43 protein-coding genes (1 of these 43 only partly in view) are annotated in these 41,795 nt (G+C 63.5%); 17 read left to right on the top strand and 26 right to left on the bottom strand.

Annotated features, from left to right (window positions below):
• A protein-coding gene (locus Q0P59_RS08940; protein WP_295005745.1) for an ABC transporter permease crosses the window boundary here: on the bottom strand, positions 1–190 show its beginning. 1,091 nt of this gene lie to the left of the window's left edge; only the first 190 of its 1,281 coding nucleotides appear in the window; it begins with the start codon at positions 188–190; the stop codon falls past the left edge of the window.
• Positions 139–1,368: an FtsX-like permease family protein gene (locus tag Q0P59_RS08945; RefSeq protein WP_295005747.1), complete on the bottom strand. Its 1,230-nt coding sequence runs from the start codon at positions 1,366–1,368 to the stop codon at positions 139–141. Before Q0P59_RS08945 ends, Q0P59_RS08940 begins: the two co-directional genes overlap by 52 nt.
• Positions 1,369–1,435: 67 nt before the next feature.
• On the opposite strand from Q0P59_RS08945, the gene Q0P59_RS08950 reads away from it, so the two are divergent.
• Positions 1,436–2,296 (top strand): ThiF family adenylyltransferase, encoded by an 861-nt coding sequence (locus tag Q0P59_RS08950; RefSeq protein WP_295005833.1) that lies wholly within the window; start codon positions 1,436–1,438, stop codon positions 2,294–2,296.
• Between the two features lie 7 nt (positions 2,297–2,303).
• Here the strand turns inward: Q0P59_RS08950 and Q0P59_RS08955 are convergent, their stop codons facing one another.
• The 4 genes from Q0P59_RS08955 to Q0P59_RS08970 form a co-directional block, all read right to left on the bottom strand.
• Complete coding sequence (locus tag Q0P59_RS08955; protein ID WP_295005749.1) at positions 2,304–3,359, bottom strand: hypothetical protein; 1,056 nt, start codon at positions 3,357–3,359, stop codon at positions 2,304–2,306.
• Between the two features lie 89 nt (positions 3,360–3,448).
• Positions 3,449–4,243 (bottom strand): PEP-CTERM sorting domain-containing protein, encoded by a 795-nt coding sequence (locus Q0P59_RS08960; protein WP_295005751.1) that lies wholly within the window; start codon positions 4,241–4,243, stop codon positions 3,449–3,451.
• A gap of 205 nt (positions 4,244–4,448) precedes the next feature.
• Entirely contained in the window at positions 4,449–5,819 is a 1,371-nt protein-coding gene (locus Q0P59_RS08965) for a DUF1302 family protein (protein WP_295005753.1), read from the bottom strand.
• The gene (locus tag Q0P59_RS08970) at positions 5,816–6,565 is read right to left on the bottom strand and encodes an ABC transporter ATP-binding protein (protein WP_295005755.1); all 750 of its coding nucleotides are present in this window, start codon (positions 6,563–6,565) and stop codon (positions 5,816–5,818) included. Before Q0P59_RS08970 ends, Q0P59_RS08965 begins: the two co-directional genes overlap by 4 nt.
• A gap of 63 nt (positions 6,566–6,628) precedes the next feature.
• On the opposite strand from Q0P59_RS08970, the gene Q0P59_RS08975 reads away from it, so the two are divergent.
• Complete coding sequence (locus tag Q0P59_RS08975; protein ID WP_295005757.1) at positions 6,629–7,420, top strand: outer membrane lipoprotein-sorting protein; 792 nt, start codon at positions 6,629–6,631, stop codon at positions 7,418–7,420.
• 30 nt (positions 7,421–7,450) lie between these two features.
• Entirely contained in the window at positions 7,451–8,887 is a 1,437-nt protein-coding gene (locus tag Q0P59_RS08980) for a mannose-1-phosphate guanylyltransferase/mannose-6-phosphate isomerase (RefSeq protein ID WP_295005759.1), read from the top strand.
• On the opposite strand, the gene Q0P59_RS08985 is transcribed toward Q0P59_RS08980, so the two are convergent.
• Positions 8,888–9,259 (bottom strand): Mth938-like domain-containing protein, encoded by a 372-nt coding sequence (locus Q0P59_RS08985; protein ID WP_295005761.1) that lies wholly within the window; start codon positions 9,257–9,259, stop codon positions 8,888–8,890.
• Between the two features lie 107 nt (positions 9,260–9,366).
• Between Q0P59_RS08985 and Q0P59_RS08990 the strand changes: the two genes are divergently transcribed.
• Both Q0P59_RS08990 and Q0P59_RS08995 read left to right on the top strand, forming a co-directional pair.
• Positions 9,367–10,596, top strand: a complete 1,230-nt coding sequence (locus tag Q0P59_RS08990) for a pyridoxal phosphate-dependent aminotransferase (protein ID WP_295005763.1) — start codon at positions 9,367–9,369, stop codon at positions 10,594–10,596.
• Positions 10,597–10,663: 67 nt separating this feature from the next.
• Positions 10,664–11,974 carry a homoserine dehydrogenase gene (locus tag Q0P59_RS08995; RefSeq protein WP_295005765.1) on the top strand — a complete coding sequence of 437 codons (1,311 nt, stop codon included), beginning with the start codon at positions 10,664–10,666 and terminating at the stop codon, positions 11,972–11,974.
• A gap of 66 nt (positions 11,975–12,040) precedes the next feature.
• On the opposite strand, the gene Q0P59_RS09000 is transcribed toward Q0P59_RS08995, so the two are convergent.
• Positions 12,041–13,483: a PLP-dependent aminotransferase family protein gene (locus Q0P59_RS09000; protein ID WP_295005767.1), complete on the bottom strand. Its 1,443-nt coding sequence runs from the start codon at positions 13,481–13,483 to the stop codon at positions 12,041–12,043.
• Positions 13,484–13,672: 189 nt separating this feature from the next.
• Between Q0P59_RS09000 and Q0P59_RS09005 the strand changes: the two genes are divergently transcribed.
• The 5 genes from Q0P59_RS09005 (at position 13,673) to Q0P59_RS09025 (ending at position 17,601) form a co-directional block, all read left to right on the top strand.
• Positions 13,673–14,008 carry a hypothetical protein gene (locus Q0P59_RS09005; RefSeq protein ID WP_295005769.1) on the top strand — a complete coding sequence of 112 codons (336 nt, stop codon included), beginning with the start codon at positions 13,673–13,675 and terminating at the stop codon, positions 14,006–14,008.
• A gap of 106 nt (positions 14,009–14,114) precedes the next feature.
• The gene (locus Q0P59_RS09010; protein WP_295005772.1) at positions 14,115–14,390 is read left to right on the top strand and encodes a DUF2249 domain-containing protein; all 276 of its coding nucleotides are present in this window, start codon (positions 14,115–14,117) and stop codon (positions 14,388–14,390) included.
• Positions 14,391–15,515: a hypothetical protein gene (locus Q0P59_RS09015; protein WP_295005774.1), complete on the top strand. Its 1,125-nt coding sequence runs from the start codon at positions 14,391–14,393 to the stop codon at positions 15,513–15,515.
• 32 nt (positions 15,516–15,547) lie between these two features.
• On the top strand, positions 15,548–16,975 hold the full coding sequence (gene thrC / locus Q0P59_RS09020) for a threonine synthase (protein ID WP_295005776.1): 1,428 nt from the start codon (positions 15,548–15,550) through the stop codon (positions 16,973–16,975).
• Positions 16,972–17,601 carry a class I SAM-dependent methyltransferase gene (locus tag Q0P59_RS09025; protein ID WP_295005778.1) on the top strand — a complete coding sequence of 210 codons (630 nt, stop codon included), beginning with the start codon at positions 16,972–16,974 and terminating at the stop codon, positions 17,599–17,601. Before thrC ends, Q0P59_RS09025 begins: the two co-directional genes overlap by 4 nt.
• Here Q0P59_RS09025 and Q0P59_RS09030 read toward each other — a convergent pair.
• The 14 genes from Q0P59_RS09030 to Q0P59_RS09095 all read right to left on the bottom strand — a co-directional run bounded on the left by Q0P59_RS09030 (position 17,588) and on the right by Q0P59_RS09095 (position 29,613).
• On the bottom strand, positions 17,588–17,725 hold the full coding sequence (locus Q0P59_RS09030; RefSeq protein WP_191090377.1) for a hypothetical protein: 138 nt from the start codon (positions 17,723–17,725) through the stop codon (positions 17,588–17,590). The genes Q0P59_RS09025 and Q0P59_RS09030 overlap by 14 nt on opposite strands.
• Positions 17,726–17,795: 70 nt before the next feature.
• Entirely contained in the window at positions 17,796–18,659 is an 864-nt protein-coding gene (gene nadC / locus Q0P59_RS09035) for a carboxylating nicotinate-nucleotide diphosphorylase (RefSeq protein ID WP_295005781.1), read from the bottom strand.
• A 32-nt stretch (positions 18,660–18,691) separates the two neighbouring features.
• Positions 18,692–20,188 (bottom strand): NAD(P)H-hydrate dehydratase, encoded by a 1,497-nt coding sequence (locus Q0P59_RS09040; protein WP_295005783.1) that lies wholly within the window; start codon positions 20,186–20,188, stop codon positions 18,692–18,694.
• Between the two features lie 9 nt (positions 20,189–20,197).
• The gene (locus tag Q0P59_RS09045; RefSeq protein WP_295005786.1) at positions 20,198–21,097 is read right to left on the bottom strand and encodes a histone deacetylase; all 900 of its coding nucleotides are present in this window, start codon (positions 21,095–21,097) and stop codon (positions 20,198–20,200) included.
• 24 nt (positions 21,098–21,121) lie between these two features.
• A complete protein-coding gene (locus tag Q0P59_RS09050; RefSeq protein WP_295005788.1) occupies positions 21,122–21,979 on the bottom strand; it encodes a tetratricopeptide repeat protein in 858 nt (285 codons plus the stop codon).
• A 17-nt stretch (positions 21,980–21,996) separates the two neighbouring features.
• Positions 21,997–22,671 (bottom strand): hypothetical protein, encoded by a 675-nt coding sequence (locus tag Q0P59_RS09055; RefSeq protein ID WP_295005790.1) that lies wholly within the window; start codon positions 22,669–22,671, stop codon positions 21,997–21,999.
• Positions 22,671–23,750 carry a beta-ketoacyl synthase N-terminal-like domain-containing protein gene (locus tag Q0P59_RS09060; protein WP_295005792.1) on the bottom strand — a complete coding sequence of 360 codons (1,080 nt, stop codon included), beginning with the start codon at positions 23,748–23,750 and terminating at the stop codon, positions 22,671–22,673. The genes Q0P59_RS09055 and Q0P59_RS09060 overlap by 1 nt, the downstream gene beginning before the upstream one ends.
• Before the next feature lie 8 nt (positions 23,751–23,758).
• Positions 23,759–24,028 (bottom strand): phosphopantetheine-binding protein, encoded by a 270-nt coding sequence (locus Q0P59_RS09065; protein WP_295005794.1) that lies wholly within the window; start codon positions 24,026–24,028, stop codon positions 23,759–23,761.
• Positions 24,025–25,239 carry an ABC transporter permease gene (locus Q0P59_RS09070; protein ID WP_295005796.1) on the bottom strand — a complete coding sequence of 405 codons (1,215 nt, stop codon included), beginning with the start codon at positions 25,237–25,239 and terminating at the stop codon, positions 24,025–24,027. Before Q0P59_RS09070 ends, Q0P59_RS09065 begins: the two co-directional genes overlap by 4 nt.
• Positions 25,240–25,242: 3 nt before the next feature.
• Entirely contained in the window at positions 25,243–26,154 is a 912-nt protein-coding gene (locus Q0P59_RS09075; RefSeq protein WP_295005799.1) for an ABC transporter ATP-binding protein, read from the bottom strand.
• A complete protein-coding gene (locus Q0P59_RS09080) occupies positions 26,154–27,143 on the bottom strand; it encodes a BtrH N-terminal domain-containing protein (protein WP_295005801.1) in 990 nt (329 codons plus the stop codon). The genes Q0P59_RS09075 and Q0P59_RS09080 overlap by 1 nt, the downstream gene beginning before the upstream one ends.
• Positions 27,143–27,538, bottom strand: coding sequence for a hypothetical protein (locus Q0P59_RS09085; protein ID WP_295005803.1), 396 nt, complete (start codon positions 27,536–27,538; stop codon positions 27,143–27,145). Before Q0P59_RS09085 ends, Q0P59_RS09080 begins: the two co-directional genes overlap by 1 nt.
• Positions 27,528–28,679: a beta-ketoacyl-ACP synthase III gene (locus tag Q0P59_RS09090; protein WP_295005805.1), complete on the bottom strand. Its 1,152-nt coding sequence runs from the start codon at positions 28,677–28,679 to the stop codon at positions 27,528–27,530. The genes Q0P59_RS09085 and Q0P59_RS09090 overlap by 11 nt, the downstream gene beginning before the upstream one ends.
• Positions 28,663–29,613 carry a dialkylrecorsinol condensing enzyme gene (locus Q0P59_RS09095; RefSeq protein WP_295005807.1) on the bottom strand — a complete coding sequence of 317 codons (951 nt, stop codon included), beginning with the start codon at positions 29,611–29,613 and terminating at the stop codon, positions 28,663–28,665. The genes Q0P59_RS09090 and Q0P59_RS09095 overlap by 17 nt, the downstream gene beginning before the upstream one ends.
• A 157-nt stretch (positions 29,614–29,770) precedes the next feature.
• Between Q0P59_RS09095 and Q0P59_RS09100 the strand changes: the two genes are divergently transcribed.
• The 7 genes from Q0P59_RS09100 (at position 29,771) to Q0P59_RS09130 (ending at position 35,473) form a co-directional block, all read left to right on the top strand.
• Positions 29,771–31,408 (top strand): CTP synthase, encoded by a 1,638-nt coding sequence (locus Q0P59_RS09100; protein WP_295005809.1) that lies wholly within the window; start codon positions 29,771–29,773, stop codon positions 31,406–31,408.
• Between the two features lie 136 nt (positions 31,409–31,544).
• Positions 31,545–32,381, top strand: coding sequence for a 3-deoxy-8-phosphooctulonate synthase (gene kdsA / locus Q0P59_RS09105; protein ID WP_295005811.1), 837 nt, complete (start codon positions 31,545–31,547; stop codon positions 32,379–32,381).
• The gene (locus Q0P59_RS09110) at positions 32,381–32,689 is read left to right on the top strand and encodes a DUF1330 domain-containing protein (protein ID WP_295005813.1); all 309 of its coding nucleotides are present in this window, start codon (positions 32,381–32,383) and stop codon (positions 32,687–32,689) included. The genes kdsA and Q0P59_RS09110 overlap by 1 nt, the downstream gene beginning before the upstream one ends.
• Before the next feature lie 36 nt (positions 32,690–32,725).
• Positions 32,726–34,009: a phosphopyruvate hydratase gene (gene eno, locus Q0P59_RS09115; RefSeq protein WP_295005817.1), complete on the top strand. Its 1,284-nt coding sequence runs from the start codon at positions 32,726–32,728 to the stop codon at positions 34,007–34,009.
• Between the two features lie 6 nt (positions 34,010–34,015).
• Positions 34,016–34,300, top strand: a complete 285-nt coding sequence (gene ftsB / locus Q0P59_RS09120; RefSeq protein WP_011288098.1) for a cell division protein FtsB — start codon at positions 34,016–34,018, stop codon at positions 34,298–34,300.
• Positions 34,301–34,388: 88 nt separating this feature from the next.
• Positions 34,389–34,856: a peroxiredoxin gene (locus Q0P59_RS09125; RefSeq protein ID WP_295005836.1), complete on the top strand. Its 468-nt coding sequence runs from the start codon at positions 34,389–34,391 to the stop codon at positions 34,854–34,856.
• Positions 34,857–34,972: 116 nt separating this feature from the next.
• Positions 34,973–35,473, top strand: a complete 501-nt coding sequence (locus tag Q0P59_RS09130; RefSeq protein WP_295005821.1) for a peptidylprolyl isomerase — start codon at positions 34,973–34,975, stop codon at positions 35,471–35,473.
• Positions 35,474–35,568: 95 nt separating this feature from the next.
• Here Q0P59_RS09130 and Q0P59_RS09135 read toward each other — a convergent pair whose 3' ends face one another.
• From Q0P59_RS09135 to menD, 4 genes are read right to left on the bottom strand one after another with little or no spacing between them, the layout of a single operon-like run.
• Positions 35,569–36,531 carry a metallophosphoesterase family protein gene (locus Q0P59_RS09135; protein ID WP_295005823.1) on the bottom strand — a complete coding sequence of 321 codons (963 nt, stop codon included), beginning with the start codon at positions 36,529–36,531 and terminating at the stop codon, positions 35,569–35,571.
• Positions 36,528–39,110, bottom strand: a complete 2,583-nt coding sequence (gene mutS / locus Q0P59_RS09140) for a DNA mismatch repair protein MutS (RefSeq protein WP_295005825.1) — start codon at positions 39,108–39,110, stop codon at positions 36,528–36,530. The genes Q0P59_RS09135 and mutS overlap by 4 nt, the downstream gene beginning before the upstream one ends.
• Positions 39,111–39,126: 16 nt before the next feature.
• Entirely contained in the window at positions 39,127–39,975 is an 849-nt protein-coding gene (gene queF / locus Q0P59_RS09145; protein WP_295005827.1) for an NADPH-dependent 7-cyano-7-deazaguanine reductase QueF, read from the bottom strand.
• 40 nt (positions 39,976–40,015) lie between these two features.
• Positions 40,016–41,629: a 2-succinyl-5-enolpyruvyl-6-hydroxy-3-cyclohexene-1-carboxylic-acid synthase gene (gene menD / locus Q0P59_RS09150; RefSeq protein WP_295005829.1), complete on the bottom strand. Its 1,614-nt coding sequence runs from the start codon at positions 41,627–41,629 to the stop codon at positions 40,016–40,018.
• Positions 41,630–41,795: the final 166 nt, after the last annotated feature.

Raw genomic sequence — 41,795 nt, forward strand, 5'->3', positions numbered from 1 at the left:
TGAAAATATCTTGAATGAACCCGCCCGCGAGGATCAGGCTGGCGACCCCAAAGCTGATGGCAGCCAGCGTAGCGGCTGATCGGGCACGATGGCGAAATACGTTTCGAACTGCAAACAGGAGTTGTGGAAGGAGGGTTCTCACTGATTGGTCCTCAGTGCGTCCACAATATTCATTCGGCTTGCTTTCCATGCTGGCATCAGGCTTGCTAGCAGTGTGGTGAAGAAGGCCAGTAGCAGACTGTCAACGACCAGCCCAGCATTGATTATTATCTGCCCTGTATATCCGCGGATCATGCCTGGGGGAGGTGGCATTGGAATGCCAACGGCGGAAATGAGCAAGGAGAGGGCATAGCCGGATCCCAGTCCGAGCAGTCCGCCAACGATGCCGATCATGCATCCCTCAAGAATAAACAAGCGGAGGATTTCCGAGCGGCGAACCCCTATGGCCAGACTGGTGCCGATTTCGGTTGTTCGCTCAAGAACGCTCATTGTCTGCGTGTTGGAGATGGTCAGTACGATAATCAGGCCAATGATGAACTTGACGACACTGACTTGCTTTGAAAACAGGGTGACGGTCTTGTTGTAGAACTCCGCCAGGTCCTGCCAGGTGACCAATTCAAAATCGCTTGCCGGTAGCTTTTCCTTGAGCGATCTGGCGACACCTGCTGTAGCGTTGGTATTGTTCAGCAGCGCTACCCAACTTGTTGAACCTTCGACGCGCATCAATTTCCGGGCGACGAAAATGGGGACCCTGAGGGTGTTGTCGTCATACTCTTTCGAGATCGTGGCGAATGTCCCGGCGATCTTGAGCTCCACCGCATTGGGACTGCCGTTTGCTGAGGTGGTGAGAAGTACGACGGTGTCGCCGGGTTTTGCGCCAACGCTCTTGGCCAAACCTTCTCCCAGCAGTGCCGAAAGATCGTTTGCGCTTCCCAGGTCATCGCCCTCAATGATGCTAAGCCGGGTGCTGATCGGGCGCTCGCCTGCCGGGTCGATACCTTCCCCAATGAATGGAACAGTCGTTTCTCCACGGCTGACTAAGCCGCTAAACGAAAGGCGAGGGGTAAGTACGCTGACACCGGGTTCTTTTCCGGTAGTCGCTTGCTCGACAGATCGTGCAGGAAGTAAATAGTTGTACGGATCGGCCACGCCTTTGCTGAAGTAGCCGGGACGTACAATTTGGAGGTGACCCAGTTGGGAGTGGATCGTGGCTTCGCGCATGTCCTGGAATATCCAGGCGATGAATCCTCCCGCCAGTAGAAAGGCAACAACCCCGCCTGCAACGCTGATGGTGGCAACCAGTGTCCTGCGTTTGTTGCGCTGCAGGTTAAGTATGGCAATCCTGATATCGGCCCAAAACTTCGTCATTGGCGCGTTTACTTGGTTCAGGTAATGTGTGTGCCATCATAAATCGCATTTCGGCAGAGCGGAGAAAATTGTGGCGAATTTCGACTATGGCAGCGCGTTCTCTCGCAATATCGGTTGGGTGACTGAGTCCGAGCAGCTTCGGCTAAAGAATGCTCGTGTGGCTATAGGAGGGCTGGGGGGGGTTGGTGGAGTCCACTTGTTGACCTTGGCGCGACTTGGTATTGGAAAGTTTTCAATTGCGGATTTTGATAAATTCGATATTGTGAATTTCAACCGCCAGGTTGGTGCAACAGTCAGTTCGCTTGGTAAGCCCAAGCTTGATGTTTTGCGGGATATGGTCAGGGATATAAATCCAGAAGTGGATTTGAGGCTTTTCCCGGATGGTGTGAACGATGACAATCTGGAAGATTTTCTAACCGACGTCGATGTTTATGTTGATGGATTGGATTTTTTCGCATTTGATGCGCGTAGAAAAACATTTGCGGCATGTGAAAGAAAAGGTATACCAGTGGTTACCGCCGCGCCACTTGGGCTTGGAGTCGCGTTACTGGTGTTTGGGCCTGGTGGCATGCCATTCGAGGAGTATTTTGGTTTTGAAGGCGGAGATGAAATGGAAATGGCTATCCGTTTCCTGGTTGGTCTTTCGCCTGCGATGCTGCAACGGGGCTATGTGGCCGATATGAGCAGGGTCAATCTTGCCGAGCGTAAAGGGCCGTCTTGTATTGCCGCATGTCAGCTCTGTGCCGGAGTTGCGGCCATTGAAACCCTGAAGCTTGTATTGGGACGCAAGGGCGTGAGGTTGGCGCCTTTGGGAACTCAATTTGATGCGTACCGGATGCAATATGCGCTGACTTGGCGTCCCTGGGGGCATCGAAATCCAATGCAGCGCCTGATGCGTTATCTTGTGCGTCGCCAGCTTGGGCTTTAGCGTTGGCTCAAGTATTGCCGTCGGTCAATAACACTTGATCAACGGGGCGTCTCAGTGATGGAGGTGGGGATTTTGTCGGTTTTCCCACCCGCAACGCCATGTGTATGCGTTCCCCCTCCTTTAAATTAATTAGCGCTCTGGCTTTGTCGATCGCCTGTTTGACGGGGGAGGTCCAATCTTTGGGAATTTTTCCGGTTTGAAGCCTGCTCTCCTGGTCGGTGACGACATAATAGGGATGTACAGCCCAGCCTAATTGATTGAGCAGAATCCATGTTCTTTCCATCAACATGCCGGCGGAAAAAGCGCCATGGGGAGAGTCTTCTCCGGTGATCAAAACAATCAAGGGAGCGCTTCGGAGGAGGCTTGCCTCGGTTTTTGCCATGAATTTGAACGCCCCCAGTTTGTTTAGTGCGGCCATCCGTTTCCAGGGCCGTATCCATTGCATGAATAGATTTCCCCCCGGTGGGAGATTGATGGTGTTGATTGCAAGGCCATCTCCTTGTTTGATTTCGTTTTCCGAGAAGCGCAGGCTACCCATCAGCCATTCGTGCAGGTCGCGGTTGCAAAATCGTGCTTTGCAGCAAATTTCGGTGATGTCCGAAAATATTTGACGATCTTTTGGGGTGAGTAGTAACTGCGTTTGTGCCAAGGGCTCTCGTTGTTGAGATATCTTCTCAAGAAGTTCTGCGTCGGGTGGCGTCTTGGTGTAACGGAAACGATTGGTGTTGCGCGAAAAAAGCGCAAAGTCGGCTTTGGAGACTACGCTGTCCTGAAGTGGAAGCGCTAGAGTAAAGTACGGGGCACCCAACTCCAGATCGACTATCTTGATTGCCTGCAGGGGGTTGGAAAATATTTGGCTAAGGTTTTCCGCCATTGCACCGATGCCAAGCAGCGTGGCATGGCCACTGGGCCCGAATGGATCTTCTCCACCGGATGGGCGGTGGTGGACGGAAAGCATTTGATCGCGCAAGCGAATATGCCAAGGCTGGGAATTATCAGCGCTAGGCGCCATGCGGGCAGCTTCGATGGCTAATTCCAGTAGGCTTGGGTTGAGCTTGGGCATTTCGGTTGTGCGAAACAATATTGGTGAGGCTTATTTTAGACAAAAAAAGACCCCGCCGTGGCGGGGTCTCTGGATAGCGACTTGCAGTCTTACTTGCTGCGGCGGCGGGCGGCGCCCAGGCCCAGAAGTCCGAGACCTGCGAGGGCCAGGGAGCCCGGTTCGGGCAGTACGGTGCCGCGAATGTCGGCAGAGCCGGCAACACACCATTGACCCACGGTCGGGTTGGTTCTGCAACCGGCGGTGTTGTCATTTTTGTTCAGCACCAGATTGTTGCCGGAGGTGGTGATCAGGGCATCGGCTTTTCCACCAACGAAATCGTCGATGTCGTTGCCGTTCAGCGCGGCGGCGACGGCGGCAAGGCCAAAGGCGCCGGACAGGTCGACATTAAGCAAGCCGGAGCCGAAGAAAGAAATCGTTTGGCCGGTCAGCGTGCCCTGGGAGAACAGTTCATATGCCGGGTTAACCGCGCTGCTGCCGGTGTGGCCGGTAAAGCGAACCCACTGGGAGTAGCCATTGATCATGGCCCAGTTGGTGGCCGACGATTGGGTCAGCAAGTTGACATTGGCGCCCTTGAAAACATTCACCACGCCATTGACGAAGCCGGACGACGCTGCAGAAAAGTCCTTGGTGGTGTAGTCAAAGGTGAAGTAAAGCTTGTCGCCATTGCTGGTGTAGGCATTGGAGCCATTGACGGTATTGATCACACCGTAACCAAGCAGATGCTGGCCGTCGCCATTGACGTAGGTTTCAGCGATGGTAGTGGTTTCGAGGTGAGACCCGGGGGCTCCGAAGTCGACACCGCCTACCACGAAGGCTGCTTGAGCTGCACCGGATGCGGCAATACCGGCTGCGGCAAGCATCGAAGCGATAATTTTGCGGTTCATTTTATTACTCCTGAATTAATGAGCCGTTGGCCGGCACGCTCGTTAATAAGCAGGTTGCATGCCATGTGTTTTTTGTTCTTATAAAACAATTGGTTGGTTGTGTTTGCTATTTTTCTTTGTAGGGCTGTGTAAAGAAACCCGACAGCCGTTCGATGGTTTGTTGTTTGCATTTTGCATGCTGGAGCGCGCTCTCCATTTCAGGGAGTTAAAAACTGTATCGAACTTCGGAATACAGGCGGTCCATTGAGTCGTAACGGCCAAACATGCCGGTTTGCGGGCCGTGGAAGACGTCGGCACCGAGCACCCAGCGCCAGTTTCGTTGGAAGTTCCAGGCAAGCTTGGGACGGAATAGCCAGTCAGAGCGATTCATGCTGGAAATGAAGAGTGCTTGTGCTTCCCAGTTGGCGAAATATTTTGAATTGAGGAGCAGGCTGTAGCCGTTTTCATTCTTGTCGGGAATGATATGGCTGTCGTGATTCATGAACTGCCGTTGGAAAACCTGGGCATTGAATCGCGTTTCCGCAGGCAGGGTGAAATCGAGGCCGGCGGCCCAGTCCAGCGTGTTTTGGCGAACCACGCCATCGCTGTCGGTGAAGTCCAGCGTGGTGAAGTTGCGGCCGCGCGTATATACGCCTTCTGCCTTGAGGACGACATCGCCGAAGTCTTTGGAAATCGTGCCGCCGTATTGGTGGATGCGGTCGTGTTTTGCCTGGTAAACGAAGGTGTTGGTCAGTGCTTCGTAATTGCGGTAGAACGTTTGGCTGATGTCTGACGAGCGATAGTAAAAGCCGGATACGTCCCATCCATTTTTTAGGGTGGACAGGCGGAGGCCGTAGTTCATGTTGTCGGCGTTGTGTTCCGGCCTGAGTTCTGGCGTGTAGCGAACGTTGAAGCCGCTGGGTACCGGTTGGTAAGGGTAAAAATCTGATCCTGGCTTGCCGATGTTGTCGTAGCTGGCAACCGGGATCCAAAGGATTTCCGCGTGCAGGTCGTCATTGAAATATTCGGCGCGCGCCGCCCATTGCGGGGTGCGCATCTGGTCGAATTCGGGCAGGATGAACTCGCGGAGATCTCGGGCCGAAACAACGTCGGCAAAGAAGAGGCCAACCATTTCGCCCCATACCACGTGTTGTTTTCCCAGGCGGAAATCCCAGTTCCCCGAGCTGAAGTCGAGGTAGTTCTCGCGTAGTTCGAAGTTGGTACGCTGATTCTGGCGAACTTCTGCCGGGTAGTAGTCGTTGATGCCGTAGGCAAAGTCGTAATCGAAACGGGCACCAAGCTTCCATTTGAGCCCATCGCCGAGTGCGCCGGAACTGCCGAATTCGGTCCGGCTTCTCAACTTGGACCAATGCTCGGGCGAAGCGGTCGTGCGGGCTGCTTCAAATTGGGTAAACCCCTTGATGCCTGACCCACTGCTTGCCTTTTTGCTGACGGGTTCTCCGAAGAGATCGTCGCGTTCCGTGCGGGGCTCTTCCGAAGCCATTGCCACTGTCGCAAAACATGCTGCAACGAGAGCGGCTAGCGAGTGGGGGAAGGAGACTGGGCGATTAGGGTGGGTTTTTTTGGAGGAGGTCATTCTTCGTCTGATTCCGGTAGGGTGCGGATACGTGCAAGATTCCAGGTTCTTTCGCCTTCGTTGCGCACTCCGAAGGCCGTGATATATCCATCCTCCATCTGGACAAGGCGATCCGCACGGTCGATGACCTTTTGGTCGTGGGTGGAGAAGATGAAAGTTGTTTTCAGGTAACGGTTGATCTGTTTCATCAGGCTCAGGATTTCGCGCCCCGTTGCTTTGTCGAGGTTGGCCGTGGGCTCGTCGGCGAGAACGATGCTGGGTTTGATGGCGAGTGCGCGAGCGATGGCAACCCGTTGTCTTTGCCCTCCGCTCAACTGGTTGGGGCGGTGGCCGGCAAATTTGCCGAGGCCGACGATGTCGAGAAAATAGGCGACGCGCTGTTTGCGCTCTTCAGGAGAAATATCGGCGCGACGGAGCAGCGGATATTCGACGTTTTCGGCGGCAGTAAGTACCGGGAACAGATTGAATGTCTGGAAGATGAAGCCGATGGAGTGCGCCCTGAGATCGGCAAGTTCGTTTGGCGTTTTTTCCGAAATGTCTTCTTCGTTGATGAAGATCTTGCCGCGCGTCGGTTTGTCGATGCAGCCAATCAGATTCAGCAGGGTGGTTTTGCCGCTGCCTGACGGCCCGGAAATGGCTAGAAACACACCGGGTTCAATTGACCATGTAATATCATGGAGCGCCTGGACGGTCTGTTCGCCGAGCTGATAGTCCTTGTAGACGCGTTCGACGCGGACGACGCTCATGATTGCGATCCGTCAGGAAAAATGGAGCAGGAAGTGGAGAAGAGCAAGCACAGGAGATCATTCATGAAAACAAATGACGACGTTGCAAGGCGGTGTGTGTTTTCTCTCGTGTTCAGCATCTTCCTTGCACTCCAGTGGCAACTCGCTTGGGGGCAAGGAAGCGCAGTGCCCGGTGGGGATGACGCGCTTGCCCGCTCCATTGTTGATAAGGCGGACAAGGTCCGCTTCCCGGCAGAAGGATTTCAGGTTGACATTGTAATTAGTTCTGCGCGTCCTGATAAAGAGGTGGATACGCGGAAATACCGTGTTTTATCCAAGGGGAACGAGAACACGGTGGTCATGGTTACGGAGCCGGCATCGGAACGCGGACAGATCATTCTGATGAAGGGGCGCGATCTGTGGATATTCATGCCCGAGGTTTCGCAGCCGGTTCGAATTTCGCTGGCGCAGCGTCTGACCGGGCAGGTTGCCAACGGGGATTTGGCCAGGGCCAATTTTGCCGGCGACTACAATCCGAAAATCGTCGGCATGGAAAAGATCGGCAACGATACTTATCACGTGCTCGAACTGGTGGCGGTCGACCGCAGCGTCACCTATCAACGCGTCATGTATTGGGTGAACGAAAAGTCGGGCTGGCCGCTCAAGGCGGAGTTTTATTCGTTGTCCAACCGCTTGTTGAAGAAATGCAGTTACGAAAACTTCCAGACGCTGGCCGGTCGTGTGCGACCGACCCGGCTGATCATGGAGGATGCGCTGAAAGCGGGTGAAAAATCGATTCTCGAATATAGTGAAATGCGGCTGCGGGACCTGCCGGACAAGGTATTCACCAAGGAGTACCTGAAGAAGCTCGAGTAGGTCGTTTGTTCGTCGATTAAGAAAATGTCCATGTCAATTATCCCCGTCGTTCTTTCCGGTGGCTCCGGAACCCGCCTCTGGCCTTTGTCCCGCGAGAAGTATCCGAAGCAGTTGTTGCCGCTGGTGGGCGACAATACCCTGCTGCAGGAAACCGTTGCCCGCCTGGGGGGGCTGGAGGGGTTGGGCGAGCCTTTTCTCGTCTGCAACGAAGAGCATCGCTTCGCCGTGGCGGAGCAATTGCGCCTGTTGGGAAAGCGGGGGCAGATACTGCTCGAGCCTTGCGGGCGCAATACGGCGCCTGCCTTGACGCTGGCTGCCCTGTGGGCGCAGCGCGATGGGGATGATCCGGTGTTGGTTGTCATGCCGGCCGATCACGTCATTCTCGAGGGCGAGGTTTTCCGTAAAGCCGTGGCGCGCGCAGTCGGACTTGCCGAACAGGGATTGGCCGTGACCTTCGGCATCACGCCGGACTGTCCCGAAACCGGCTATGGCTATATCCAGCGCGGCGACAGGAGCGGGCTCGACGACGGTGCCTACGCCCTGGCGCGTTTTGTCGAAAAACCGGATCGCGAGACGGCGCAGGCTTATCTCGATGCCGGCGATTACCTCTGGAACAGCGGCATCTTCGTGATGAAGGCCTCCACCTGGCTGTCGGCGCTGTCGGTGTGCCGTCCGGATATTCTGCTGGCGTGCCGGACGGCCTTGGGCGCGGTCAGTCAGGATGGCGATTTCGTACGTGTCGATCGTCGGGAGTTCGAGCAATGCCCGTCCGACTCGATCGACTATGCGGTGATGGAGCGCCTGTCGGCCGGGCTGCCGGGGCTTCCCGGGGCGGCGGTGATTCCGTTGTCGGCAGGGTGGTCCGATGTCGGGGCGTGGGACGCCTTGTGGAAAGTGCTTCCCAAATGCGCGGCGGGAAATGCGACGCGCGGGGACGTGATGCTCGAGTCTTGCCGCAATACGCTGGCTCTTTCGGAGGGCCGCCTGGTGACCTGTATCGGCCTGAGCGACGTGGTGGTGATCGAAACGAACGATGCGGTACTGGTGGCGCGCCATGATGCGACGCAGGACGTGAAAAAGATTGTCGATCGCCTGAAGGCGGAGAAGCGCTCCGTGGCGCAGTGGCACCGCAAGGTGCATCGGCCCTGGGGATGGTACGACGGGGTCGATTCCGGCGAGCGTTTCCAGGTCAAGCGAATCTGCGTCAAGCCGGGGGCCTCGCTGTCGCTGCAGATGCATCACCACCGCGCCGAGCACTGGATCGTGGTGACCGGTACGGCCAGGGTCACCCGGGGCGAAGAGGCCTTCCTGGTGTCGGAGAACCAGTCGACCTACATTCCGCTCGGCGTGAAGCATCGCCTGGAAAATCCGGGCATCGTCCCTCTCGAGATGATCGAGGTGCAGTCCGGGAGCTACCTGGGCGAGGACGACATCGTGCGTTTCGAGGATACCTACGGGCGCGGCTGATCAGTCGAAGAGGAGGGCTGCGGCAACCTTGCGGCCCTCGGCTGCCAGGATGTTGTAGGTGCGGCAGGCAGCTTTCAGGTCCATCACGTCGAGACCGATGCCGGCCGGGGCAAAGGCGCGGAGCAAGGCGCCCGCTGGGAAGCGCAGGCGGCTTCCGGTCCCGAGCAGGATGATTTCCGTTTGCAGTGCCAGGAGCTTTTCCATGTCGGCCTCCGTCAGGGTGGCGACGGTCGCCGAGGTCCAGGCTGGAATGACGGCATCGGGCAGCAGGATCAGGTTCTCGAAATACTTGTCCTGGTTGACGGTCACGAAATCGTCGCCATAGGCAGAGAACAGGTTGAGTCCGTCGGTGTTCGATGTGTGAAGTTTCACTGTGCTGTGTTCCTGAAAGCCCGCTCAAATTGCGGTGCACCATGCGATAAAGTAGGATTATACCTTTGGCCTGAATGGCCTATACGCCGCTACGCGGGAACCCACTCATGAAACACGTCAAGAAGTCCGCCAAACTCGCCAACGTCTGCTACGACATTCGCGGCCCCGTGCTGCAGAAAGCCAAGCAGATGGAGGAAGAGGGTCACAAGATCATCAAGCTGAACATCGGCAACCTGGCCGCGTTCGGTTTCGATTCGCCCGAGGAAATCCAGCAGGACATGATCCGCAACCTGCCGAACGCGGCCGGTTACACGGACTCGAAGGGGATTTTCGCGGCGCGCAAGGCGATCATGCACTACACCCAGCAAAAGGGTATCAAGGGCGTGACGCTGGACGACATCTACGTCGGCAATGGCGTATCCGAACTGATCGTCATGGCGATGAACGCGCTGCTCGATGCCGGCGACGAAGTGCTCGTGCCGGCGCCGGACTATCCGTTGTGGACGGCGGCGATCAGCCTCTCCGGCGGCACGCCCAGGCACTACCTGTGCAACGAGGAAAAGGGTTGGCTGCCCGATCTGGACGATATCCGCAGCAAGATCAACGCCCATACCAAGGCGATCGTGCTGATCAACCCGAACAATCCGACCGGCGCGCTGTATCCGGACGATCTGCTGTGCGAGATTATCGATATCGCCCGCAAGCATCACCTGACCATCTACGCCGACGAGGTGTACGACAAGGTGCTGTACGAGGGCGAAAAGCACACCTCGATCGCTTCGCTGTCGGAAGACGTGCTGACGATCACCTTCAACGGCCTGTCGAAGAACTACCGTTCCTGCGGCTACCGCGCCGGCTGGATGGTCGTTTCCGGCGACAAGCGCCACGCCAAGGATTACATCGAAGGCCTCGACATGCTGGCTTCGATGCGCCTGTGCGCCAATGCGCCGGGTCAGCACGGCATCCAGACCGCGCTCGGCGGCTACCAGAGCATCGACGACCTGATCAGGGAGGGCGGCCGCCTGCGCCGTCAGCGCGATATCGCGCACGAGCTGATCACGGCCATTCCCGGGGTCAGCTGCGTCAAGCCGAAGGCGGCGCTCTACATGTTCCCGAAGCTCGACCCGAAGATCTACCCGATCAAGAACGACCAGCAGTTCATCTCCGAACTCCTGCAGGAGGAAAAGGTGCTGCTGGTTCAGGGGACGGGTTTCAATTGGCCGCATCCGGATCACTTCCGCCTGGTTTTCCTGCCGCATGAGGACGACCTGCGCGAGGCGGTCGGACGCCTGGCCCGCTTCCTGGAAAACTATCGCAAGCGTCACGGCACGAATTAGTCGCTAGTTGCTAGTCATTGGTCGCTAGCAACTTCTACCAACTAACAACTAACTACTAAGCACTCAAATGAAACCTATCAATGTTGGCCTTATCGGCATCGGCACCGTCGGCGGTGGCACCTGGACCGTTCTCAATCGCAACGCGGAAGAAATTACCCGTCGCGCCGGCCGCCCGATTCGCATCACGGCCGTGGCCGACAAGAATGTGGAGCTGGCCAAACAGGTGACCGGCGGTGCCGCCCGCGTCACCGACGATGCCTTCTCGCTGGTCAACGACCCGGAAATCGACATCATCGTCGAGCTGATCGGCGGCTATGGCGTGGCCAAGGAAGTGGTCATGCAGTCCATCGCCAACGGCAAGCATGTCGTCACCGCCAACAAGGCGCTGCTCGCCGTGCATGGCACCGAGATCTTCACCGCCGCCCAGCAGAAGGGCGTCATGGTCGCCTTCGAGGCGGCTGTCGCAGGCGGCATCCCCATCATCAAGGCGCTGCGCGAAGGTCTGACCGCCAACCGCATCGAATGGGCGGCCGGCATCATCAACGGCACGACCAACTTCATCCTGTCCGAAATGCGCGACAAGGGCTTGTCCTTCGACGACGTGCTGAAGGAAGCCCAGCGCCTGGGTTATGCCGAAGCCGATCCGACCTTCGACATCGAAGGCGTCGATGCCGCCCACAAGGCCACGCTGATCGCCTCCATCGCCTACGGCATCCCTGTGCAGTTCGACAAGGCCTACGTCGAGGGCATCACCAAGCTCGAAGCCTCCGACATCAAGTACGCCGAGCAGCTGGGCTACCGCATCAAGCTGCTGGGCATCGCCAAGCGCCGCGAGAAGGGCATCGAACTGCGCGTCCATCCGACGCTGATCCCGGCCAAGCGCCTGATCGCCAATGTCGAAGGCGCCATGAACGCCGTCGTCGTCAAGGGCGATGCCGTGGGCACCACGCTGTATTACGGCAAGGGCGCCGGCGCCGAGCCGACCGCGTCGGCCGTGATCGCCGACCTGGTCGACGTCACCCGCCTGGCCACCGCCGATGCCGAGCATCGCGTGCCGCATCTGGCTTTCCAGCCGGATGCCATGTCCAGCCTGCCGGTCCTGCCGATGAGCGAAATCGAGACCGGTTACTACCTGCGCCTGCGCGTCGAGGACAAGCCGGGCGTGCTGGCCGACATCACCCGCATCCTGGCCGACCAGGGCATCTCCATCGACGCGCTGCTGCAGCGCGAGCCGGAAGAGGGCGAGGGCGAGACCGACATCATCATCCTCACCCATGTCTGCCAGGAAAGTGCGGCCGACGCGGCGATCGCCAGGATCGAAGGCTTGCCGGCACAGAAGGGCAAGGTCAAGCGCATTCGTCTGGAAGAGTTGCAGTAAGCGCATCGCTTCCGGTCGATCGAACGGGCGCTGCGGCGCCCGTTTTTGTTGGGGGGCGGCTGAGTTTCAACCGTCCGCCAGCAGCGCGCACAGTTCGCCGAGACGCTTGATCGCCGCGTCGATCCCGGGGCTGTGAGGCCAGCCGCAATTCAGGCGCACGAAATGTTCGTAGCGGTTCGAGTTGGAAAACATCAGCCCCGGCGCCAGCAGGATGCCTTCGGGCAGGGCCGCGTCGAACAGGCGTTGCGATGACAGGCGATCGGGTAATTCGACCCACAGCGCCATGCCGCCATCGGGACTGTTCATCCGGGTGCCGGCCGGAAAATAGGCGGTGATCGCTTCGCTCATCTGCTGGCGTTGCACTCTCAGCGCGCTGCGCAGGCGGCGCAGGTGGCGGTCGTAGGCGCTGGAGCCGACGATCTCGGCGACGGCCAGTTGCGGCAGTTCCTCGTTGTAGTGGGTTTGGGCGTGCTTGAACATCTCGACCCGCGCCTGCCAGCGCCCGCCGGAAATCCAGCCCAGGCGCAGGCCGGGCGCCAGAACCTTGTGGAATGAGGCGCAATGGATGACGTTGCCGCTCTGGTCCCAGGATTTGAGCGCCCGCTGCGGGGTATCGCCCTCGCACAGTGCGCTGTAGGTATCGTCCTCGATCAGCGGGATGGCCTGCTGCTCGCAGAAGGCCACCAGGCGGGCCTTGTGGGCGTCGGGCATGATGCTGCCCAGGGGATTCTGGAGATGGGGGACGACGATCATCGCCTTGATGCCGGGATGGGTTTGAACGGCCAGCTCCAGCGCCTCCAGCGAGATGCCGGTATGCGGGCTGGTCGGGATTTCCAGCGCCCGCAGGCCCAGGCTTTCGAGGATCTGCAGGATGCCGAAGAAGGTCGGCGATTCGACGGCGACCACGTCGCCGGCCTGGGTCACCGCCCGCAAGGCAAGGTTCAGTGCTTCGATGCAGCCCTGGGTGACGACGATATCGTCCGGCGAGATCAGCATGCCGGCAGCCAGCGCGCGCCTGGCCAGAATGCCGCGAAAGCCGGCATTGCCTTTGTGCGGGCCGCTATTGACCAGCACCTCCGGATTGCGGCGCAAGGCCCGGGTGGCGGCGTTCTTCAAGGCCTCGCCGGGGTACAGGCCGGGCGCGCCCCGCGCCCGGGAAAAGTTGGCCTTGACCGGACCCTGCCGGGTACGGGCGATGAATTCCGAGACCCGGGTATGGACGCCGACATACTGGGCCGGATCGATCGGCTGGTTGGCCGGCGGCTCGGCAAGCGGCCGGCTGGCCGTGCGTTGCGGCTGGCGAACGAAGTTGCCGGAGCGCGGGCGGGATTCGAGCCAGCCTTCGCTTTCCAGCTGCCGGCAGACTTGCAGCGCCGTGCTCAGGCTGACCGAATGGCGCTCCATCAGGGTACGCACGGCGGGGAAGCGGTCGCCCTGGGCGAGCGTCCGGCTCTCGATTGCGTCGCGATAGTGGTTTGCCAGGCGGCGGTAGAGCGGTAGCGGGTCCATGTCTCATCTTCCTCCGGCCAGGCTCTCGCCGGCAGATATAGATTCGGGAAAAACGAACCATAACAGATGGTGAATATAGTTAATTGCTTCGGTTCAGATTGTTCATTCCTGTGGCTGTTCCGGTCCACTTGTCCCGCCTACGATAGGCCTGTCTCCCGAGGTTTCGGGAATCTGGAAAGGAGAGCGGAAATGGACGACAGGCGGACAATCGGATTATCGGTCGGCAGGGGCGAGACAAGGCAATTCCTGCTCGAGGCCGGCAGCATGGTGCTGGTCGTATCCGGGGATGTGAACATCGGGCAGACGACGGACTGGGTGTGCGGTCAGGCGCTGCGGGTGACGCAGCGTCTTGTCGGCGAGGAGGTGTGGGTTGCCGAAGTGGGCGGCTGGATCGATATCGTCGGAAATCGCAGCGCGCAACTGGCTGTCATCCCGCAGGACCGCATTTCGTTCTGGCGCAAGGTCGGAGGCTGCCTTGAGTCGTGGATTGCCAGCGCCACGACGCGGCGCGGGGCGGCGGGATAACCTCTGCCGCGGTAAGCCTATTGCGATACGGATCAAGGAATTGCGCCGCGACCCCGGGCAGAATCGATTCCGATTGCCATTCCGGCAAGCCACTCAAGGAGTTATGATGCAAACCATTCATCCCGTTCATTCCTGTGACCGCCCCACTGCCGAAGCCCTCTATCCGTTCGACGCGCGCGGTATCGCCAAGCGCTTCCGCCATGCCGCCATCTTCGGCGCCCTGGATGCGCTGATGCCGGGCGAAACCATGCGCTTCTGCAACGATCACGATCCGCTGCCGCTGCTCGCCCAATTGCAGCAGCGTTATGGCCAGCACCTGAGCATCGAGTACCAGCAGCGCGAGCCGGGCGCCATCGTCATCGACTTCAAAGTCATTGCCTGAGTGATACGGACAGCGAGCCTCAGCCTTCTTGCCCTGATCGCCAGCGTCGCGCTGGCACTGAGCGGCTGGGGTTCGCCTCTGGCGGTGGCGCATCTGGCGTTCGCCGTCGGCATCGTGCCGCTGATCTTCGCGGCGATGATGCATTTCGTGCCGGTGCTTACGCGTACCGGCGACACCGATTCCCGCATGGCCCTGCTGCCCAACGTGGTGCAGCTTTTCGGACTGCTTGCCGTCAGCGGCATGCAGGGCTGGCTCCCCTTCGCGGCGGTTTATGTCGCGGCGGCGTGCGATGTGGCGGCAGCGGGCGTATTGATCAACTGGATCGCCTTGCGGGTCAGGGCGACGCTGGGTACCCCGCATCCCGGCTGGCGCTGGTACGGCGTGGCCATCGGCTGCCTGATCCTGGCGCTGCTGAGCATCCTGCTGATCCCGTTCTGGCCCAACTACTGGCGTGCCCTGCGGCTGTTCCACCTTCATCTCAATACCCTGGGCCTGATCGGCCTGGCGGCGCTGGGAACCTTGCCGGTATTGCTGCCGACCGCCTTGGGCAAGCCCGATCCGGAGGCCGCCGGCTGGTTGCGCCGGCGCCTGTGGCTGGTTGCCTCGGGCGCCCTGGTGGTCGCCACCGGCGCCGTGATCGCCTGGCCTTTCTCGGCACCCGGCGCCATGCTGATCTTTGTCAGCGTGCTGGGGCTGGCCGGCCAGTGGATTCGACGCTTCGGCATACGACCCTTGTTGAACGACGGGGCTGCCGCCTCCTTGCTGGCATCCCTGTGCGGCTTGTTGCTGGCGCTGCTGGCCGGGCTGCTGCATGGTGCCGGCTTCCTGTCGGCGCGCGCGTCCTTGTCGGCCTGGGCCGCTGGCTTCCTGTTGCCGCTGGTCAGCGGGGCCCTCAGCCAGTTGCTGCCGGTCTGGCGCTGGCCGGGGCCGGCGACCCCGGAGCGCCTGGCCATGCGGCAGCGCCTGGTGGCCACCGGCGCGCTGCGCGGCGCCTTGTTCGTCGCGTCGGCGCTGGCCTTGCTGGCCGGATTCCAGGCCTTGGGTGGCGGCTTGCTGCTGGCTGCCGTCGGCCTGTTTGTGATCGCGCTGGCGCAAGCCGTGCGCGTGCGGCGTCCAACGCGGTAAAATCGCAGTTTTTCGCTTTCCAGGTCTTCGCCATGCGCTATCTCTCGACTCGCGGTCACGCCGCGCCCCAGGCTTTCTGCGACATCCTCCTCGGTGGCCTGGCCCCGGATGGCGGCCTCTACCTGCCGGAGGCCTACCCGCAGATCACCCGTGCCGAGCTCGACGCCTGGCGCCAGCTGTCGTATGCCGACCTGGCCTATGAAATCCTCTCCAAGTTCATCACCGACATTCCGCCCGCCGATCTCAAGGCACTGGTCGCCAGGACCTACACCGGCGAGGTCTATTGCCACGCCCGTAACGGCGGTGACGCAGCCCAGATCACGCCGCTGACCAAGCTGGAAGATGGCCTGTACACGCAGGAGCTGTCGAACGGCCCGACGCTGGCCTTCAAGGACATGGCGATGCAGTTGCTCGGCAACCTGTTCGAGTACGTGCTTGACAAGCGCGGCGAGGCCATCAACATCCTCGGCGCCACCTCAGGCGATACCGGCTCGGCTGCCGAGTACGCGATGCGCGGCAAGCACAACGTCAAGGTCTTCATGCTGTCGCCGGACGGCAAGATGAGCGCCTTCCAGCGCGCCCAGATGTATTCGCTGCAGGATGCCAACATCTTCAACATCGCCGTGACCGGCATGTTCGACGACGCGCAGGACATCGTGAAGGCGGTTTCCAACGACGCCGAATTCAAGGCCAAATACAAGATCGGCGCCGTCAATTCGATCAACTGGGCGCGTGTCGCGGCACAGATCGTCTATTACTTCCAGGGCTATTTCCTGGCCACCAAGTCCAATGACGAGCAGGTCGCGTTTACCGTGCCCTCCGGCAATTTCGGCAACATCTGCGCCGGCCACATCGCCCGCATGATGGGCCTGCCGATCGCCCAGCTGGTGCTGGCCACCAACGAAAACGACGTGCTCGACGAGTTCTTCCGCACCGGCGTCTATCGTCCGCGCACCTCGGTCGAGACCAGCGTCACTTCCAGCCCGTCGATGGACATCTCCAAGGCGTCGAACTTCGAGCGCTTCGTGTTCGACCTGGTCGGGCGCGATCCTGCCGTCGTCCGCGAACTGTGGGCCAAGGTCGACAAGGGCGAGGCCTTCGACCTGTCGGCGACGCCGCATTGGGCCAGGATGCCGCAATTCGCCTTCGTGTCCGGCAAGAGCACGCACAACGACCGTATCAAGACCATCCGCTTCGCCCAGGGCCGCTACAACGTCATGCTCGACACCCACACGGCCGACGGCCTGAAGGTGGCGCTGGAACATCGCCAGGCGGGTATCCCGATGATCGTTCTCGAAACCGCCCAGCCGGCCAAGTTCGAGGAAACCATCCGCGAGGCGCTGGGCACCGAGCCGGTGCGTCCGGCCGACCTCAAGGGCATCGAGAACCTGCCGCAGCGCGTCGTCGTCATGGCGCCGGACGTCGTGGCCATCAAGCAGTTCGTCGTCGAGCGCGTTTGAGCGTCGACCACGAGGCGTTCTGGTCGGCCCGCTATCGCGACGCGGGCGACGATTTCCTGTTCGGCACGGCGCCGAACGGTTTCCTTGCCTCGCAGGCAGAACGCTTCGCAGCCGGCATGTCGGTGCTGTCGGTGGCCGATGGCGAAGGTCGCAATGCCGTCTGGCTGGCCGGGCAGGGTTGCCGGGTGACGGCCACCGAAATCTCCCCGGTCGCCCTGGGCAAGGCCGAAAAGCTGGCCGGGGCAAGGCGGGTGGCGGTGGACTGGCAGCAGGCCGATATCCTGAACTGGACCTGGCCGGAAGACGCCTACGATGCCGTGGTCGGCATCTTCATCCAGTTCGCGACGCCGGAGGAGCGCCCCCGGCAGATCGCCGGCATGAAGCAGGCGGTCAGGCCCGGCGGTTTCCTGCTATTGCAGGGTTATACCCCCAGGCAACTGGACTATCGCACCGGTGGGCCGTCGGCGGTGGAGAACCTGTATACCGAGGCGCTGCTGCGCGGCTTGTTCGCCGATTGGGAAATCGTGCTGCTGCGCGAGCACGAGGATGTTCTGGAGGAGGGAACGGCGCATTGCGGCCGTTCGGCGCTGATCGATCTCGTGGCGCGCAAGCCTACAGGTAGATGACGGCGGGGAAGACGGCCACGGCGAGTACCAGCACCAGCCATTCGAGGTTGTGACGGGCCAGGAAGCCCGTGAAGTGCAACACCAGAATCGAGATCGCGACGACGTAGAACAACGCGAACAGCATGTGGGTACCCCTGAGTTTTATTGTAATCGACCGTCTGTCCGGCAATTATGACGATTATCTGCCGAAATGCCTAGCCAACGAAGCGCATGGACAGGTCGAGCGCCTTGACGTCCTTGGTCAGGGCGCCAACCGAGATGCGATCCACCCCGGTCTCGGCGATGCCGCGGATCGTTTCCAGCGTGACGTTGCCCGAGGCCTCCAGGATGGCGCGGCCGGCGTTGATTCGCGAGGCTTCGCGCATCGTGTCGAGGCCGAAATTGTCGAGCAGGATCATCGTCGCGCCGGCATTCAAGGCTTGATGCAGTTCGTCGAGGCTTTCGACTTCGATCTGGATGAACTTGCAGCGCTCCCCGGCCTGCCCGGCAACCTGCTGGGCGGCGGCCATGGCCTGGGCGATGCCGCCGGCGGCGTGGATATGGTTTTCCTTGATCAGGATGGCATCCCACAGCGCGAGGCGATGGTTGCCGCCGCCACCGGCGCGGACAGCGTATTTCTGGGCGATGCGCAGGCCGGGCAGGGTCTTGCGGGTGTCGACGACCTGCGCCCCGGTGCCGGCGATGGCATCGGCGTAGATGCGCGCCTTGCTGGCGACGGCGGAAAGCAGTTGCAGGAAGTTCAGCGCGCTGCGCTCGGCGGTCAGCAAGGCGCGGCCGTTGCCTTCGATTTCGCACAGCAGCTGGTTCGGCGCGATGCGATCGCCATCGGCGCCGTGCCAGGTCACCGTGGCCGTCGGGTCGCAGCGGCGCACGCATTCGTCGAACCAGGCGGTGCCGCAGAGGACGCCGGCTTCGCGGGAAATGACGGTGGCCTTGACGCGGCGTTCGCCGGGGACGAGGCTGGCGGTCAGGTCGCCGGCGCCGACATCCTCGGTCAGGGCGGCAGCCACGTTGCGGTTGATTTCGGCGGTCAGCGGGTAGTCGAATTCGATGGTCATGTCAGGCGTCGGGCAGCGGTGGAGGGCGCATTTTACAGGCTGTTGCCCGGGCTGACCCAGGCGTTGTAGAGATGGCGGGCGGCGTCGACGATTTCGCCGGCGGTCAGGCCGACCGGGCCGACGCCCTGCGCCACCAGGCGGTCGGCCGCCGCGCCGTGCAGATGGACGGCCGCCAGCAAGGCGGCTGGCGCAGGCCAGTTCTGGGCGAGCAGCGCGACGATCAGGCCGCACAGGACGTCGCCCATGCCGGCGGAGGCCATGCCGGGATTGCCGGTGGTGTTGATCCACCAGCGGCCTTCCGGCGTGGCGATGACCGTGCCGCAGCCCTTGAGGGCGACATAGCTGCGATAGCGCTCGGCCAGCTCGAGGGCGGATCGGATGCGGTCGCTTTGCACGTCGCGCACCGAGCAGCCGAGCAGGCGGCCGGCTTCGGCCGGGTGCGGGGTCAGGATGGCCGGCCCGACGCGGTTGGTGAGGTTGCCCTCGAGACGGCCGTCTTCGGCCAGCAGGTTGAGCGCGTCGGCATCGAGCACCAGTTGCACCGGTGCCTTGAGCGATTGTTCGAGCAGGCGCAGCGCCTCGGATGAGCGGCCGAGGCCCGGGCCGCAGGCCAGGGCCTGGAGATCGGCCTGCAGCAAGGTATCGGCCCGGCGCAGCATGAGCTCGGGCTGCTCCAGGTCGACCGCCGGGGCGTCGGAGTCGAGCATGCCGAGATAGACGCGACCGGCGCCCAGCTTGAGGGCTGCCCGGCCGGCCAGGAAGGCGGCGCCGACCATGGACTTGCTGCCGCCGAGAATGCCGGCGCTGCCGAAACTGCCTTTGTGGGTATTCAGCCGGCGCGGCCGGAGGCGGTCGGCGAAATGCGCGCGAAACAGCAGGTGGCCATCCGGATTCGCTGCGGAGGAGACGTCGAGTTCGAGGTTGGCAATGCGTATCTCGCCGCAATGGTCCGGGCCGTCGCCGGTATGCAGGCCGGGCTTGTCGGCGATGAAGCTCAGGGTATGGCTGGCGCCGATGCAGGGAGCATGGCTGACGCCGGTGTCGGCATTCAGCCCGGAGGGGCAGTCGAGCGCCAGCAGGGGGCAGGCGTCGCGGTCGGCCAGCTTGTTGGCGCAGACGATCCAGCGGGCATGGATGCCTTCCGGGGCGCGCCTGAGGCCGATGCCGAAGAGCCCATCGACGACCAGCGACCAGCGTTCATCTTCCGGTATGTCGGCATGGGTCGTGCCGCCCTCGGCCGTGAAGCGCCGGTAGGCGGCCAGGGCGTCGGCCGGGAGGCTGTCGGGGGCGGCGGCGAGGACGACGCACACCGCGAAAAAGCGTTGGCGGAGCAGGCGGGCCATTTCCAGCGCATCGCCGCCGTTGTTGCCGGGGCCGGCGAGGACCAGGATGGGCCGCCCGTTGGCGCCGGCCAGTTGCGCGGCCCAGTCGGCCGCCGCGGCGCCGGCGCGCTGCATCAGCGGCTGGTCGGCATGCTTGGCCTCGAGCTGGCGCAGCGCTGGCGAGCGGTAGAGGGCATTGGAAATCATCGTCGGATTCTATCCCCAAGTGCGTTTGGCATGGCGGATGGTCGTCGCGTGAATGCGCACCGTATCGTCGATCTGGCGGGCATAGCCGCCGGCCATGGCGATGGCCACGGGAATGTGGGCGTCGCGGCAACGCGAGAAGACGCGGTTGTCGCGCTCGGCCAGCCCGTCGAAGCTCAGGCCCAGCCGCCCCAGCCGGTCGTCATGGTAAGGATCGGCGCCGGCCAGGTAGATGACCAGGTCGGGGCGGGCGAGGTCGAAAGCCGTATTCAGACCTTCGTCGAGGCGTAGCAGGTAGGCGGCGTCGGAGCAGCCGTCGGGCAGTTCGATGTCGAGGTCGCTTGCCTCCTTGTCGAACGGGAAGTTGCGGGCGCCGTGCATCGAGAAGGTGAAGATGCTGTCGTCGCCGCGCAGGATGCTGGCCGTGCCGTTGCCCTGGTGAACGTCGCAATCGACGATCAGGATGCGCCTGGCCCGGCCTTCGGCCTGCATGGCGCGGGCGGCGACGGCGGCGTCGTTGAAGACGCAGAAGCCTTCGCCGCGGTCGCGAAAGGCATGGTGCGTGCCGCCGGCCAGGTTGGCGCCGACGCCATGCGCCAGTGCCGCCCGGCAGGCGCAGATGGTGGCGCCGGCCGAGCGGCGGGAGCGTTCGACCATGCCGGCGCTCCACGGAAAACCGATGGCTTTCTGGGCTTTTTCCGGCAGCAGCCCCTGGCTGACGGCGGCGATATAGGCGGCATCGTGGGCGCGCCCCAGCTCTTCGTCGCTGGCCGCGTGCGGCAGATGGAAGTCGCTCTCGCTGAATTCGCCGCTGGCGAGCAGGCTTTCGCGCAGCCGGGAATACTTTTCCATCGGGAAACGATGGCCGGCCGGCAGCGGCAGGACGAAGACATCGGTGTAGAACAGCTGCACGGCCGATGCCTTCGCCGGGTGAACTCAGTTCAGGGTGGCGGACAGCTTGCGGCGGAATTCGCGGACGAGATCGTCGTACTGCTCGCCGGAAAGCGCCTCGAACAGCGCCAGGATGGCCTTGCGGGCCGCACCCTCGTTGAAGAAGCGGTCGCGGCGGGCGACTTCGAGGGCAGCCTCGAGCGCTTCACGGAAGCGGCTTTGCGCGGCGTAGGCCTTGGAGAGTTCGAGGCGGGTGGCGTGATCGTCCGGGTCGGCCACCAGCCTGGCTTCCAGCGGGGCGGTATCGGCGGCGCCGTCGAGCAGGGCCAGGCGCGCGCGCAGGGTGTTGGCGCGGTCCGGCTCGTTGGCGTAGTCGCCGGCCAGCAACTGCTTGGCTTCGTCGTTGCGGCCCAGTTGCATCAGCACATCGACGGCGTCGAGCTGGATCGCCTGATCCTGCGGGTTGGCCTGGCTGGCCTGGACCAGCGCGGCGAGCGCTTCTTCCAGCTTGCCCTCGGCAACCAGGGCGGCGGCCTGCTCGCGCAGGTTGGCCTGCTCCGGCCCGGCGGGCAGCGCGATGCGCTCGAGGAATTCGCGGATCTGCCCTTCCGGCAGGGCGCCGTTGAATTCGTCGACCAGCTGGCCCTGGAACAGCACCTTGACCGACGGAATGCTGCGCACGCCGAAATGCTGGGCGAGTTCCGGGTTTTCGTCGGAATTGACCTTGGCCAGGATGAAGCGGCCCTTGAACTCCTCGGCCAGCTTCTCCAGCATCGGCTTGAGGACCTTGCACGGTTCGCACCACGGCGCCCAGAAATCGACGACGACCGGCACGGTCTCGGCCGGGATCAGGACTTTGGCTTCGAATTCTTCGATGGAAACGTCAAATGCAAATTCGGACATGATGAGGGCCTGAAAAATTAAAGTCGGGCGAATTCTACCGCCAGTCGCGGGCTGGTGGCGGCGTGCAGGTAAAAGGATGACGCGCGGCCGGTATCCAGCCATTCGCGCAGGTGTGCCGGGAAGTCCGGCGTATCCGCTTGCCCCGCCGGTGCCGGCAGGCTTGCCGGCTGCAGGCGGCCCAGCGCCGTGGCCGCCGGCCCGGTGCCGAGGGCCAGCCAGCGGCCGCTTGCCGCATCGGGCCAATGGTCGAGCTGGGCGCACAGCACCTGCGCGCAGCGGCCCTGATCCAGCCACCGGCAGGCCAGGGCGAGCAGCATGCTCCAGTTGGCGCTGTTTTCGCCGTCCAGCGGCAGGTGCGTGGCCGAGCGCAGGCCGGGCAGGAAGGGCTGGATCTGCGCCGCGGCCAGGGCCGGCTGGGTGGCCAGGAAGTCGTAGGGCATCGGTTCGCCGCCGCCCAGGCAGACCTCGTCGAGCAGGTTCAGGGTTTCCAGGCGCGGGCCGCTGGTCGATTGCCAGAGCAGAATGGTCGGCTGCCGGCGTTGTTCTTCGGTGAGGCAGGCGCAGGCGCCGGTCAGCGCCAGTTGGGTCAGCGCCGCCGCCCGGCGCAGGGGTTTGCCGATGGCTGACCGAACCGCGTTCGGCAAGGCATCCGGTGCGAAATCCTGGCTGACGACAGCGTTGAGGAAAACCATCAGCTGCGCTCCACGAGCAGGCTGGCCAGGCCGCCGCCGAAGCCGACCAGGTTAAGCAGGGCGCGGCGGACGACAGCCTGCGAACGCACGGTGAGCGGGGCCAGGCCGATGTCGGCATCCGGTTCGCCGTAGTTGGCGGTGGCCGGAATCTGCCCGGCGTCGAGGCTGGCGATCAGGGCGGCCAGTTCGGCGATGCCGCTGGCGCCCAGCGTGTGGCCGAGGGCCGGTTTCAGCGACAGCAGGGGCGGCATGACCTCGGCGAAGACCTGGCGCAGGGCGTTGGCTTCGGCCAGGTCGCTGCCCGGCGAACCGGCGGCCTGCAGCTTGACCAGGTCGATGGCGGCGGGCGGAGTGTCGGCCGCCTGCAGGGCCTCGCGCATCACGCCGGCAATCGGCCCGCCGTCCGGATCGGGGCCGGTCGTCGAATAGGCATCCAGACCGCTGGCGATGCCGGCGATTTGCCACGGGCCGGGCGCGGCGGACAGCCTGACGGCGGCGACCGCTTCGCCCAGCACCAGGCCGTCGCGGCGGGCGTCGAACGGCCGGCAGGCGGAGCGGGAGAGCAGTTCCATGGCGGCGAAGCCGGCCAGCGTGCTGGCGTTGGCCAGTTCGACGCCGACGACGATGGCTTCGTCGATCAGCCCCGCCGAAATCAGCGTGGTGGCCGCGTCGATGGCCGAGAAGCCGGAGGTGCAGGCCGTCGAGAAACTGCTGCGCGGACCGGTGAGGGTCAGCCAGTCGGCGATCTGCCGGCTGAACGAGGCGCTGCCGACGGGCATGTCGAATGGGGCGCCGCGTTGCTCGAAGAGGCCGACCTGGAAGGACGACGAGGCGACGAACAGCGGCGTTTCCGGCGCGTACGGCCCGAGTTGCGCGCCGACATGGCGCACCGCCCTTTCGGCGCGCAGGAGCCAGTCGGGCTCGGCCAGCGGTAGGGCGAAATAGGGGAAGTACCGCTCGCCCAGGAGGCGCTCACCGGCAGTGCATTCGCCCGCCCACAGCGCATCGCCGACGGCGGCAGGGGAGTCGCCGCGGGCGCAGAGCAGGCCGCTGGCGACGATATGGAGCGGTCGCTGCATCGCTGCGCTCAGCCCCGGCTGGCCAGCCAGCCTTCCAGGTGCTCGGCCAGGTTGGCGACGTTGCTCAGGATGCGCCGGGTTTCCTTGCTGTCCGGCAGGCGCAGGCCGTATTGCTTCTTGATCGCCATCGAGACTTGCAGCGCGTCGAGCGAATCGAGCTGGAGCGGGGCTTCCGGGCCGAACAGCACGTCGTCGTCGGCGATGCTGGCCGGGTCGCAATCCTTGTCGCAGGCTTCGACGATCAGGGCTTTCAGGGCAAGACGGAGTTCGGCGCTCATGCGGATTGACGGTGGTTGAGCCAGATCGCGGCAGCCAGGGCGGCGACCGCGAAGGCGAGCAGTTGGAGAAGGACGGGCAGGATAGCGGCGAACCCGTCGTGGCGCAGCATGACCGTGTGGAAACCCTGCAGCCCCCAGGCCATGGGCGAAAACTCGGCCAGCGTCTGCATGGCGGCCGGCATCATGAACTTGGGGACCATGATGCCGCCGATGGCGCCCATCAGGATGTTGCCGACGCCGCCGACGATGGTCGCCTGCTGCGTCGTCCTGGCCAGGCTGGCGACGAGCAGGGCGCAGGCGACGGCGGCCAGGCTGACCGCCATCGACACCAGCCACCAGTGCACCAGGCCCATCCCCTGGGGCATGACCAGGGCTTCGCCGCCGAACAGCGGCACGACGAACAGGCCGACGCCGACCATCAGCACGGCCTGGATCTGGTTGACGATGAAAAAGGGCAGCAGCTTGCCCAGCAGCACCAGCCGGAAAGGCAGGCCCATGGCGGCGAGGCGGCTCAGCGTGCCCTGCTGGCGCTCGACGATCAGGATGGCGGAAATCGGGATGACCACGAAGAACATGGCGAAGACCAGCCAGGCCGGCACGTTCTGCTGCACGGACGAGGGCGGGCGGATGCTGCGGTCGTTCTGCACGGCGACGGTGACGATCTCGTCGGGCCACTCGCGGTCCGGCGCGTTGGCGGCCACCGGCAGGCCGAACAGCTTGCCGGCCTGGCGCGTCAGTTCGTCGGCGCGCAGGGTGCCCAGCGCGGCGCTGGTCTGGGTGCGGAAAGCCAGTTGCAGCGCGGGGTTCAGGGTCGGATCGACGAACAGGCCGAGCGGTTCGGTCGGCTGGCCGTCGGCGCCGCCGGGAGCGAGCAGGCGTTCGCCGAAGCCCTTGGGCAGCACCAGGACCAGCGCGTAGCGGCCGTCTCGGATGGCTTGCCGGGCGGTGTCGGGATTGTCTGCGCTGGCGACGTGGCGGAAACTGCCGGCCTTGTTCAGCCGGCGGACCAGGGATTGCGAATGCGGGCTGTGGTCGAGATCGACGATGGCATAGCCGACGTCGATCGCCGCGCCGGGCATGAAGGCGTCGTGCAGCGCCATGGTCATGACCAGGATGAAGATGATCGGCATCGCGAACAGGGCGGCCAGGCCGTGCCGGTCGCGGAGCAGGGCCAGGGTTTCCTTGCGCCACAGGGCAATGAGTCGGGTCATGGCTCAGTCCCGCAGCGAGCGCCGGGTCAGGCGCATGAAGAGGTGTTCGAGGTTTTCGCGGCCGACCTTCAGTTGCTGCACGGCGCAGCCGGCGGCGGCCAGGTCGTCGAGCAGGCGGGGCAGGGCGGCCGGCGTCGCCAGCTTGAGGCGGTAGTGCAGGCCGCCTTCGCCGACGGCCGCGTGGCGGGCGGCCAGTTCGGCCGGCAGTTCGGCGCCCAGCTCCAGTTCGACGACCGACTCGTCGCAGCGCAGCAGGGCATCCAGGGCGCCTTCGCTCAGCACCTTGCCCTGGTCGACGATGGCGACGCGCTGGCAGATGGCCTCGACCTCTTCCATGTAGTGGCTGGTGTAGATGACGGAGGTGCCGCTGGCCGGCAGGCCGGCGATGGCGTCGAGCAGGAAGCGGCGCGATTGCGGGTCGACGCCGACGGTGGGTTCGTCGAGGAGCAGCAGTCGCGGACGGCCGAGCAGGCCGATGGCCAGGTTCAGGCGCCGGCGCAGGCCGCCGGAGAGCTGTTCGGCCGGCTTGCGCGTGACCTGCTCGAGGCGGGCGAAGGCAATGGCCGACTCGATCTGCGCCTGCCGCTCGCGTCGCTCTAGGCCGAGCGCGCCACCGAAGAAATCGAGGTTTTCGGCGACGGTCAGCATCGGGTAGAAGGCGTAGTCCTGCGGTACCAGCGCGATGGCGCGCGGCTCGGCGGCGCGGGCCTCGGCCAGCGGGCGGCCGTTGAAGGTGATGCGGCCGCCGGTTGCCGTCTGCAGGCCGGCGAGGATGGAGATCAGCGTCGTCTTGCCGGCGCCGTTGGGGCCGAGCAGGCCGTAGACGCCGCCGGCCGGGATGTCCAGCGTGACACCGTCGAGCGCCGGGGTGCCGGCATCCCGGTAGCGAAAGGAAACGCCGTCGATGCGCAGCATCAGGCGGCGCGGCGCAGGTCGCGGAAGAAGGCCTGCTCGCGGTCGGCGATGGCGCGCAGCTTGTCGGCCAGCTTCGGCGGCTGCAGCGGGTCGCGGTCGCGGATCATGCGCGCCGTGGCCAGCGCGAATTCCCGCCATTCGTCGCCGATGTCGATCAGTTGCTCGGCCAGTTCGCCCAGCGCCGGGCGCTTGAGCAGGTCGGCCGCCTCCTGCAGGAAGCTGGCGTAGATGAAGCGGAAACCGCCGCCGCCGGTGCCGATTTCCTCCTGCATGCGCACGACCTGGCCGATGAACATCTTGCTGTGCGCAGCGCCGTCGCCGGCATCCAGCTTCTCGATGGCCTTGGCCAGCCAGCGGATGCCGCGCACGCCGATGATCGGCAGCGGGGCATCGAGCATGATGCGCGTCGTCTTCCTGATGGCGGCGGGCAGGACCTTGTGCCAGTCCGGCGTCTGCGGCGTGCCGACCGGGTAGTAGAGCAGGCCCTTGGGAGCGAGCGCGCCCTTGGCGAAACGGGCGCGCTGCAGGTCGGCCGGCGGGCAGGTGACGAGCGTTTCGGCCACCGGGTCGGACAGCCGGTAGTCGCCCGACGCTTCACGGCCGCAGGCCAGCACGTTGTGGGCGTTGAAGTGGAAGCGCAGGTCTTCCGGCAGGTAGGGCAGCCAGAAGACGGAGGTCTGCAGGCCGACCAGCTTGCCCTGGTCGAGCAGTTCGTTCAGGCGGGCGACGCCGGCGGCCGGATTGCCGAAGGTCTCGAAGCGCATCTTCAGGCCGAGCGGTTTCTGCAGGCCCTTGATGATGGCCTTGGGCGGCATCCGGTAGGCGACCAGCGGCAGGCCGTTGATCTTGATGATCGGCAGGTAGGCGAAGGAGAGCGCCGACGACAGGCCGAAGGTCATCGGCTCGGAGAGCGGCAGCCCGTGGTGGCGCAGCAGCGTCGACATGACGCCGCTTTCGCAGTGGGAAGCCTGGCTGTGCTGGAAGTCCATCAGTCGGTCTTTTTCAGTTGCTCGACGCTGAGGCCCATGGCGTCGGCGTAGGTCGCCAGCAGGGCCGGCGACAGCCGGGCGAAAACGGCCGGCCGGAAATGCCGGCGGATGCGCCATTGCCAGATGCCGCTGGCCTGCGCCAGCAGCGGCACGTCCATGCGCACCCGGTACATGTGGTATTCGAGCGCCGAGGTCTGGCCGGCGAGCACGCGTTGACGGGCGTCTTCGGTCAGGCGAAGGAGGTCGTCGACGGCCTGCTTGGTGACGATTTCCTCGACCTCCCAGCCGGCCGACTGGACGATGTGCAGCTTGCCGTCGGCGCCGCGCGCGTACATCGCCTTGCGATGGCCGCCCAGCGTGCTGTTGCCTTCCTGCGGGACTTCGCTATCCAGCATGGTCGACGGCCGTCAGGTGCATCAGCGAGCCGGTGAAGCGGCCGCTTTCCGGCACGAAGCAGAGCAGGCGGTCGCCAGCCTGCAGGCGGCCGCTGCGGAAGAGTTCGTCGAGGATGATGAAGATTGACGCCGAGCCGGTATTGCCCTTGGTCTGCAGGTTGGTGAACCACTTTTCCGGGGCGATGGCGAAATCGGCACCGGCCATGTAGGCGGCCAGCGGCTGCCGGAAATATTCGGAGGACATGTGCGGCAGGAACCAGTCGATCCCCTCGGCGGCCAGGCCGCGTTCGGCCCGCGCCTTGGCCAGCGGCTTGCCGAAGGTCTGCTCGACGATGGCCTCGTTGAGCAGGCGGACATCCTGCTTGACCATGAAGATGGACTGCTCGGTCCATTCATTGGCGGCATATTCCTGCCAGCCGCGGAAGCGGCCGTCGGGTGCCTTGTCGCCGCCGGCGTACATGCACACCGGCATGCTGTCGGCCTGCGACTGGATGTCGATCCAGTCGATGCGCAGCGACAGGCCGGCGCGGCGCGGCGCGTCCTCGACCAGGAAGGCGCCGGCGCCGTCGGACAGCATCCAGCGCAGGAAATCCTTCTCGAAGGCGATTTCCGGATTGTCTTCCAGTTCGCCGACGCGGTGCGCCGACTCCGGCTCGTAGTGGCGGGCGAGCAGGCCGCCCGAGGCGCGCTCCGAGCCGCTGGCCACGGCCTTGCCGGCCAACCCGGCCATCACGGCCATGGCGGCGTATTTCAGGGCGCTGATCCCGGCCGCGCAGATGCCGGCCGTCGACACCACCTCGCAGGGCGGGATGCGCAGTTCGCCGTGCACCATCACCGCATGGCTGGGCATCAGCTGGTCGGGACAGGAGGTGCCGCAGGCCAGCACGTCCGGCGCACCGGCATCCAGCCGGCGAATGGCCTCGGCGGCGAGCGCCGCGTTGGAGTGGGTGAAGGCGCCGGTGGCCGGGTCGATGGCGTAGTGCCGGCTGCGGATGCCATTGTTGCGCAGCACGACGCGCCGGGCGCGCGACGGTTTGCCGGCGATCATGCCGAGCACCTGTTCGATATCGTCGTTGGCTACCGGCGCGTTGGGCAGAAAGGAAGAGGTGCCGGTGATGTAGGCACTACCGCGACTGGTCATATTTTTCTAGATTGAATTCCTCGGACCCGCTCGGCAGTTCCAGCTGAGCGCGCAGCCCCTCCAGGCGCGATTTCAGCAGCGGGGAAAGCAGCCATTGTAACAATAGGCTGGTCGGAACGACCGTCAATACCATCACAATCAGATAAACGGAAAATACCAGGAGGATGGGGCGCCGCCGCCAGCTGCCGCGTCGACCGCAGGCGCGGATCAGCCGCGACCAGACGCCGAAGGCGCGGCGGCCGGCGCGTTCGCTGATCGCCAGGCGGGGATTGACGGTCACGGCACGCAGGCCGGTGAGCATGGGCTGGCCGGATTTTTCGGCATTGCGGTCCAAGGCATCGGCCAGGGCGCGGCCGAAGCGGCTGGCTCCGAGGATTTCCTCCGGGGCGACGCCGGCCGGCGGCAGGCCGAAAAAGCGGTCGCGCTGGCCGGTCAGCACCCAGCGCGGGGTGGTGATGAAGGTGGCCAGCGGATGGCCGCGGTCGGTGAAGGCCAGGTGGTCGCACAGCTTGCCGCCGGCCTCGGTGATCAACTTCTGCATGGTTTCCTGGGCCGACAGCCACATGTTGCGGCAGGCGACCAGGGTGACGACCGGCTTGCCGCGGATCAGGCGTTTTCCTTCATTACTGTGCAGGAAGGCGGTGATCGGCAGGGCGGGCGACAGGAACCAGACCTGGTAGCACAGGATGACCAGGTCGAAGTCGGCATCGGCGGCAAGGCTCAGCGGCTGGAGCGGCGGCGCGTCGCCTTGCACGCACTCGGGCATGGCGTCGACGAAATCGACGATGGGCCACGGGAACGGGTAGGGCGTGGCCGGGACCAGGGTTTCCACATGCACCCGATGGCCGGCTTCGCGCAGCGGACCGGTCACTTGCGCGGCGATGTCGGAAAGCTGCCCGGTTTGCGAGTAATTGACGACGAGAACCTGCTTCATTTGGCTTCTGGCGGTGGATTCAGCGCGAATTCTAACAAAGGGGGAAGGGGCTTTGTCGCCGGTTCCTCATTCGATTTGAATGCCGCGCAAAGTCGACGCGCTTGGGGATTTCCGAGCTTATCGGCTATGATTCTGCTTTCCCGCAGCCTGTCTTTCCATGACCAAATTTGTTTTCGTTACGGGTGGTGTCGTGTCCTCTCTGGGCAAAGGCATCGCCGCCGCGTCGCTCGGGGCCATTCTGGAATCCCGCGGCATCAAAGTCACCCACCTCAAGCTCGACCCCTACATCAACGTCGACCCCGGCACGATGAGTCCTTTCCAGCACGGAGAGGTTTTCGTCACCGAGGACGGCGCCGAGACCGACCTTGACCTTGGCCACTACGAGCGCTTCACCAGCGCCAAGATGACCAAGCGCAACAACTTCACGACCGGCCAGGTCTACGACACCGTGCTCAAGAAAGAGCGTCGCGGCGAGTACCTCGGCAAGACCGTGCAGGTCATCCCGCACATCACCGACGAAATCAAGGGCAAGGTCAAGGCCGGGGCCGAAGGCGCCGACGTGGCCATCGTCGAGGTCGGCGGCACGGTCGGCGACATCGAATCCTTGCCGTTCCTCGAAGCCATCCGCCAGATGGGCATCGAGGAAGGCCGCAACAACGTCTGCTACATGCACCTGACGCTGCTGCCCTACATCCCGACCGCCGGCGAACTGAAGACCAAGCCGACCCAGCACTCCGTCAAGGAACTGCGTGAAATCGGCATCCAGCCGGACATCCTGCTCTGCCGCGCCGACCGCTCCATCCCGGTCGAGGAACGCCGCAAGATCGCGCTGTTCTGCAACGTCATGCCGGAAGCCGTCATCGAGTGCCTGGATGCCGATTCGATCTACAAGATCCCGGGCATGCTGCACGAGCAGATGCTCGACGAGATCGTCTGCCACAAGCTGAACATCCTGGCCAAGGCGGCCGACCTGACGGTCTGGGAAAACCTGATCGTCGCCCTGGAGCACCCGCTGCACCAGGTGAAGATCGCCTTCGTCGGCAAGTACGTCGACCTGACCGAGTCGTACAAGTCGCTGATCGAAGCGATCAAGCACGCCGGCATCCATACCCGCAGCCAGGTCGATATCGTCTATCTCGATTCGGAAGATATCGAGAAGAACGGCACCGGCGTGCTCGAAGACCTCGACGCCATCCTCGTTCCGGGCGGTTTCGGCCGGCGCGGCACGGAAGGCAAGATCGCCGCCATCCGTTTTGCCCGCGAAAAGAAGATTCCCTACCTCGGTATCTGTCTCGGCATGCAGCTGGCAGTGGTCGAATTTGCCCGCGACGTGGCCGGCATGGAAGCCGCGCACTCCACCGAATTCGTGCAGGATACGCCGTACCCGGTGATCGGCCTGATCACCGAGTGGCTGGATGCTTCCGGCAAGGTCGAGAAGCGCAGCGAGGATTCCGATATCGGCGGCACCATGCGCCTCGGCGCCCAGGTCTGCAAGCTGAAGGAAGGTTCGCTGGCCCGCCAGATCTACGGTGCGCCGGAAATCACCGAGCGCCATCGCCATCGCTACGAAGTGAACAACACGCTGCTCGCCCGCCTTGAAGAGAAGGGCCTGATCGTTGCCGGCCGTGCGCCGGGCACCGACCTATGCGAAATGGTCGAACTGCCGGCCGAGATCCATCCGTGGTTCGTCGCCTGCCAGTTCCACCCGGAATTCACCTCCAACCCGCGTCAGGGTCACCCGCTGTTCACCTCCTACGTGAAGGCGGCGCTGGCCAATAAACAGGGCAAGAAATAATGAAACTTTGCGGTTTCGAGGCTGGTCTTGACCAGCCTTTTTTCCTGATCGCCGGGACAGCCGGAGCGCAGAGCAGGGGCCCCGCTTTGCGGGGATGCGACCGCGCAGGCTGTCATAAGGCCCGGAGGGGATTGGCATGAAACTTTGCGGTTTTGACGCGGGTCTTGATCAGCCGTTTTTTCTGATTGCAGGGCCTTGTACTGCTGAATCCGAGCAGTTGTGTCTTGATGTGGCTGGCTATATGAAGGAAGTCTGCGGGCGCCTAGGCATTCCGTACATTTTCAAGGCTTCCTACGACAAGGCCAACCGCAGTTCCGGCACCTCGGTACGTGGCCTTGGTCTGGATGAAGGCCTGCGCATTTTCTCCGAAGTGCAGCGCCAGATCGGCGTGCCGGTGCTGACCGACGTGCATACCGTCGAGGACATCCCCGCCGTTGCGGCCGTTGTTGATGTCCTGCAGACCCCGGCCTTCCTGTGCCGGCAGACCGATTTCATCCATGCCGTCGCCTCCTGCGGCAAGCCGGTGAACATCAAGAAGGGCCAGTTCCTGGCGCCGGGCGACATGAAGAACGTCGTCGCCAAGGCGCGCGAGGTGAACAACGGCGCCGACAACATCATGGTCTGCGAGCGCGGTGCTTCGTTCGGTTACAACAATCTGGTTTCCGACATGCGCAGCTTGGCCATCATGCGTGAAACTGACTGCCCGGTGGTGTTCGACGCGACCCACAGCGTACAGCTGCCGGGTGGGCAGGGTACGGTTTCCGGCGGCCAACGCGAATTCGTGCCGGTGCTGGCGCGGGCCGCGGTGGCGGTCGGCATCTCCGGCCTGTTCATGGAAACCCATCCCTGTCCTGAAAAGGCCTGGTCGGATGGTCCGAACAGCTGGCCGCTGGATCGTATGGAAAGCCTGCTCGCCACGCTGGTGGCACTCGACAAGGCGGTGAAGTCGGCCGGCTTCGAGGAGTTGAAGTAATGCCGGGCAAGGGCTATATCGTTGCCGAGGTCAAGGTGCATGACGCCGAGGCCATCGTCCGCTATCGCCAGCTGTCCACGGTCGCGGTCGAACAATACGGCGGTCGTTTCCTCGTCCGGGGAGGCGCTTCCGAAATTCTCGAAGGCAAATGGTCGCCGCCCGAGCGGATGATCGTCATCGAGTTCGAGTCGGTCGAGCAAGCCAAGCGTTTCTACGATTCGCCCGAGTACCAGGCGGCCCGCAAGGCCCGCGAAAATATTGCCGAAATGAACATGCTGGTCATTTCCGGTATTGATAATCAGGTTTAATTTGTTCTTTCAACCTTCTGAAAATAAGGAAGAAATATGAGTTCTATCGTTGATGTTGTTGCCCGCGAGATTCTCGATTCCCGCGGCAATCCCACTGTCGAAGCCGACGTTCTGCTCGAATCCGGCGTCATGGGCCGTGCGGCCGTGCCGTCCGGCGCTTCCACCGGCACCCGCGAAGCCATCGAACTGCGCGACGGCGATGGCAGCCGTTACCTCGGCAAGGGCGTGATGCAGGCGGTCGAGAACATCAATACCGAGATCTCGGAAGCCATCATCGGCCTCGATGCACAGGAACAGGCCTTCATCGACCAGACCATGATCGACCTCGACGGCACCGACAACAAGTCGCGCCTCGGCGCCAACGCCATCCTGGCCGTTTCCATGGCCGTCGCCAAGGCCGCCGCCGAAGAGTCCGGCCTGCCGCTGTACCGCTACTTCGGCGGCATGAGCCCGATGCAGATGCCGGTGCCGATGATGAATATCATCAACGGCGGCGAGCACGCCAACAACAGCCTGGATATCCAGGAATTCATGGTGATGCCGGTCGGTGCCACCAATATCCGCGAAGCCATCCGTTGCGGCGCCGAAATCTTCCATGCGCTGAAGAAGCTGCTGAACAAGAAGGGCCACTCGACCGCCGTCGGCGACGAAGGCGGCTTCGCCCCGAACCTGGGCAGCCACGCCGAAGCCCTGCAGATCATCATGGAAGCCATCGAAGTGGCCGGTTACGTGCCGGGCCAGGACGTGCTGCTGGCGCTCGACTGCGCCGCTTCCGAGTTCTACAAGGACGGCAAGTACAAGCTGGCCGGCGAAGGCCTGGAACTGACCTCGGCCCAGTTCGTCGACTACCTGGCCAACCTGGCCGACCAGTTCCCGATCGTTTCCATCGAGGACGGCATGTCCGAAGCCGACTGGGACGGCTGGAAGCTGCTCACCGATCGCCTCGGCGACAAGGTGCAGATCGTCGGCGACGACGTCTTCGTGACCAACACCAAGATCTTCAAGGAAGGCATCAAGAAGGGCATCGGCAACTCGATCCTGATCAAGATCAACCAGATCGGCACCCTGTCCGAAACCTTCGCAGCCGTCGAAATGGCCAAGCGCGCCGGCTACACCGCCGTGATCTCGCATCGTTCCGGTGAAACCGAGGACAGCACCATCGCCGACATCGCCGTCGGCCTCAATGCCGGCCAGATCAAGACCGGCTCGCTGTCGCGTTCCGACCGTATCGCCAAGTACAACCAGCTGATCCGCATCGAGGAAGACCTGGGCGATACCGCTTCCTACCCGGGCCGCGAAACCTTCTACAACCTGCGCTGATCGCGCATGCGTTGGCTGACGGTCGGCCTTCTCGCAGCCATTGGCCTGCTCCAGTACCCCCTATGGGTGGGTAAGGGGGGCTGGCTGAAGGTGTGGGAATACGACCGTCAGTTGCAGCAGCAAAAGGAAGTCACCCGCAAACTGGAAATCCGGAATGCGGGTCTCGATGCCGAAGTCCGAGACCTGAAGCAGGGTTACGACGCCATCGAGGAACGTGCCCGCTTCGAGCTGGGCATGGTCAAACAGGACGAAACCTTCGTCCAGATCCCGGAAAAAGTTCCCGGGAAATAATTCTCGAAATCCCGCCAGACGCAGTAGCCACTGATATTTGCCTCCGCTAGAATCGCTCCCAGCAGTCCCCCCCGAGGAGAACAAAATGCTGCTCAAGGTTGGCGAACAAGCCCCTGTGTTTTCACTGCCGGATGCCGATATGGAGACGATCGATCTGGCCAGGTACCAAGGCAAGCACATCGTTATCTTCTTCTATCCGAAGGATGGGACGCCTTGTTGCACAAAGGAAGTCACTGACTTCTCGGATCACGAGGACGACTTTCTTCGCCACGATTGCGTCCTGCTCGGCATCAGCCGGGACGATTGCCTGAAACATGCGGAGTTTCGCGACAAGGAAGGCATCGGCATCGAGTTGCTGTCGGATACCGAAGGCATCGTCTGCAAGCAGTACGGCGTCTGGCAGGCCAAGGAAGTCGATGGCCACCGGAAATTCGGCGTTTGCCGCTCCACCTTCGTGATTGATCGTACCGGGACCATTCGGCATGCGCTGTATAACGTCAATTACAAGGGGCATGCCCTTGACGTGCTGCGTCTGGTCAAGGAACTCAACGCCTGAGCTTTCGGGGCGCAATGTTAAAATCAGCCATTCGCGCAGATTCAAGCTTTGCCGCAAACGCGTCGTGAGTTTGGTAAATCGCCGAGAATGCCCATCAATACTAGGAAATCCACAGAATGAACATGCAGGTTGCCAAGAACACCGTTATCACACTCGATTACCACGTCAAGGATCCGGATGGCGAAGTGGTCGACGAAGGCCGCGAGCCGCTGGTTTACCTGCATGGCGGCTACGACGACATTTTCCCGAAAATCGAGGAAGCGCTGCAGGGCAAGAAGGTCGGCGAGTCGGTCCAGGTCAAGCTGCAGCCGGATGAGGCCTTTGGCGAATACGATGCCGAAATGGTCCAGATCGAGCCGCGCAAGGATTTCCCGAAGGAACTCCAGGTCGGCATGCAGTTCGAGGGTGGCCCGGAAGATGGCGGCGAAGACGATTTCGTGATCTATCGGGTGACCGATATCGCCGACGACAAGGTCGTGCTTGACGGCAATCATCCCCTGGCCGGCATGGCGCTGGTGTTCACCTGCACCGTGACCTCGATTCGCCCGGCCAGCGAGGAAGAAGTCGAACATGGCCACGTTCATCATCCGGATGAGGATGGCGAAACCTGCCACTAAGGCGAGCCCATCGCTGACCGGAATACCCGCTGCGGCGGGTATTTTTTCATCAGCTGAAATCCTGCCCGGCGCGGCGCCCGCGTATGGGTGCCGTGCTAGTCGTGTCTTGCCGGCCAGGGATGGGTTTCGAAGCGGATCGCGGCGGGCGCGTCGGAGTCGATGATCCCCGTGGTCCACCCCATGAACGGCGAGCCGAAGGTTTCGACGCGAACGAAGTTGCTCAGCGGCCGGCCGGTTTGATCGCGCATCGGCTGATCGATGCGGTTCATGTGCGTATCGCCATGAACGGCTACCACCTGTCCCTGAAAGCGTAGCGTTTCTTCGCGCAGCGCATCGAGAAACTCGCGGTACGCCCGATGCGCCAGGCCTTGCGTGTAGTGCGTAAAGCCGGGGTTGGCCTGAAACAGCAGGACGATGCTGCGCATCTTCTCGCGGCGGGCAAGCGCGAAATTCTCCCTGAGCCAGGCGACGGTGACCGGATGGCGCGCCACGTATTCGGTACGCGGCGTGTCGGTCATTCCCCAGTTGTTGTTGCCTCCCGGCAAATTGAAGGTGACGAAGAGCGTCGGACCCAGGCGAAAGCGGGCGTGCTCGGGGTAGGTGCCGGGCTGCCGCTCGAGCGCCAGGGCCGCCTGGCCGAGCGCCTGATCCTTGCTCCAGAACAGGCCGCGCAGCTTGGCCAGTCGTTCCAGCGGGTCGTATCCCCCGTTGCTGAGACGCTCGCAGTCCGTCCATTCGTTATCCCCGGGAACGAAAACGAAGGGGGGACGACTGCTGTCGAACAGCTGGAAACGGTCCGCAAATACCTCGTCCGAGCACAGGTTCGAGCCGGACTTGAAATCGCCGACATGGACGATCACATCGACTTTGCTGTCGGCGATGGCTGACAGCATCTTCGGCAACTCCGTCCGCTCGTGGGCGTTGTAGGGGGTGTCGCCGATCAGCGCGAAGCGCCAGCTGTCGGCGCTCGCCGACAAGGACAGGGTGGCCAGCGCCAAGGCCGGCAGCAGTCGGCGGATGATGAATCCGCCAGCCTTTGCCCGGCGCTTGCCGATCAACGCAACAGCCCTTTCAAGGCATACAGGGCGTCGAGCGCTTCGCGCGGGGTCAGGCTATCGGGGTCGATCGCCGCCAGCTCGTTGACGACCGGGTGCGGCTCGGGCTCCAGCGGCTCCGGTTCGCCCTGGGCAAAGAGGTCGGGCTGCAGCGGATCGACGGTGGCGCGCTGCTCGAATTCGCGCAGCTGCTTGCGGGCAGCGCGGACGACGCTGCCGGGGATGCCGGCCAGCGCGGCGACCTGGATACCGTAGCTCTGGTTGGCAGGGCCTTCCTCGACGGCATGCATGAAGACGATGCGGTCATTATGCTCGACGGCGCCGAGGTGGACGTTGGCCAGTTCCGAATACTCGTGCGACAGCCGGGTCAGCTCGAAATAGTGGGTGGCGAACAAGGTCAGGCTGCGGTTCTTCTCGATCAGGTGGCGCAGGATGGCGAAGGCCAGCGCCATGCCGTCGAAGGTCGAGGTGCCGCGGCCGATTTCGTCCATCAAGACCAGGCTCTGGTCGGTTGCGTGATGCAGGATGGCGGCGGCTTCGGTCATCTCGACCATGAAGGTCGAACGTCCGGAAGCCAGGTCGTCGGAAGCGCCGATGCGGGTGAAGATGCGGTCGAGTGGGCCGAGCACGCAGGATTCGGCAGGCACGTAGCTGCCGATGTGGGCGAGCAGGGCGATCAGCGCGACCTGCCGCATGTAGGTCGATTTACCGCCCATGTTCGGGCCGGTGATCAGCAGCAGGCGGCGGTTGTCGGCCAACAGGCAGTCGTTGGCGATGAAGGTTTCGGCCAGGTTGGCGAGTTCGCCTTCGACCACCGGGTGGCGGCCATTGACGATGTTGAGCTGCGTTTCGGCGGCGAATCCGGGTTTGCACCAGTTGCGTTTCAAGGCCGATTCGGCGAACCCGGCCAGCAGGTCGAGTTGGGCCACGGCGCGGGCGATACCCTGCAGGGTAGGGACGACCGGCAGCAGCGCATCGAGGATCGCTTCGTAGAGAAGCTTCTCGCGCGCCAGCGAACGCTCCTGGGCCGACAGCGCCTTGTCCTCGAAGGCCTTCAGCTCGGGGGTGATGTAGCGCTCGGCGTTCTTCAGCGTCTGCCGACGGCGGTAGTCGTCGGGAATCTTGTCGACGTTGGCGTGCGTGACTTCGATGTAGAAGCCATGCACCTTGTTGAACTCGACCTTGAGGCTGGAAATGCCGGTCCGCTCGCGTTCGCGGGCTTCCATGTCGATGAGGAAGGCGCCGCAGTTGTCGTTCAGCGAGCGCAGCTCATCCAGGTCGGGGTCGTAGCCCGGGGCGATGACGCCGCCGTCGCGGACCTGGGCGCCGGGCTCGGCGGCGATGGCGCGGACCAGCAATTCAAGGGCGGCGGCCGGGGTTTGCAGCTCGCCGAACAGTTGCACGATCAGCGGTGCCGCGTGTTCCATCAAGGGGGCGCGCAGTTCCGGCAGGCGGGCCAGCGATTCGCGCAGGCTGGCCAGGTCGCGCGGGCGGGCATTGCGCAGCGCGATGCGGCCGGCGATGCGCTCGATATCGGCGATGCCGCGCAGCGCTTTGCGCACGTCGCCGGCAAGCCGGCCATAGTCCTCGAGCAGCCCTTCGACGGCGCCGTGCCGCAGGGCGGGGATGTCCCGGTCGCGCAGCGGGTGGTGCAGGGTATGGCGTAACAGGCGCGATCCCATGCTGGTCACGCAGTTGTCGAGCAGGGAATAGAGGGTCGGAGAAGGCTGCCCGCGCAGGGTTTCGGTCAACTCCAGGTTGCGCCGGGTAGCCAGGTCCAGCCCGAGGAAGGCGCCTTCCAGTTCGACCGTCAGCCCGCGCAAGTGCGGCAGCTTTCCCGATTGCGTCGCCTGGGCGTACTGCAAAAGGGCGCCGGCGGCAGCGATGGCCGGTTTCAGGCCTTCGGCGCCGAAGCCGGCCAGCGAGGCAACTTCGAACTGGTCGCAGAGCAGGCGTCGGGCGGAATCGAAATCGAAATACCAGTCCGGCTGTCGGGTCCGGGCTGCGTCGATGGTGAAATTCGGCGTCCAGCTTTCGGGATAGAGAATTTCAGCCGGACGGATGCGCTCCAGCGTCGCGGGTAGCTGCTCGGTTGCCACCTCGATCAGGATGAATTCGCCGCTGGCCAGGTTCAGCCGCGCAATCCCGGCCGTATTCCGGTGCGTGGCGACGGCGAGCAGCCAGATGTCCTGCTTGTCGTCGATCAGCGCGGCATCGGTCAGCGTACCGGGCGTCACGATGCGGGCGACCGCGCGTTCGACCGGTCCCTTGCTGGTGGCCGGGTCGCCGATCTGCTCGCAGATCACCGCCGATTCGCCCATCTTGACCAGGCGCGCCAGGTAGGGCTCCAGGGAGTGGAAGGGGATGCCGCACATCTTGATCGGCACGCCGGCCGACTGGCCGCGCGTGGTCAGCGTGATGTCGAGCAGTCGTGCGGCCTTCTCGGCATCTTCGTAGAACAATTCGTAGAAATCGCCCATCCGGTAGAAGAGCAGGGTGTTCGGGTGCTTCGCCTTGAGGGCGAGATATTGCACCATCATCGGGGTGTGCTTGGGCTGCTCGGTTTTTGCTTCTTTGGCCATGTTCTTGTGATGTGGGTTACTGCCGGATTTCGCGGGTGTTGTCGGGGGCAGGGAAGTCGCCGGTGCTGCGGAAGGGATTGATGTCGAGCCCGCCGCGCCGCGTGTAGCGGGCGTGGACGGCCAGGGCTTCGGGCCGGCAGCGGGCCAGCAGATCGGTAAAGATGCGCTCCACGCACTGTTCGTGGAATTCGTTGTGATTGCGGAAGGAGACGATGTAGCGCAGCAGTCCGGCGCGCTCGATCGGCCGGCCGCGATAGCGGATGACGACCATGGCCCAGTCGGGCTGGCCGGTGACCAGGCAGTTGGATTTCAGCAGGTGCGAATACAGGGTTTCTTCAAGTATTGCGCCTGCTTGCGTCGTCAGCAGCTCGGGGGCCGGCTGGTAGCGGTCACAGGCGATGTCGAGGTCGTCGAGCGCGATGCCGGCCGGAATGCCGATGGCGGCAGTCGGTGCGCTGGCCAGGGGCTGCAGGGCGACAGCGATGGGGCGCCCGGCGGCGGCCGACAGGTCGCGGGTCATCGTTTGCGCTACGGACTCGGCGCTTTCGAAGCTGCTCTGATTGAAGGAGTTGAGGTACAGCTTGAAGGATTTCGACTCGATCAGATTCGGGCTGTCGGCCGGCACGCGGAAGGTGCCGACGGCAACGACCGGTTTTCCCCTGGCGTTCAGCCACGACAGTTCGTAGGCGTTCCACAGGTCTTCGCCGACAAAAGGAAGCGCCGAGTCGTCGATGCCGATTTCGCTGCGCTTGAGCTGGCGCGGAATCGGAAAAAGCAGTTCCGGCGCGTAGCGGCTCTGGTATTCGGTGGCCTTGCCCAGGGGCGAGGCATGGCTGGGGTCGTCGTGATGGGTGGTCGCGGTCATGGGGGCGGATTTTACCTGTTCGCCGGTTGCCGATTTCAGCTTAAGCCAGTTTCAGTTCGATCAGTTGCGGCCCGCCGCTCTCGACGGCGCCGCTCAGCCGGATAGCCAGGTCGTCCGCCGTGCCGACGGCGTGGTAGGTCAGGCCAAATGCCCTGGCCGCATGCTCGAAATCGACATGCTGCGGCGTTCGCCAGCCGCGGGAGAATTCGGGCAGCGAACGCTGCGGCAGGTGGTCGAAAATGCCGCCTCCGCCGTTATTGACCACGACGATGGCGATATCGAGGCCGCGCGTCTGGGCCAGGCCGCCGATGTCGTGCTGGCAGGTCAGGTCGCCGACCAGGGCGACCGTGCGGCCATGCGCGCTGGCGATGCCGGCGGCGGTCGATAGGTTGCCGTCGATGCCGCTGGCGCCGCGGTTGGCGTGGATGTGCAGCGTCTTGTCCGAATGGCCGGACAGCGAGTCCAGTTCCCGGATGGCGAGCGAGTTTCCGACGAACAGGGCGGTGCCGGCGGGCAGTGCATTGACGATGGCCGGGATGTGATTGGGCGTGTTTCGCTCCGCCGCTTGCCGCTCGAGGGCGAGAAACTGCCCCAGCCAGCCGTCGTTCGCCGGCTTCAGGCGCTGGCGCAGCAGGGCGTTGCAGAACGATTCGGGGTCGGCGTGCAGCAGGTCGGTCAGTTTGCGTGCGGGGTCGCTCCAGCGTGGCCAGGGATCGACCACGATTTGGGTGGCCGCGCTGCCCGAGAGGTAGTTCTGCAGATTGCGGGTGACCGGGAAGGCGCCGAAGCGGATGATCCATTCGGGGGGCGGAATGGCGGCGGCACCGGAAGTATCCAGCCAGCGGTTGTAGCCGACGCAAAGATGGGATCGGTCATGCGGACCGAAGCGCAGTCCGGACAGCGGTTCGGCCAGGATGGGGCAGGCCAGGGCGCTGGCCAGCCCGACCAGAGCGGAATTGCGTGTCGCGGCAATGGGCATTTCTCCGCACACCATGACGCCGGGGCGGCCCGAGAGGCGGTTTGCCAGGTCGCTCAGCGTCCGGTGATCGGGTTCGGCGACGGGATGGTGGCAGCGAACCGGTTCAAGCCTCGCCGCAGGGGGGCTATCCCCGGCCGGCAACAGGGGTTCGCGGAAGGGCTGGTTGATGTGGACCGGGCCGGGATGGGGCCAGGTGGCCTGGTCCGCAACCTGGGCAGCCAGGCGATGCAGGTATCCCGGGTCGAAACCTTCGTCGGGCGTAGCCAGCGCGTGGCTTGCCCTGACGTAAGGCGCGAACATCGCCGCCTGGGGAACGGTCTGGTTGGCCCCGCAGCCATGCAGTTCAGGCGGGCGGTCGGCGGAAACGGCAATCAGCGGAACGCCGGCCTGGCTGGCTTCGACGATGGCCGGGAGCCAGTTGGCGGGCGCCGTTCCAGAGGTGGCCAGCAGCAGGACCGGACGGCGCTGCGCTTTTGCGATGCCGAGGCCAAAAAACGCGGCGCTGCGCTCGTCGATGGCGACATGGCTGCGCAAGCCCGGCTGCCGCAGTAGCGCGAGCGCCAGCGGCGTCGACCGCGATCCGGGGGAAATGACCGCATCGGTGATCCCGGCGGAGACGAACCCGGCAATCATGGCTTGCGACCATGCGAGATTGAGGGAGCCGGTGTCGGTCATTGGCATTGTCTGCTGGCGAAAAGTATCAATTGTAGTCGTTGTGATTCGTCCGGAAACACAGGACCATGCTATTATTCGCCCCGCTCGCCGCTGACCGGCGGACGAGCCCGACGCGGAGTGGTAGTTCAGTCGGTTAGAATACCGGCCTGTCACGCCGGGGGTCGCG

It is taken from the genome of uncultured Dechloromonas sp., from assembly GCF_945957265.1.
In the GTDB taxonomy this organism is placed as follows: Bacteria; Pseudomonadota; Gammaproteobacteria; order Burkholderiales; family Rhodocyclaceae; genus Azonexus.

What these genes read in the sequence shown, in the direction of transcription:
- Q0P59_RS09040 (WP_295005783.1), bottom strand. Translation starts at nt 20,188, where the DNA reads ATGATTTCCAATGCCCTCTACCGCTCGCCAGCGCTGCGCCAGCTCGAG.
- Q0P59_RS09005 (WP_295005769.1), top strand. Translation starts at nt 13,673, where the DNA reads ATGGACGACAGGCGGACAATCGGATTATCGGTCGGCAGGGGCGAGACA.
- Q0P59_RS09080 (WP_295005801.1), bottom strand. Translation starts at nt 27,143, where the DNA reads ATGGACTTCCAGCACAGCCAGGCTTCCCACTGCGAAAGCGGCGTCATG.
- Q0P59_RS08955 (WP_295005749.1), bottom strand. Translation starts at nt 3,359, where the DNA reads ATGCCCAAGCTCAACCCAAGCCTACTGGAATTAGCCATCGAAGCTGCC.
- Q0P59_RS09065 (WP_295005794.1), bottom strand. Translation starts at nt 24,028, where the DNA reads ATGAGCGCCGAACTCCGTCTTGCCCTGAAAGCCCTGATCGTCGAAGCC.
- Q0P59_RS08965 (WP_295005753.1), bottom strand. Translation starts at nt 5,819, where the DNA reads ATGACCTCCTCCAAAAAAACCCACCCTAATCGCCCAGTCTCCTTCCCC.
- thrC (WP_295005776.1), top strand. Translation starts at nt 15,548, where the DNA reads ATGCGCTATCTCTCGACTCGCGGTCACGCCGCGCCCCAGGCTTTCTGC.
- Q0P59_RS08980 (WP_295005759.1), top strand. Translation starts at nt 7,451, where the DNA reads ATGTCAATTATCCCCGTCGTTCTTTCCGGTGGCTCCGGAACCCGCCTC.
- ftsB (WP_011288098.1), top strand. Translation starts at nt 34,016, where the DNA reads ATGCGTTGGCTGACGGTCGGCCTTCTCGCAGCCATTGGCCTGCTCCAG.
- Q0P59_RS08970 (WP_295005755.1), bottom strand. Translation starts at nt 6,565, where the DNA reads ATGAGCGTCGTCCGCGTCGAACGCGTCTACAAGGACTATCAGCTCGGC.
- menD (WP_295005829.1), bottom strand. Translation starts at nt 41,629, where the DNA reads ATGACCGACACCGGCTCCCTCAATCTCGCATGGTCGCAAGCCATGATT.
- Q0P59_RS09000 (WP_295005767.1), bottom strand. Translation starts at nt 13,483, where the DNA reads ATGGACCCGCTACCGCTCTACCGCCGCCTGGCAAACCACTATCGCGAC.
- Q0P59_RS09085 (WP_295005803.1), bottom strand. Translation starts at nt 27,538, where the DNA reads ATGCTGGATAGCGAAGTCCCGCAGGAAGGCAACAGCACGCTGGGCGGC.
- Q0P59_RS09030 (WP_191090377.1), bottom strand. Translation starts at nt 17,725, where the DNA reads ATGCTGTTCGCGTTGTTCTACGTCGTCGCGATCTCGATTCTGGTGTTG.
- Q0P59_RS09010 (WP_295005772.1), top strand. Translation starts at nt 14,115, where the DNA reads ATGCAAACCATTCATCCCGTTCATTCCTGTGACCGCCCCACTGCCGAA.
- eno (WP_295005817.1), top strand. Translation starts at nt 32,726, where the DNA reads ATGAGTTCTATCGTTGATGTTGTTGCCCGCGAGATTCTCGATTCCCGC.
- Q0P59_RS09110 (WP_295005813.1), top strand. Translation starts at nt 32,381, where the DNA reads ATGCCGGGCAAGGGCTATATCGTTGCCGAGGTCAAGGTGCATGACGCC.
- Q0P59_RS08975 (WP_295005757.1), top strand. Translation starts at nt 6,629, where the DNA reads ATGAAAACAAATGACGACGTTGCAAGGCGGTGTGTGTTTTCTCTCGTG.
- Q0P59_RS09100 (WP_295005809.1), top strand. Translation starts at nt 29,771, where the DNA reads ATGACCAAATTTGTTTTCGTTACGGGTGGTGTCGTGTCCTCTCTGGGC.
- mutS (WP_295005825.1), bottom strand. Translation starts at nt 39,110, where the DNA reads ATGGCCAAAGAAGCAAAAACCGAGCAGCCCAAGCACACCCCGATGATG.
- Q0P59_RS09070 (WP_295005796.1), bottom strand. Translation starts at nt 25,239, where the DNA reads ATGACCCGACTCATTGCCCTGTGGCGCAAGGAAACCCTGGCCCTGCTC.
- Q0P59_RS09055 (WP_295005790.1), bottom strand. Translation starts at nt 22,671, where the DNA reads ATGGTTTTCCTCAACGCTGTCGTCAGCCAGGATTTCGCACCGGATGCC.
- Q0P59_RS09090 (WP_295005805.1), bottom strand. Translation starts at nt 28,679, where the DNA reads ATGACCAGTCGCGGTAGTGCCTACATCACCGGCACCTCTTCCTTTCTG.
- Q0P59_RS08945 (WP_295005747.1), bottom strand. Translation starts at nt 1,368, where the DNA reads ATGACGAAGTTTTGGGCCGATATCAGGATTGCCATACTTAACCTGCAG.
- Q0P59_RS08960 (WP_295005751.1), bottom strand. Translation starts at nt 4,243, where the DNA reads ATGAACCGCAAAATTATCGCTTCGATGCTTGCCGCAGCCGGTATTGCC.
- Q0P59_RS08990 (WP_295005763.1), top strand. Translation starts at nt 9,367, where the DNA reads ATGAAACACGTCAAGAAGTCCGCCAAACTCGCCAACGTCTGCTACGAC.
- Q0P59_RS09060 (WP_295005792.1), bottom strand. Translation starts at nt 23,750, where the DNA reads ATGCAGCGACCGCTCCATATCGTCGCCAGCGGCCTGCTCTGCGCCCGC.
- Q0P59_RS09075 (WP_295005799.1), bottom strand. Translation starts at nt 26,154, where the DNA reads ATGCTGCGCATCGACGGCGTTTCCTTTCGCTACCGGGATGCCGGCACC.
- queF (WP_295005827.1), bottom strand. Translation starts at nt 39,975, where the DNA reads ATGACCGCGACCACCCATCACGACGACCCCAGCCATGCCTCGCCCCTG.
- Q0P59_RS09095 (WP_295005807.1), bottom strand. Translation starts at nt 29,613, where the DNA reads ATGAAGCAGGTTCTCGTCGTCAATTACTCGCAAACCGGGCAGCTTTCC.
- kdsA (WP_295005811.1), top strand. Translation starts at nt 31,545, where the DNA reads ATGAAACTTTGCGGTTTTGACGCGGGTCTTGATCAGCCGTTTTTTCTG.
- Q0P59_RS08995 (WP_295005765.1), top strand. Translation starts at nt 10,664, where the DNA reads ATGAAACCTATCAATGTTGGCCTTATCGGCATCGGCACCGTCGGCGGT.
- Q0P59_RS09050 (WP_295005788.1), bottom strand. Translation starts at nt 21,979, where the DNA reads ATGTCCGAATTTGCATTTGACGTTTCCATCGAAGAATTCGAAGCCAAA.
- Q0P59_RS09130 (WP_295005821.1), top strand. Translation starts at nt 34,973, where the DNA reads ATGAACATGCAGGTTGCCAAGAACACCGTTATCACACTCGATTACCAC.
- nadC (WP_295005781.1), bottom strand. Translation starts at nt 18,659, where the DNA reads ATGACCATCGAATTCGACTACCCGCTGACCGCCGAAATCAACCGCAAC.